The organism is Caballeronia sp. ATUFL_F1_KS39 (assembly GCF_023630985.1).
Taxonomy (GTDB): domain Bacteria; phylum Pseudomonadota; class Gammaproteobacteria; order Burkholderiales; family Burkholderiaceae; genus Caballeronia; species Caballeronia zhejiangensis.
In genome coordinates this window covers 1-57671 of record NZ_JALQDZ010000040.1, presented here as the reverse complement: position 1 = coordinate 57671, position 57671 = coordinate 1, and the positions used below count along the sequence as shown (strand labels likewise).

The following is a 57671-nucleotide window of genomic DNA, read 5'->3' as shown; positions in this document are numbered from 1 at the left end:
CCGCAGACAGGACGCGTGCAAACGCATGCACTGGCCGACACCGCGAACACGCGCCTCGGCACGACCTTCGCAGCGAGCGAAGCGGCGCATCCCGGCGACAATGCGTTTCATTTGCTAGCGAACGGCATGGACGCGCTCATCGCGCGCGTGATTCTGAGTGAAGCCGCGGAGCGCACGCTCGACCTCCAGTACTACATCTGGCACGACGATCTGACTGGCCGCGAAATAGCCGCATCGATCATGCGCGCCGCCGATCGCGGCGTGCGCGTGCGCCTCCTGCTCGACGACCTCGGCACCAATGCGGACGATCAGTTCCTGCTCGCGCTCGCTTCGCATCCGAACGTGCAGGTGCGGCTTTTCAATCCCGTATCGAATCGCACGTTCAAGAAGCTAGGCTCCGCCGTCGAGTTCTTTCGCGTGAATCGGCGGATGCATAACAAGGCGCTCATCGCCGATAACCAGGCCGCGATTCTCGGCGGACGCAATATCGGCGACGAATACTTCGGCGCGTCGAGCACGGTCGCGTTCGGCGATCTCGATGTGCTCGTGCATGGCCCCGTCGTGCGCGACGTATCGAGCGCATTCGACCTGTACTGGAACTCGGATGCAGCCTATCCGATCGATAACCTGATGCGACGTCACGCCGACCCCGGCGCGCTCGCCGGTTATCGCCAGAAGCTCGACACGTATTTGTTGTCGGAACAGAGTTCGCCCTATGTCGCGCAGGTTCGCGAGCGTTACACCAAAGTTATCGAGGCGCACGACACGGCTTTTTCGTGGGGCAAGGCCACGCTTCTGTATGACGATCCCGCAAAGATCACGCGCGCGCCCGGCGACAGCGAAGGCCATCTGATGTCGCAATTCAAGGCGTTGGATTTCGAACCCGCGCAGGAAATGCTGATCGTGTCGCCATACTTCGTCCCGCGCAAGGAAGGCGTGCGATGGCTGCAATCGATGACATCGCGTGGCGTGCGTGTCACCGTGCTCACGAATTCTCTCGCCGCCACCGATGTCGCCGCGGTGCATGCGGGCTATCAGCGCTATCGAAAGGATATGCTCGAAGCCGGCGTGAGGCTATATGAGCTGAAGCCCGTTGCATCGAGCGACGCCGACAAGACCGCGAAGAAAACGACATTCGGATCGTCGAAGGCGTCGCTCCATGCGAAGACATATGTGTTTGATCGCAAGCGCATCTTCATCGGCTCGATGAATCTCGATCCGCGTTCCGTTGAGTTGAACACGGAAATCGGCGTCTATTGCGAAAGCGCGGATGCGGCCGAGTATGTGGCTGACGGCATCGGCACGAACATCGATCACATTGCGTGGCGCGTCGAATTGCACGATGACGGCAACGGCAGCAAACGCATGGTGTGGATCGACACCGACGCAAACGGCAACACGACCGAACTCGATAGCGAGCCGGACGTGTCCGCGCTCAAACGCGCAGGGATCTGGATGCTCGGGATCTTGCCGATCGAATCGCAGTTATGAGTCGCGTCATTTGAAACCGGACACGGCATGCGGCACATACGGTGCTTCGAGTTGCGCGATCTCGTCCGCCGTGAGATTCAGCGATAAGGCCGCGACCGCATCGCTCACATGTCCCGGTTTCGATGCACCGATGATCGGCGCGCTCACTGGCGCCTTCTGCGCAACCCACGCGAGCGCCACTTGCGCACGCGGCACGCCGCGCGCCTTCGCGACTGCAGCCACGGCTTCGACGACCGCGCGATCGGCATCGTCGGTGCGATACAGCGTGCTGCCGAAGGTATCCGATTCCTGACGCGCGCTCGTCGCGTCCCATTCGCGCGTGAGACGGCCGCGCGCAAGCGGGCTCCAGGGCAACACGCCGATGCCCTGATCCCTGCAAAGCGGCATCATCTCGCGCTCTTCCTCGCGATACAGCAGATTCAAATGATTCTGCATCGTTTTGAACTCGGTCCATCCGTTCGCGCGAGAGGTATAGAGCGCTTTGCTGAACTGCCACGCATACATCGACGATGCGCCGATATAACGCGCCTTGCCCGCCTTCACGACATCATGCAGTGCTTCGAGCGTTTCCTCGATCGGCGTCGTGTAATCCCATCGATGAATCTGATAGAGATCGACGTAATCGGTCCCGAGCCGCTTCAGGCTGTTATCGATTTCGTTGAAGATCGCCTTGCGCGAGAGCCCCGCGCCATTCGGACCGGGACGCATGCGATTGAATACCTTCGTCGCGATGACGATGTCGTCGCGCTTCGTGAAATCGCGCAGCGCACGTCCGACGATTTCCTCCGACGTGCCGTCCGAGTAAGTATTGGCCGTGTCGAAGAAATTGATGCCCGCGTCCAATGCTTCCTTGATGAGCGGACGGCTCTTTTCCTCATCGAGCGTCCAGGGATGCGTGCCACGATCGGGCGCGCCGTAGGTCATGCAACCAAGACAGAGCCGCGACACCTCGAGACCGGTCGAGCCCAGTTTCACGTATTCCATCGTGCGAATCTCCTTGCAAAGCGAAAGGCATGCGCTAAAGCCTGCGCATGGCGACGAAAGCCCTAAACATTAACGCAGTATGGGATCGCGTGCTTTCTTTGCATGGACATGCACCTTACAACGCCAGCACATTCACCGCCACATCCACATGGTGCGCGCCTCCGCCGAGAATCATCCCGCGCAGCAACGACACATCGCTGTAATCGCGCCCCGTCGCGAGCGTCACATGGTCGAGGTCCGCGAGCACATCATTGGTCGGATCGAGGTCGATCCATCCGCTTTGCGGACAATGCACCGACACCCACGCATGCGAAGCATCGGCGCCGATCAACCTCGGGTGCCCCGGCGGCGGATCGTTGCGCAGATAGCCGCTCACATAACGAGCAGGCAATCCAAGCGCACGCAGGCAGCCGATCATCACTTGCGAGAAGTCCTGACACACGCCATGACGCAATTCGAACGCACGCGATGCGGGCGTATCGAACGCAGTCGCAGACGGTTTGTAGTCGAAGTCCGCATGAATGCGATGCATCAGATCGATGGCGCCCGCGACGAGCGGCGTGCCCTTATCGAAGCTCGCTTGCGCATACGCGCGCAATGCATGATCGAGCGAGATATTGGGCGACGCATAACAGAATTCGCTTTCCGGATAGAACGAACCACTCGCGCTGTAGCGCAAGCGATCCGCGACATCTTCCCAAGGCGGCGTCGCTTCGGCATCGAGCGCATCCCAGCGCGGCGTAAGCCGGACCGTGGTTTCGCTCGTCATCGAAAGCCGTTCGTGCGGCGCATCGAGCGAGAAGTACAACACGTCATTGCCGAATGCATCGACGCGGCTATGCACATAAGACGGTACCGGATCGATGCGCTCGGTATGCGAGATAACCTGCTGCCAGGGGCAATGCAGCGGACGGATCGTCGCTAGGTGCTGCGCGATTTCGACGGGCGTCGAGTATCGATAGGTGGTCCGATGCGTGACCGCGAGCACGGTATCGTTCAGGCCAAGGCTCATGACGACACCTGTGCGGCAAGCGTATTCGCGTGACTGAAGTAGCGCGCGCTGACTTCGTTCGATGCCGCGCTGACCGACGCAACGAGCCGGTCGCATACCGCGATCAGCGCATCGTGACGGCCATCGGCCCGCGTTTCGCAAAGCGCGGTGAGATCGGGCAACGCATCGGCGTGAACGAGAAGATCAGCGAAACGTGTCGCTTGTGCGCGGCGTGCGCCACCGGCTGCGGCAGCGATCTCATCGAGCTTCGTGCGCAAGCGCGAGTACACCCCATAGAGTCCGCGCGGATTGGTTTGATCGACGACGATGAGATCGATCAACGCCGGCACTTCGAGTCTTCCCGGATAAAGCGAGCGATACGTGAGCGTGCTGTCGAAGAGTTGCAAGAGAAGATCGAAGCCCGCGGGCGACGCGAGCGTGCCCCGCTCGGCGACGACATGCAGGATCGTAGCCATCGTCGATACGCGTTCGATATGTCTTCCGATGAAGAGCAGCCGCCATGCTTCATCACGCGTCATGCGATCGCCTTGCGCGCCGCTGATTGCGGACAATTGCGTCGCAAGATGTTCGAGCGCGCCTGCAAGCATCACGCGATCGTAATCGCGGCCGATGCGAACCGTGCCTTCATCTGCCTTATCGCTCGGCGAGAGACGCGCGAGCGCATCACGAAAGTCGTTGCGCGATGCGAGGATCGTGCGCCAGTGGTCCGTCGAAAGCCGGTCGCGAATTTCGCCACATGCGCGCGCCTGATCCGCGAGATTGTCGCCGATGCTCGTCGCTTTGCTCGATTCCGGCAAGCCCGCGACGAGCACACGTTCGAACGCTTGCGGCGTGCTGCGCGCGAGCGTTTCGCCCGATGGGATGAGTCCGCATTGCGATGCGAGTTCAGTGAGCGTCGGAAAGAGTTCTTCAGCATCGTTGCCATCGAGCATGCCGAGCAGAAGGCGGCACAAGCGCACGTTGTTTTCCGCGCGCTCGCCATAACGACCCGCCCAGAAAAGATTCTCCGCGGCTCGGCTCGACACGATCCGATGCTTGCGCAGCTCGCCCGGCTTCATCGGCGTCGGTTGCAACGACACGGCGCTGCCGGGCTGGCTCGACATCACCCATGTATCGACGCTGCTGCCGCCGAACTGCATGGACACGGTCGCGCGCTTGTCGGCCGCGAGCCGCGTGAAGCCGCCTGGCATCACGCTCCAGCTTCCGTCGATGTTGGCGATCGCATAGGCGCGCAGCACGCATGGACGCGAGCCGAGCGCGCCATCATGAAAGCGCGGCGCCGTGGAGAACGGCAGATTCTCCTGCACCGTGAAGACATCCGGCGCGCGTTCGATGCGTTCGCGCCATGCCGAAAGCGCCTGCACGCCCGCATCGATGCCCGGTGCGTGATCGGCCTGCGCGCCAGGCCATGTCGGCGCGATGAGCGCGTGATCAAGGCGCTCGAATACTTCGGACCGCGCGGCTTCTTCGCCGCACCACCATGTCGGCACCGTCGGCAATTCCAGAGTTTCATCCAGCAAGGCTTGCGCAATGCCCGGCAAAAACGCGTTGAGCGCGGGGGATTCCGTGAAGCCCGCGCCCGGCACGTTCGACACCATCACATTGCCCGCACGCATGACCTGCAGCAAGCCGGGCACGCCGATGGTGGAGTCCGCGCGCAATTCGACGGGATCGCAGAATGCATCGTCAAGACGCCGTATCACTGCGTGCACGCGCGACAGGCCGGCAAGCGTCTTCAGATAGAGCTTGTCGTGCCGCACCGTGAGGTCCTTGCCTTCGACGAGCGTCACGCCCAGATATCGCGCGAGAAACACATGCTCGAAGTAAGTCTCGCTGAATGGGCCGGGACTCAGCAACGCGATATGCGGCGCATCGTTCGATGCATCGCTGCGGCCGTCGTCGTCATCGTGCATCGTCGCGCGAGCCGCTTGCGCGATCGTCGCGATGAGTTGCGAATAGGTCGCCGCGAGACGGCTCACATGCATCGCGCGAAAGGGATCGGCGAAGAGGCTCGAGACGATCAATCTGTTTTCGAGCGCATAACCCAAACCGGAAGGCACTTCGGTGCGATGCGCGATGACCGTCCACGAGCCGGATGGCGCGCGCGCGAGATCGACAGCGACGATCTGCAGAAAGCGGCCGCACGGCGGCATGAAACCCTTCACCGCGCGCAAGTAGCCGGGATGCCCGAAGACGAGCGCGCCCGGCAGCAGGCCGCGATGCAGCAATGTCTGCGGACCATAGACATCCGCGACGATCGCTTCCATCAAGCGCGCGCGTTGCGCAACGCCGCGCTCGATCAGCGCCCACTCTTCTTCATCGATGATGAGCGGCAGGAGATCGAGCGACCACGCACGCGGCTTGCCGTTATCGGCATACACGTTGTACGTGATGTCGTTGTCGCGCACCTGCTGCGCGACGGCGGCGACGCCATCGTCGAGCCGCTCGATGCCCTGCTCGCCGAGCAATTCGAAAAACTGACGCCAGGGCTCACGCAACTGGCCTGCCGCGTCGCGCAATTCGTCCCAATGCCCTTCGCGCGCGGGCAGCGTGCGCAGCAGCGCGAGCGCATCGATGCGGGCCGAGGCGATGTCGAAAGGCAAGGTCGATTGATAGGCCAATGTCGTCTCTGTTCTTTATTCGAATGATGATTGCACTTCAACGATAGCGCAGGTCGAGCGTGAACGGGAATTCGAGGCTGCGTTCGCGGGCTTCGACATGCATCGCACCGGGCGTGTGTCCTGTCGCGAAGAAGCGTGCGCGCCTGCGGCTTTCGGCTTCATAGGCGTTGACCGGGAAGGTTTGATAGTTGCGTCCGCCCGGATGCGCGACGTGGTACTGACATCCGCCGATCGCGCGTCCGGTCCATGTATCGACGATATCGAAGGTAAGCGGCGCATGTACGTCGATGGTCGGATGCAGGGATGCGGCTTGCGACCACGCGCGAAAGCGCACGCCGGCCACGTATTCGCTTACGCGCCCTGTAGGTTGCAGCGGCAGCGTCTCGCCATTGACAGTTACGACATGCCGATTGCCATTCAGGCCGAGCACGCGCACTTCGAGACGTTCGACGGATGAATCGACGAAACGCACCGTGCCGCCGATCGCGCCCTCTTCGCCCATGACGTGCCACGGTTCGAGTGCATTGCGGATCGTGAGCGCGATGCCGTTCGTATCGTATGCGCCGACGAGTGGGAAGCGGAACTCGAAATGCGGCGCGAACCAGCTTCGCTCGAATGCGAAGCCCGCTTCGCGCAACTCGCTGAGCACGTCGTCGAAATCCATTTGCACGAAAGTGCCGAGCATGAACCGGTCATGCAGTTCGGTGCCCCAGCGCGTGAGTCGCGCGGTATAGGGCGCGTTCCAAAATCGTGCAACGAGCGCGCGCAACAACAGTTGTTGCACGAGACTCATGCGCGCGTGCGGCGGCATTTCGAAGCCGCGCAGTTCGAGCAGGCCGAGCCGGCCAGTGGGTCCGTCGGGCGAATACAGCTTGTCGATGCAAAACTCCGCGCGGTGCGTGTTGCCCGTTACGTCGATCAGGATGTTGCGCAAAATGCGGTCGATAAGCCACGGCGGCACAGTGGCATTGCCGCGTCCGCCGAGCATGTCGAGTTGTCTTTGCAGTTCGGCGAACGCGATCTCGAGTTCATAGACCTGATCGTTGCGTGCTTCGTCGACGCGCGGCGCCTGACTCGTCGGACCGATAAAAAGCCCTGAAAACAGCATCGACAGCGATGGATGGTTATGCCAGTACGCGATCAGGCTCGCAAGCAGATCGGGGCGACGAAGGAATGGACTGTCGGCGGGTGTCGCACCGCCAAGCACGAAGTGATTGCCGCCGCCGGTGCCGGTGTGCCGGCCATCGAGCATGAATTTCTCGGGGCTTAAATACGACTCGTGCGCCGCGTTGTACAAGAACTCCGTGTGTTCGACAAGATCGTTCCAGTTCGCAGCCGGATGAATGTTCACCTCGATCACGCCCGGATCCGGCGTCACCTGGAGCATCTTGAGACGCGCATCGCGCGGCGGCGGATAGCCTTCGACAATGACCGGAATCTTCAGATCGGAAGCCGTGGCTTCGATGGCCGCAAGCAGATCGAGATAGTCGTCGAGTTCGGTGAGCGGCGGCATGAAGACATGCATCAGCTTGTTGCCGTTGCCGAGCTTTTCGAGGGCGTCGGCTTCCGCTTTCGGACCGGCCGCGCGCGCGGGGTCACGCGCTTCCACGCACACAGCGGTCCGCGCGATCCAGCCAGCCGACTCGCCGCGTTGCGGGACGCGCTCCCGCGACGGACCCGTTGCCATTGCATGCCGCGTTCCGACCGCATCGGCATTTTGCATGCGCGATTCATTATCCAAATCCGCATATTGCATGCGTAATTCAGTCGCGGTGCGCAATGGCGTCGACGGCGCGAACGGATCGTGCGCGTGCTGCCACGGATAATCGCCTTCCGAAACCCACGGCAGCGAGTCGAGCGGCAAACGGTAGCCCATCGGCGAATCGCCCGGAATCAGGTACATGCGCTCGTCGCGGAAGAACCACGGACCGCTGGTCCAGCGGCCCGGCTGCATCGTGGGGGCGTCTTCGCGCGAAATCGGCAGCGCGTAGCCCGTAATCGACGGAAGTCCTGCATCGAACACACGCCGCAGCCGGGCGCGCTCGAGTTCGTCGTCCAGACGCGAGTCGAAGGGATCGACGTTCACCGGCAAGCGGCGTTCGCGCCACAGGTAGTACCACGTATCCTCGTAGGCGGGTTGAATGTATTTTGAATCCAAAGACAACTTGCCAGCGAGATGACGAATGAAGCGCGCGGCGTCATCCGATGTGTAAGACGCGGGCTGCCGCTCGTCCGCAAAAAGCGACGGATCGTGCCAGCACGGTTCGCCATCCGCGCGCCAGAAGAGCGACAGCGCCCAGCGCGGCAATTGCTCGCCCGGATACCACTTGCCCTGTCCGATGTGCAGGAAGCCGCCCGCGCCGTACTGCGCGCGCAGCTTGTCCATCAGCGAAACGGCGTAGGCGCGCTTCGTCGGGCCCAGCGCATCGGTGTTCCATTCCGGTTCATCGCGATCGCGAACCGAAACATAAGTCGGCTCGCCACCCATGGTGAGGCGCACATCGGATGCATTCAATCGCGCATCCACCTGCTCGCCCATACGCAGCACCGCGTTCCAGTCTTCCTCGCTATAAGGCTTCGTCACGCGCGGCGTTTCGAGCACGCGCTCTATCGACATCGCATGAACGAATTCGACTTCGCATTTGTCAATCGCGCCAGAGACCGGTGCCGCACTGTCCGGCTCCGGCGTGCACGCGACCGGAATATGTCCTTCGCCGGCGAGCAGGCCGGAAGTAGGATCGAAGCCTATCCAGCCCGCTCCAGGCAGGAACACTTCGCACCACGCATGCAGGTCGGTGAAGTCCACTTCGGTGCCGCTCGGGCCATCGAGCGATTTGGTATCCGGTGCGAGCTGCAACAGATAGCCCGACACGAAACGCGCCGCCAGCCCGAGATGACGCAGCGTTTCCACGAGCAGCCAGCCGGAATCCCGGCACGAACCCGCCGCGCTTTCAAGCGTTTCCTCGGGCGTCTGCACGCCCGGCTCCATGCGGATCAGATAGCGAATCTCGTGGGATAGCCTTTGATTCAATTCGACGAGAAAATCGATCGTCGCGCGCGGGGAGCGATCGATACTTTCGACAAATGCGGCAAAGCGCGGAGTCGGCTCACGCTTGACCATGTAAGGCGCGAGATCATGCAGCAATTCTGGCGCATAGCTGAATGGAAACTTTTCGGCGGCCGGTTCGAGAAAAAAGTCGAACGGGTTATAGACGGCCATTTCCGCAACGAGATCGACCGTTACCTTGAATTCGCGCGTTTTCTCGGGGAAAACCAGTCGCGCCTGATAGTTCGCGAACGCGTCCTGCTGCCAGTTGATGAAATGATCCTCTGGCTCGACACGCATCGAATACGACACGATCGGCGTCCGGCAATGGGGCGCAGGCCGCAAGCGCACGACTTGCGGCGAAAGACCGACGAGCCGGTCATAGCGATAGTGCGTGACATGGTTCAACGCGACACGAATGGACACACCGGACTCCTTTGCTCAATTGACGCCGCGCACACAAGCGCGCTGCAACGCGTTTTTCTGCTTGTCATGGAAAAAACGTTCTGACTACGGCACGATGTTTGCGACTGCTTCGCCGATAGCGCGCACACCGAACCTCGCGCAATAACACTTCCGCCGACCACACGATGAAGACCTTTCACTGCAATCGCTGCAACCAGCTCGTGTTCTTCGAGAACACGCATTGCGAAAACTGCGGCGCGCGGCTCGGCTATGTGCCCGAGATCAGTCAGATCAGCGCCTTCGAAGAAAACGGGGACGGTCGCTGGCGCAGCCTGCATCCGCTCGCCAAAGATCTCCTCTATCGGCCGTGCCATAACTACGTGGTCGAAAATGTCTGCAACTGGGTCGTTCCTGCGCCCGACGTCGATCCGACCGACCCGCTGTGCTGCTCGTGCCAATTGACGAGCACCATTCCCAACCTCTCGAATCCGGAAAACCGCGTCTACTGGTATCGCATCGAAGCCGCGAAGCGCCGCCTGCTGTACACGTTTTCCGAGTTGGGCCTGCCCGTGAAGTCGCGTCAGGAAGATCCCGAGCGCGGCCTCGAATTCCAGTTTCTCGAAGCCGATGCGCAAGGCCATGGCGTAATGACGGGCCATAACAACGGCATCATCACGCTCAACATCGCTGAAGCTGACGATGCTCATCGCGAGAAAACGCGCTCTGCGCTTCACGAGCCGTATCGCACCTTGCTCGGTCATTTCCGTCATGAATCCGGGCACTACTTCTTTGATCGCCTGATCGCGGACACCGCTCGCATCGCACCGTTTCGCACTGCATTCGGCGACGAACAAGCCGACTACGCCGCCGCACTCGACCGCCATTACCAGGAAGGTCCGCCCGCTCAATGGGAAGACAACTTCATCAGTGCCTACGCCACGATGCATCCGTGGGAAGACTGGGCGGAGACCTGGGCGCATTATCTGCATATCGTCGACACGCTCGATACCGCCGTATCGTGCGGCCTCGTGCTCGTGCCCGATAGTCCGCACGAGCCGACGCTTACCGATCAGACGCCCGTCGACGAAACCACGTTTGATAACCTCATGAAACGCTGGTTTCCACTCACTTATGTCCTGAATAGCCTGAATCGCAGTCTCGGCATGCCCGACGGCTATCCGTTCACGCTCGCGCCGCCTGTCATCGACAAGCTCCGCTTCGTGCATCGTGTCGTCGCGGCGGCGGCCAAGCGCTGAACGCACGCGCTCAGCCTTTGCTTTGCGACTGCGACTGCGACTGCGTTTGCGATTGCATCGGCGGTTCCGGCGCGATCGGCAACAGAAAGTCGCGGCTCACACGGCCTGCGAGATCGTTCACGCGCGCGAGGAAATCCACGAGATAAGCGTGCAATCCGCCTTTCAGGATGTCGACGATGCGCCCGTTCTTCAGTTCCGAACTCAATTGCGCGGCGAGCCTCGCCGCTTCCGTATCCCGCCCTTTCGTCACGTGGCCGATCAACTGCTCCACTTCTGCGATGCTCGCTGCAAGGGAACGCGGCCAGTCGCCATAAAGAATCAGCAGCCCCGCCACGCGTTCGGGCGTAATGACATCGCGATAAACGCGGCGATACACCTCAAAACCCGATACCGAACCGAGCACCGCCACCCAATGGTGATAATCGAACGGCTGTGCGGAAGTATCCGCGCGCTGTTCCATCATTTCAAACTTGACGTCGAGAATGCGCGCTGTATTGTCCGCCCGTTCGATGAAAGTGCCGAGACGCATGAAATAGAACGCATCGTCCTTTACGAGCGTGCCGAGCTGCACGCCGCGCGAAAGATGCGAGCGGAACTTCACCCATTCGAAGAACGTATAGGGTTCGCGCTCGAGAATGCCGTCGGCAAGCATGCGCTGACAGTCGAGCCACGTCGTGTTGAGCGATTCCCATAACTCGCTGTTGGTCGAACTGCGCACGGCCCGCGCATTTTCGCGTGCAGCACGCAAACAACTGACGATGGACGAAGGATTCGACAGATCGCGGGCCATGAAGTCGATCACGTCGCGGCTTTTCATGCCGTGATGCGCGGCTGAATAAATTCCGCTCAATTCCGATATCGACAACATCGCGCGCCATCCCAGTTCCGCATACTCATCGGACTGCGGCAAAAGCGAGAGCTGATAGTTCGCATCGAGCATCCGGGCGGTGTTTTCGGCGCGTTCGGTATAGCGCGCCATCCAGAAGAGATGATCCGCGGTACGGCTCAGCATGGGTGATCCCGGTTGTTTGTCGTTGTCTTTGGTGACGCAGCGCTTTATTTATGACTGACCTCAGCGCTCGAGTACCCACGTATCTTTTGTGCCACCGCCTTGCGATGAATTCACGACGAGCGAACCTTCCCGCAATGCAACCCGCGTCAGGCCTCCCGGCACCATTCGCACTTCAGTGCCCGATAGCACGAACGGACGCAGATCGATGTGACGCGGCGCGATTCCTGTCTCCACATATGTCGGACAGGTGGAAAGTGCGAGCGTCGGCTGCGCGATGTACTTCTCCGGATGCGCTTCGAGCACAGCACGAAACTCGGCAATCTGCGCCGCGGTCGAAGCCGGGCCGACCAGCATGCCGTAACCGCCCGCGCCATGCGTCTCCTTTACGACGAGTTCGGGAAGATGGTCGAGCACATACTTCAGATCATCTGGCTTGCGGCACATCCACGTCGGCACATTGTTGAGAATCGGCTCTTCGCCGAGATAAAAGCGCACCATGTCCGGCACATACGGATAGATCGATTTATCGTCCGCGATGCCCGTCCCCACCGCGTTGCATAACGAGACGTTACCCGCGCGGTATGCACCGATCAAACCGGGCACGCCGAGCGCGGAATCCGGCCGGAACACGAGCGGGTCGAGAAAGTCATCGTCGATGCGGCGATAGATCACGTCGACGCGCTGCGGCCCTTGTGTCGTACGCATATACAGATAATCGTTCCCGACAAAGAGATCCTGCCCTTCGACGAGTTCGACACCCATCTGCTGCGCCAGAAACGCGTGCTCGAAATAAGCCGAGTTATACATCCCCGGTGTCATCACGACGATGGTCGGATTTTCGACTGCCGCGGGCGCGGCCGCGCGCAAGGTATCGAGCAGCAAGTCCGGATAGTGCGCCACCGGCGCCACGCGATTGCGCGCGAATAGATCGGGAAATAGCCGCATCATCATCTTGCGGTTTTCGAGCATGTACGAAACGCCCGATGGCACGCGCAAGTTATCTTCGAGCACATAAAACTCACCCTGCCCGGCTCGCACGATATCGATGCCCGCGATGTGCGCGTAAATATCGCGCGCAACATCGACGCCACGCATCTCGGGACGATATTGAGCGTTGCCGAGTATCTGCGCCTCGGGAATGATGCCCGCGCGAATGATGTCCTGCTGATGATAGATATCGTGGATGAAGCGGTTGAGCGCGTTCACGCGCTGCCGCAGGCCGCGCTCCAACGCGCGCCATTCATCGGCGGGGAAGATGCGCGGAATGACATCGAATGGAATCGTGCGCTCCGGAATGATGCCGGGCAGATCGCTCGTTCCGTAGACCGCGAAGGTTATGCCGACACGCCTGAAGTTGAGATCCGCTTCGGCGCGTTTGAGATCGATCTGCTGCTCGCTTTGAGCGGAAAGCCAGGCCATGAAATCGCGGTAATGCGAGCGTGGATCACCCACGCCGCGAAATGCCACCGCCGGCAACCCGCGCGCCTCCAGATCGCTGCGCTCGAACATCTCGTTGAAGAATGCTTGCGTCATAGCCGGTCTTCCAAATGAAGTGCATGCCGGGGCGTCGATTCCCCTTCGCTCGTATTCCTGGTTGCACTCGCAAACGCTTGAAGAGCCCGAAAGACGCGACGTACCCGGCCGCATGGTACGTCGATAGGCGACCTCGAAGCGCGATGCTCACTTATCCGTCACACCATTGCTGTGTGAAGCATCGATTGCGCGGGCAGCCCAGTGCCGATGCAGAAAAAGCAACTTCGATGCCAATGATTAATGCGGTTCGCCTCCTTATATAAAGCACGCTTCGAATACGCCGTCGTCGCGATCTTTTGCACCAAAACAGCGCATCGCTGCCGGACAATGCACGTGCGTTGGATAAACTTCATGCTGCATCGAGGTGCGCGAATGACAGAAGCTTCCTACGGCGCCGGTATGATAGGCGTCTTACTGCACGTCAATCACGCTTATGAACACGCCCTCTGAAGCAACACCCCGTCCCGCACTGCGCGAACTCACGCCGCTTGAAGCCCGCGTGCTCGGCGTGCTCGTCGAGAAACAGCATACCGTGCCTGACACCTATCCTCTTTCGTTGAATTCCCTAACCGCGGGATGCAATCAGAAGACCGCACGCGCCCCGGTGATGAGCGTAAGCGAGGACGAAGTGCTGACGACGATCGATGGCCTTAAACGCCTGAGTCTCGTCATCGAAGGCAGCAGCAGCCGTGTGCCGCGCTTCGAACATAACGTGAACCGCGTGCTCGGCGTGCCGAGTCAGTCAGTCGCGCTACTTGCCACGCTATTCCTGCGGGGCCCGCAAACCGCGGCGGAGTTGCGCGCGAACAGTGCGCGGCTGCATTCGTTCGCGGATATATCATCGGTCGAGAGCTTTCTGGATGAACTCGCCGCGAATGATCCGCCGCGTGTTGTGAAGCTGCCGCGCACACCGGGCGAGCGCGAAAGCCGCTGGATGCATCTGCTTTGCGGCGAAGTAAGCTTGAGCGATTTGCCTTCGCGCGAAACTCAAGGCGGCGAATCTTATTCCCTTTCCGAATTCGAAGCGTTGAAGTCCGAGCAAAAGCGCCTTGCTCATGAAGTCACGCAATTGCGCGCAATGGTTCAGCAAATGGCAAGCGAACTGGGCATCACGCTCGATCAATCGTCGCCCGATGCCTGAACGATGGAAGCGCCGCTGATTCCGGCATCGCTCGTGTTCCGTCACGGAACCCCGTATTCGCCGCGTCACGACGACATCTATCACAGCGCGGCGGGCGCGCTGGCTCAGGCGCGCCATGTCTTTCTCGATGGCAATGACTTGCCCGCGCGCTGGCGCGGCAAGCATCGCTTCACGGTGCTCGAGACCGGCTTTGGCATGGGCATCAATTTCCTTGCGACGTGGGCCGCGTGGCTCGGCGATGCACATCGGCCGCCGACGCTCGAATACGTATCGATAGAAAAGCATCCATTCCGCGCAGACGATCTACGCGCGGCGCACGCGGCGATCATCGACGATGCCGCTATCGCGCCACTGGCCGACGCGCTCATTCGCGCATTGCCTCTGCTCGAAGGCGGCGTGCATCGGCGAACGTTCGTTGCCGGCGCGGTCAGGTTGACGCTTGGCTATGGCGACGCCGCCGACTTCTTGCCACGCCTGGCCGATCATGGCGTTGCAGCGGACGCCATCTATCTCGATGGCTTTGCGCCAGCCAAGAATCCGGACATGTGGACGCCCGCCGTATTCGCTTCGCTGGCGCGCATGGCAAAAGACGACGCAACCTTCGCCACGTTCACCAGCGCGGGCATTGTCAAACGCGCACTCATCGAAAGCGGATTCGAATATCGCAAGCTTGCAGGCTTCGGCGGCAAGCGCGCGATGCTCGCCGGCATGCGAGCGAGTTCTCCGCGCGTCATAACTTCGTAAGCATGGATCGCGCTTTTTGAAGGCATGAAATGACCAAAGCTATCGGCGATTCGTCGAATTCGGCGGACGCGGAAAGCCTTGCGTAAGCATCGATTGGCACAAGCCCTTTCCGTCTCTTAGGCATCCGGCAATAAAAGCGAATTAGTTGGATAATGCGCAGCCGTTCGCGGCGCGGCGCTCACTCGCATCGGCAGAACATTCGCGGAGGCCGCGCGCCGGCAAGTTCTTATCAGCGCCGATTCACGAGGAGAATAGCTTTGGAATCCGATAACGATGCGCCCCGTGGCCCATTGCTTGGGGTTGCGCTTTTGATACCCTACGTCGCACTGCTTTGGCTGCCGTTCTATAACGACACACGGCCTTCCTTCGCGGGCTTTCCGTTTTTCTATTGGTATCAGTTCTTGTGGGTGCCGCTCACTTCGCTCCTGCTTTACATCGTGCACAGGGGCCTGAAATGAACGATCTCACGCCAGTCGATCCGGTCGCGATGACCATCTTCATCGCGTTCTTCGTGCTCGTGACCGTCGTCGGCTTCTTCGCCGCGCGCTGGAAGCGAGGCGATCTCACACAGCTTCACGAATGGGGCCTCGGCGGCCGCCAGTTCGGCGTATTGATTTCATGGTTTCTCGTCGGCGGCGATTTCTATACGGCCTATACCGTGATTGCCGTCCCGGCACTTGTGTATTCGGTCGGCGCGTATGGCTTCTTTGCACTGCCCTATACGATCATCGTCTATCCGTTCGTGTTTGCGGTGATGCCCAAGCTGTGGAAGATCGCCCATGCGAAAAATCACATCACGGGCGCAGATTACGTGCAGGGCGAATACGGCGGCAAATGGTTTCCTGCTGCGGTGGCGATCACGGGCATCGTCGCAACGATGCCCTATATCGCGCTTCAGCTCGTCGGCATGCAAGTTGTCATCAAGGGCCTCGGCGTGACGGGCGAACTGCCGCTCATCATCGCATTCGTGATTCTTGCGCTTTATACCTATACGAGCGGCCTGCGCGCCCCCGCGATGATCGCCTTCGTGAAGGACATCATGATCTATATCGTCGTGATCGCGGCGGTATGGCTGATTCCTTTGAAGCTGGGCGGTTACGCGCATGTATTCGATTCGGCCGATCAATACTTCAAGGCGAAAGGTGGCCCGACGGGCATCATTCTCAAGCCGGGACAATTCACGGCTTATGCATCGCTCGCGCTCGGCTCCGCGCTCGCCGCATTCATGTATCCACATACGATGACGGCGGTGCTCTCGTCTTCATCCGCGATGACGGTGCGCAAGAACGCCATCTTCCTGCCAGCCTATACGCTGCTTCTGGGCTTGATCGCGCTGCTGGGCTACATGGCGATCGCGGCGGGCGTGCATGTGAAGTCGGCATCGGATGTCGTGCCGGCGTTGTTCGGCACGCTGTTTCCCTCGTGGTTCGTGGGCTTCGCGGCTGCGGCTATCGCGATCAGCGCACTCGTGCCGGCGGCGATCATGTCGATCGGCGCAGCGAATCTGTTCACCCGTAACTTGTGGCGTCCACTCGTATCGCCTGACATGTCATCCACGGCTGAAGCATCGACGGCGAAGCTCGTATCGCTCGTCGTGAAATTCGGCGCGTTGCTATTCATCGTGTTCCTGCCGACACAGTATGCGATCGACCTGCAGTTGCTCGGCGGCGTATGGATTCTGCAGATATTCCCGGCCATCGTGTTCACGCTCTATACGCGCCGATTGACCACGCCCGGCCTATCTCTGGGTTGGCTGTTCGGTATCGTGCTGGGCACCGGTCTCGCGATCTCGCAAGGCCTCAAGCCGGTTTATGTCGTCCATCTCGGTGATGCTTCGTGGCCGGTCTATATCGGCCTGATTGCACTCGTCGTGAATGTCATCGTCACGTATCTCGTATCGCTCGTCACTCGGCGCAGCCTAGTGCCCGCTGCTTAAAAACTCGCGCTTTAACGATGCCTGGTGCTTTATCGCGCCGGGCATCGTTTATCAAGGCAGTGATACCATCAGCGTCGGACCCTTTCTCGACGCAACGCGTGTCATGAACGCTAGCGAAAACACTCCAATGTCGTCTTCGATCGCGAACTCGGTTTTCGCGCAAGACAAGCTCTCTATCGGCATCACGCTGCCGATCACGCGCGATAACGAGAGCGTCGTCGACTACAGCGAACAGCTATCGCTGGCGCGGCTGGCCGACCGGCTCGGCTTTCGTGCGCTCTGGGTCCGCGACGTGCCGCTCAATAGTATCGAGTATCCCGATCCGGTCGGACATCTCGACCCTTGGGTGCTGCTCGGCGCGCTGGCATCGAACACGGAACGCATTGCGCTCATCAGCGGCGCAATCGTGCTGACGCTCAGACATCCCCTTCATGTCGCCAAAGGCGCAATCTCCGTCGACGCCCTGTCTCGGCAACGCTTCATACTGGGCGTCGGTTCAGGCGATCGTCCACCGGAATACGCCGCGTTCGGCCGCGATCCGGATACACGGCGCGATCTGTACAGGCAACATTGGGAAACGCTCGCCGCTGCCGTCACCGTGCCCTCGCGCGTGATCCCCGATCATGCACCTGGAGGCGCGCCCGACTTCTATCTTTTGCCTCGCCATAACACTTCCATTCCAATGCTCGCCGTCGGTTCGGGCGGCCAGAGCGTCGACTGGATTGCGCGTCATTCGCTTGGCTGGATGACTTATCATCGCGAGCCGCAAGCTCAGCGCGGGCGATATAGCATGTGGCGTGCTGCGGTCGATCGCGCGACGTCCGGCGCTTTTCGTGCATTCGGCGTCGCAATGCGGCTCGATCTCAGCGAAGATGCGAACGAACCCGCTGTCGACATATCGCTCGGCTATCGCACGGGACGTCGCGCGCTCGTTACGCTCTTGCGCGAGATGCGCGAGAACGGAACGCATCATGTGACGCTCAACATCACATCGGAACGACGAGCCGCGCGCGATATCATCGAAGAAGTCGCCGCACATGTTCTTCCCGAGTTTCATTGCTGAATCCGTCTGCCATTCACGACATAGCCATGACCGCACTCGACGCAAAGTCCGTCTCAACGCCCGATAAGGATATTGTTTCGCTCGAAGCTATCGCGCTGACTCGAGCAATTCATGCGCGCGACGTCTCGTGCGTCGAAGTGATGAACGCCTATCTAGCGCAAATCGATCGCTTCAATCCTGTCGTGAATGCGATCGTTGCGATGCAAGATCGCGATGCACTACGCTCTCTCGCCGCCGAGCGCGATGCACAGCTATCCCGCGGAGAGAGCCTTGGACCTCTGCATGGCTTTCCACAAGCGCCCAAAGATATCCTTCCCGTCGCGGGAATGGTCACGACGAAAGGCTCTCCTCTCTATGCAGGCGAACTTTCGAAGATGGATGCCGTCATCTTCGAGCGCATGCGCAACGCGGGCGCGATATTCATTGGCCGCACTAATTCGCCGGAATTCGGCTTGGGCGGACATACCTATAACCCGGTGTACGGGACCACGCGCAACGCCTTCGACCAATCGCGTTCGGGCGGCGGAAGCAGCGGCGGCGCGGCGGTTTCCGTCGCGTTGCACATGCTGCCCTTCGCGGACGGCACCGACATGATGGGCTCACTGCGCACGCCCGCTGCATTCAATAACGTCTTCGGCTTTCGCACGACGCCAGGATGCGTGCCGTATGCGCCAAGCGACGACGTCTTCTTCCAGCAATTCAGCGTCGCCGGGCCGATCGCGCGAACCATTCCCGATCTGGGACTATTGTTGTCGGTACAGGCCGGCTTCGACGTCCGCGCGCCTCTTTCACGCAGAAACGACAAGCCCGCTGACTTCGCGAACGCGCTCGAGCGCGATGTGCGCGGCACGCGTATTGGCTGGCTCGGCGACCTGAACGGACATCTGCCGATGGAAGCGGGTTTGATGGAGACGTATCTATCGGCGCTGCGTCACTTCGAAACGGCGGGCTGCATCGTGGAGGCTGCCGATATCGACTTTGATCTCGACTGTCTATGGAAAGCCTGGATCGATTTGCGCAGCCTTACCTTCTCCGGCACCAATGCGCCGCTTTATCGCGACGCCGCCAAGAGAAAGTTGCTCAAACCGGAAGCGGTATGGGAGATTGAACGAGGTCTGAAGTTATCGGGAGAAGATGCGTCCCGTGCAATTCGCGATCGGACGGCCTGGTATCAGGCAATCAATGCGCTATTCGATCGTTTCGACTATCTCGTGTTGCCTTCGGCGCAGGTCTTTCCGTTTGATGCGGACTTGGACTGGCCGCATGTTATCGACGGCCGCGAGATGGATACCTACCATCGCTGGATGGAGAACGTCGTTCCGGCGACGATGGCATCGCTGCCCGCGCTAAGCGCGCCAGCCGGATTGGGTGCCGGCGGCTTGCCGGCCGGATTGCAAATCATTGGACCGACGCAAGGCGATCTTGGCGTATTGCAGATCGGGCTTGCTTATGATCGGGCAAGCGGTTTTTCCCGCGTGCGCAGTCCCTTGCTCGCCTAAGCCTTCCCTTACCTTTAGGCAGCGGCGTTCCGTGCACTCTTTCTTTTGCGCGCGCCGTTCTTGCTTGCAGCACCATTGATCAGATACACGCTGCGGTCAGGCGCATCCTTGATCCAAGCGGGCGGACGAGCATGTCCGCTCCAGGTGGCGCCCGATTCCGGGTCGCGATATTTCGGCGGCAACTTGGACTTGGTCGCTCCTTTTCTGGAAACGGCCGATTGACCAGAACCCGCAGGACGGCCGCGTGTTTTTCGCGTGCCTGAACCGGCCTTGGCGAGATCGGCAATGGTCAAGCCGAACTCGTCCATCATTGCCCGAATTTTGGCGATGACCTCGATCGACTTTCTTTCCCGCAATACATCCGCGCGACGCTGCAATTTCTGAATCCAACTGTGCCAATGTGGCCATAACTCCTCCCATGGATTTCTGCAAGCGGCGAATGGAATGAGCAATGTAATGCGTCCGCGCGACGCACGATTGCCATCCTTTGCAGATCTTATATTGATAACGCCCAAGCCAAGCGCTCTTGCAAGAAAAACGCAGATGTCGTTAGCGCGCTCGCAGATACACCTGAACTTGAACGAGCTTGGTCATCGTCCGCTCATCAGACGATACGCGATATCGCATCCGTTCGAATCATCAAGGCAGTTCGCGCATGGCCACAGACGCGTGCTTCGCGCACGCGTCTCGCGGACGAAAGCCGATCACTCGGAAACGAGGCTCGCTTCCTGTTCAGCCGGAGTGAGCGCAAGCGCCAGAATCATTGCGCCGCTATTGAGCGGGACCGAACTGCCGACACGCCTCGGCCTATAAACAGGCTGTCCGCGCCTGATCGCCTGACCGCTCAAGGCACACGTTCCGCGCTTGCGGGCAGTGCAAAGGGCCCAGACCTGCTCCGAGTAATTGAACGACGTGGGATCGTGCCAGGAAAGCGAGAGCGTCGATTCGCTCAAGCGCTCCAGCACGCGAATATTGACGCAATGCCCGTCGGTGGATCCGATGCATGCGGTCTTGCCTTGGACATTCCGTACGAGCGGTCGTGTCATCAGTGAGAGCTTCTCGTTCGCTTCCGAAGGGCGGTTCGGAAGGCTGTCGAGCATTGCCAGGGTACGGCTCCAGGGATCCATCAACGATGGATGCTTCATGTTCCGCTCCTGCTGGCGACAACGCCCGCCGCAACAGAAGCCGCGTGAACGTTGCCGGTGAAGTTCCGGGAATGCGCCGCACGACCCGCTTGCTGATGCGGTGTGCCGCGCCGCTTCGGATGATCGTTCCTAGAGTAGTACACCTGAGCATGCTTTTCTTTTCATTTTTCATGGACATTCATGGACAACCGCGCCAGTCCTGCCGGTATGGGATCTCGCGCGGCGTCGAATCCCGCAGGTTGCACCTCAGACTACTCCGCAAATCTTTAACGTCGGTGAACGCCGAATACGAACGTTCGATTCATTCATATGAAGTTTGTCCCCCGCGTTGGAACCGCCTTGAAGCGAAAAACGCCTGCTTCTGGCCGTTTGCGCACGTTTCGCGCTCATTCGAGGATTCGCGAGTTCACCAAATTCTGACACAATAAAATTCAGCGAAACGTATCTCTCCTGCCGAACCATGACGAGCAAGCTCCTGATCCATGCCACTATTTCGGCGGACCGCGCCTCCGTCAGCTTCGTCGCGTTCTCTCGCGAGCAGGCCATTCAATGCAACATCACGCGCAAGGCGTTGGAACAGTGCTTTTGGGCACCGACAGGAGCAAGCGACGAGCGCTTGCTAAAAGCCCTGAGCGATGGTTATGAGCGCATCAGTGCACGTGTGCATCGCAAATTCCTCGCGCATCCATCCAGTTCGATTCACCTGGATGTCATCGATTTTTCTTCCTGACCCATACACTCACTGCGTCGCCTTGCGCATCTTCGTCACGTCCGATGCCTGCACAGCCGGCGTGCCGTTGTTCCACGCGCCCCGGATGAAAGTGAGTACGTCCGCGATCTGCTGATCGTTCAGCACGGGTGCATAGCGCGGCATCGGGTAAGGCGCGGGCACGCCGCCGATAACCAGATCGCCGGTGCCGTTCAGCGTCACGTTGATCAGCGACGATGCATCCTTTTCCAGAACGTTTGGATTGCCCGCGAGCGGCGCAAGCATGGGTGCGAAGCCACGACCGTCCGCACCATGACAGTGCAAGCAATAGGCGGTATAGACCCGCGCTCCCGAATCCGATGCGGCCGGACGCGACAAGGACACTTTCGTCGCTTTGGGATCATATGAATAGCGCGGTCCACCATTGCCCCCCGACGCGGGCAACGACTTCAAATAACGCGCCATCGCGGCAAGATCGTCGTCACTCAACATCTGCGTGCTGTTGTTGACGACGCTCGTCATCGAGCCGAATGCAGACGCGTGCGCGTTCGCGCCCGTCTTGAGAAAGCTGGCAATGTCCTGCTCCGACCAGCGCCCGAGGCCGGTATTGTGCTCGCCCGTCAGGTTGGAAGCGAACCAGTTATCGAGCAAGCCGCCCGTCAAATAGGCGCTATTGCTTTCGTCGAGTCCTTTTTCCTGAAATGCGATGCCCCGCGGCGTGTGGCATGAGCCGCAATGTCCGAGTCCCTGAATGAGATAAGCGCCACGATTCCACGCGACATCCTTTCCGGATTTGTTCTGATAAACGCCCTTTTCCAGAAAGACCGCGTTCCATAGCTTAAGCGGCCAGCGCATATTGAGCGGCCATTTCATGTCCGGCTCACGATTGGCCTGCTTGACGGGTGTGACGCCATGCATGAAATACGCGTAAAGCGCATGCATGTCCTCGTCGTTTATCTTTGCATAAGAAGGGTAAGGCATCGCCGGATAAAGGTTATGCCCATCCTTCGCAACGCCTTCGCGCAAGGCGCGCGCGAAGTCCTCTTCCGTGTAGCGGCCGATTCCCGTGTCCGGATCGGGCGTGATATTGGTCGTATAGATCGCGCCCAACGGCGTCATCATCGGCAAACCGCCTGCGAGCGGCTTGCCTTTTTGAGTCGAGTGACAAGCGACGCAATCGCCTGCTCGCGCGAGATAGGCGCCACGCGTGACGAGTGCATCGTCGGCTGCATGAGCCGAGGACGCCAATGCAAACAGCATCGCAAAGAGAGGCTTGAATGCGTTTTTCATGACGGGCTCCTCACGCGCTACGCAATTGATCGCCTACGGGCAAGCGCCTCAATCGCTTGCCCGTTGCGGCATGGATCGCATTCGTGATAGCCGGCGCAAGCGCCGCTGTGCCTGGTTCGCCGATGCCGCCAGGAGCTTCCGTGCTTTTGACGATATGCACCTCCACCGGCGGCGTTTCGTGAATGCGCAGCATTCGATAGTCGGTGAAATTGCTTTGTTCGACGCGTCCGTCCTTGATCGTGATTTCGCTATAGAGCGCGGCGGTAATGCCGAATATGATGCCGCCTTGCACTTGCGCTTCGACCGTATTGGGATTGACGACCATGCCGCAATCGACGGCGCACACGATGCGATTCACCTTCACCTCGCCGTCTTTGTCGACAGCGACATCCGCGACGATGGCGAAGAAACTGCCGAATGCGTGCATCACCGAAACGCCGCGCCCTTGTCCCTGCGGCACGGATTGCTGTCCCCAGCCCGCCGCCTGCGTCGCGACATCGAGCACGTTGCGTGCGCGCGGCGACTTGCCAAGCAGATCTCGCCGATACTTGACGGGGTCGACTTTCGCCTGCACGGCCAATTCGTCGATAAAGCTTTCCACGACGAACGTGCCACGCGTCGGTCCCACGCCGCGCCAGAATGCGGTGGGCACGTCATGCGGTTCGAGCCGCACATAGTCGACGAGCTGATTGGGCAAGTCGTACGGAAGATCGGATGCCACTTCGACGGCATCGGGATCGACACCATCCTTTACTGCCGGCGGCGCAAAACGCGCAAGCACAGACGACCCGACGATGCGATGCGTCCATGCAACCGGCTTGCCGTTGGCATCGAGTCCCGCAGATAACTTGTCGTAATAGCACGGCCGATACATGTCGTGCTGAATGTCTTCCTCGCGCGACCACGTTACTTTGACCGGAACGCCGAGCGCCTTGCCGATCTTGAGCGCCTGCGTGGCCATGTCGAATTCGAGCCGCCTGCCGAAGCCGCCGCCGAGCAAATGGTTATGCACATGAATCTTTTCCGCAGGCAATCCAGTCGCTTTCATTCCGGCATCGCGGATACGCGTGGGCACTTGCGTGCCAAGCCAAATATCGCAACCATCCGGGCGCACGTGCACCGTGCAGTTGATCGGCTCCATCGTCGCATGGGCGAGAAACGGCTGAACGTACACCGCATCGACGCGCGTCTTCGCATTGGCAAACGCATTGTCGACATTCCCTTCCTTACGCGCCACCGCGCCCGTGCGCTGCGATGCATTGGCCATGTCGTCGACGATCTGCTTCGTCGATACGTTGGCGCTCGCGCCTTCGTTCCATTGGATCTGCAAGGCAGCTGCGCCGCGTTTGGCGGCCCACGTATGATCGCCGATCACCGCGACGCCATTGTCGAACTTTACGATCTGACGCACGCCGGGAATCTTTTTCGCATTGCTGTCGTCGACGGATGCGAGCGTTCCGCCGAACACGGGGCAATTCACGATCGCTGCATACACCATGTCGGGTAAGCGCACATCGAGACCGAACATTGCAGTGCCATCGACCTTCTCTGGCGAATCGAGCCTTTTCGCCGGCGTGCCGACGATCTTGAAGTTATTCGGATCCTTTAATTTGATGTCTTGCGGAACGGGCAATTTCGCGGCCGCTTCGGCGAGCTCGCCATAACTCGCGCTACGTTCTCCCGATGCATGCATAACCTTGCCGCCTTGCGCCTGGCAAGACGATGGATCGCATTTCCATTCCTGCGCCGCCGCCGCGACGAGCATCATGCGTGCGGCCGCGCCCGCTTTGCGTAACGGCTCCCACGCATAGCGCACGGACGTCGAACCGCCTGTCAATTGACCGCCCAACAGCGGGTCCGTGAAAAGTTTTTCGTTCGGCGGCGCATGATCGATCGTGACGCTATCGAGCGGCACTTCGAGCTCCTCGGCTATCAACATGGGCAACGCGGTATAGACGCCTTGTCCCATTTCGACCTTCGGCATGATGAGCACGACCTTGCCGCTCTTGTCGATCTGCACGAACGCATTCGGTGCGAATACGCCTTCTTGCGCGGACTCGACGCCATCGCCTCCGATAACCGACTTGCCTTTGCCCTGATCCTGGCTCGCGGCCGGCAAGCTGAAGCCGATCAGCAATCCGCCGCTTGCAGCGACGCCGGCGGTCACGCCGAACTTCAGAAACCTGCGGCGCGACAATCCCGCGCGAGCCGCATGACGCCCCGCCTCGATCAATCCTTGCGACATGTCACGCCTCCTTTGCGGCCTGCTTGATGGCGGCGCGAATGCGGTGATAAGTGCCGCAGCGGCAGATGTTGCCCGCCATCGCGGCATCGATATCGGAGTCGTTGGGATCGGAGACTGTCGCGAGCAATGCCGCGGCGGACATGACTTGTCCAGACTGACAGTACCCGCATTGCACGACATCGAGCGAACGCCAGGCCGCTTGCACTTTCTTGCCGGCGGGTGTTTCGCCGATGCCTTCGATCGTCGTCACCTTGCGATCGCCAACGGCGGCAATCGGTAAAACGCATGAACGAACCGCGACGCCATCGAGGTGAACGGTACACGCACCGCATTGCGCAATGCCGCAGCCGAATTTGGTTCCTGTGAGTCCTACGATGTCGCGCAATACCCAGAGAAGCGGCATGTCGGGTGGCGCATCGACCGAATGATTCTGGCCGTTAATGGAAAGCGTGGTCATGAGCGCTCCGGCTTTTTGAGTGGTTTCAGCGGATATCGCAAATAGCCGACTGTGTGGGGCGCCAGTCGGTTTTAGGCATCGGGATTGTAGCGCCGCTTTAAAAATCGAGCTTGGATCGTGTAGCGCCTGCGGATAGCTTCGCTAATACGCATCGATTTGGTGCGCGGCCTTGAAGTAGTTCTTTGATTGCCTAAAACTCCGACTGCTCGCTCATTTGATTCTTTTGCTGGCCTGGGCTCGGATTCGAAGTGGATAAGCGCAAAGGACAGTTAGTTGCATCGCTAATCGATTGATACCGATTGATACGTTCGCCTAGCGTCGGCATCGTTTCGTTCAATAAAGCTCGCAAGCGCGCGACTCGCCTGAGATCGCGGTGATAACCAACCATACGTCTCTTCCGGCTGGCGCTACACCAACATCGAAGCGCTTGAGGCGCGCATCGGCATCGCCTAACGGACACGGCAATACCGCATAGCCGGCACCCGATGCGCACATCGTTGCCTGCGCATCGCGATTGTTGCTGCCGAAAACGATCTTCGCTTTAGGCGAAACACGCTCCTCGCCGCCGCGCCGAACGTACCGCTTCGCGCAGTCGCGAGAAAGATTCGCACGTCGCTCCATTCGAGATTCAATCAAGCCCCATCTAAACAATGACGACGATGAGACGCGATTCAATTCTCACTCAGCGCGCATCGTAGGGCTATTAGCAACGCGACATGTCGTTCGTCTTTACTCTTGAATCAACGAGACGAACGAAAAAGGTGACGTCATGGCGTCCCAGACAGAACTCAAGCGCTTTACCTCCAATCTCGCGGACGAACTCGACAGCGCCGCGCTCTACGACACGCTCGCACGAGCGGAAAAGCAGGACGACAAGCGGCGCGTCTATGCCGAGCTGGCCGAAGCGGAGCGCCGTCATGCGGACATATGGGCCGCGAAATTGCGCGCGAATGGCGTGTCCGTTCGAACGCATCGCATCAGCGCAAAAACGCGGATCATGCGTACGCTCGCACGCGCGTTCGGACCGGACTTCGTGTTGCGCTCGGTCGCCGCAAACGAAATGGCCGATCGCGATAAATATGCCGGCCAACCCGATGCCGCGCAGATGTCGGCGGAAGAGCGGCATCACGCGGATATCGTGCAGGAAGTCGCGAGTCGCAGCAAAGGGCTGAGTAAAGGCGGTGCGATCGCAGCGGCCGAGTCGTGGCATCGCGGCGTCGCATCGGGCAACGATTTACGTGCCGCAGTGCTCGGCGCGAACGATGGCCTCGTGTCGAACTTTTGCCTCATCATGGGCGTCGCGGGTGCAGGCAGCGATAGCAAAACGGTCCTGCTCACGGCGTTCGCGGGACTCATCGCGGGCGCGGCATCGATGGCGCTCGGCGAATGGCTCTCTGTCACGAATGCGCGCGAACTCGCGCGCACGCAAATCGCGCGGGAGAAGGACGAGCTCGATCATATGCCCGACGCGGAGCGGCATGAGCTCGCGCTCATCTATCAGGCAAAGGGCATCGATGCAGCCGAAGCGAAACGCGTCGCCGCGCAAATCATGCGCGACAAGGACAAGGCGCTCGACACGCTGACGCGCGAAGAACTCGGCCTCGATCCGCGCGAGTTGGGCGGCAATCCCTGGACGGCCGCGCTCGCATCGTTCACGTTGTTCGCCGTGGGCGCGATCATTCCGGCCATCGCCTTTCTTTGGGCAAGCGGTACGGAAGGCATCGTGCAATGCATCGTTTTGAGCGGACTCGGGCTTGCGGGCATCGGCGTGTTCACGTCGCTGTTCAATGGACGCGGCGCGCTGTTTTCCGCCGTGCGACAAGCGTTGATCGGAATGATCGCGGCCGCTTGCACATATGGAATCGGCAAGTTGCTGGGCGTGTCGCTTTCGTGAACGATGCGCCATGCAATGCAACGCATGGCGCATGGTTTTCACATCATCAGATCCTGAACGACTCGAACGTCTCCGGCGCGAACGCATGCATCGGAATCGCGACGCGCACGCCGGCAGTCGTTACGGCTTGAGCAGCACCTTGATCGAATCGAGCGAATTCGCGATCCTGATGGCTTCGTCCCACTCGTCGAGCGTGAAGCCATGCGTGACGATGCCCTTCGACGTGACGAGTCCGCGCGCGAGCAGATCGATCGCGATCGGATAGCAATACGGTCCGAGATGCGCGCCGCGCACGTCGAGCTCCTTGCGATCCCCGATGATCGACCAGTCGACGGTTGTATCCGCGCCGAACACGGAGAACTCGACGAAGCGGCCGAGCTTGCGAATCAGCTCCAGTCCTTGCGTAACGCCCGCAGGAACGCCGGTCGTTTCGATATATACGTCGCAGCCATAGCGATCGGTGATCGAGCGAATCGTTTCGAGCGCATCGTCGGTCTTCGGGTTGATCGTGATGTCCGCGCCGTACTCGCGCGCCAACGCGAGCCGCTCTTCGACGAGATCGATCACGACGAGCTTCTTCGGCGTCTTCAGATGCGCGACTTGCGTCATCATCAGACCGAGTGGCCCCGCGCCCGCGATCACAACGACATCGCTCAACTGGATATCGCCGCGATTTACCGTATGGATCGCGCACGCAAGCGGCTCGATGATCGCCGCATCTTCCAGTGAAATGCCGTCCGGAATCTTATGCACGATCGCCGTCGGCGGAAAGCGCATGTATTCGGCCATGCCGCCATCGGCGACTTCGCGCTGGAAGCCGAAGATGTTATGCACTTCGCACATCCAGTACTCGCCCGACTTGCAATAGCGGCATTTCGCACAAGGCACGATTTGCTCGGCAATCACGCGATCGCCCTTCTTCACGCCAAAATGTTCTTCCGCGCCCTCGCCCAGTTCTTCGACATAACCGAAGAACTCGTGTCCCGGAATGACCGGCGCCTTGACCCACGGATTCGGGCCGCCCCAGAACATCTTCGCGCCCGACCAGCATTTGCAATCGCTCGCGCAAATGCCGCATGCCGCAATGCGGATCACGAGTTCGTTTCTCGCCGCGCTCGGGCGTTGCACGCGTTCGACGCGATAGTCTTTCGGCGCGCGGCATACGATCGCGGTCATCTGTGAATCGGCCATTACAAGTCTCCGGTGTCGTTGATTGAATCGCGAAGCTAATCTCAGCGCGCCTGAAATCCGCCATCGACCAACAGGCTCACGCCGCTGACCATGCTCGAATCGTCGGAAAGCAGATAGGCAATCGTGCGCGCGACTTCCACCGGCTCCACGAAGCGGTTCATCGGAATGCGCGCAAGCATCGGTTCGGATTTTGCGGGATCGCTCCACGCTCTTTCACCCATCGGGGTCATCGTGACGGTCGGGAGCACCGCGTTCACGCGTATGCCGTGCGGGCCGAGCTCGTTGGCCATGACGCGCGTCATCGCGTCGAGTCCGCCTTTCGATGCGCAATACGACGCGTGCAGCGCGAAGCCCACATTCGCCGACAGGCTCGATACGTTCACGATCGAACCGCCCGCGCCACGCGCGATCATGTTCTTCGCGCACTCTTGCGCGACGATCATCGCTGCGCGCACGTTGACGTTCATCGTCAGATCGAAGGCTTCGACGGTCGTATCGAGAAACGGCTCCAACACCGCGATGCCCGCGTTGTTCACGAGCAGATCGACGGGCTGAACGGCGCGCGCCGCTTCGCGTGCGGCGTCGGCATCGGCGAGATCGGCGGCAATGATCTCGCAACCCGTCTCCTTCTTCAGCAGATCGAGATCGGCTGCGCTGCGGCTCAATGCAATGACACGCGCGCCACGCTCGATCAGCAGATGAACCGTTGCATGACCGATGCCCTTGCCCGCCCCCGTGACGAGCACGGTCTTGCCCGCGAATTCGCGATTTCTGTCGATGGTCGTCATGGTGTCCTCTTCAGGGCTCGTCGCACAGGCGTCTTGCGGTGTCCTCGTCGGTCACGAGCACGGATGGATAACGCCCGCGCAATGCCGCGCGCGTGACATGAAATTTCTTCTTGCCGCCGCTCACGAGAATCACGCGTTTGATCTTGCGCAGGTCGTCCAGCGTGATCGCCACGGTGCGTCGATTCAACGGATGATCGATCAGCTCCCCGTCTTCATCCATGAAGTGGCCGAGCATGTCGCCGACCGCGCCCGCCTTCTGCAACGTGCGCAATTGCTCCGGATTGTCAATGCCGTATGTCACGACGAGCGATTCCGTCAGATCGCCGCACGTCAGCAAGGCGAGATCGGCACTGCGCGCGAGTTCATAGGTCTCGCGCACGGTTTCTTCCTGCAGGATCACGTCGCGCGCTTTCTGGCTGCTCACGTAGATCGGCGCGGCGAACAGATAACTGTCGGCGCGGCAGATGTTCGCGAAGTCCGACACGATATCGAACGTATTGATACTCGGGCAATGCGACAGCCCGCCCTGCAGCGACACCGCCGACACCGCGCCGTACGTGCGCTGCGGCAGCGCGCGCAACACGGCGCGGATCGTGCGGCCCCAGCCGAGGCCGATAGTTTGCCCTGCAACTATCTGCCTCGCGAAGTACGACGCCGCGCCGATGCCGAGCGCCGCATTGTTCGCCTCGTTGTTCGCGCCGCTCGGCACGACCACCGCGCATTCGAGGCCGAAGCGTTTCGCGAGCGCTTCTTCCAGCGCGACGCATGGCACGATCTTGCTATTGATCGTGATCTGCACGAGGCCGGACTCGCGGCTCGCCGCAAGCAGCCGGTTCACGCGCACGCGATTGCTGCCGATGCGCTGCGCGATTTCCTGCTGCGTCAGATTGCCGACGTAGTAATGCCACGCGACGCGCGCCTGCAGTTCTTCTTCCGAATCGATGGAATCGTCCGCTTCCGCGATGGCGATGGGCGGTGCGCTCTTGCTCATGTTGTCCTGTTGTTCAATGAAAGGCCGCGCGATTTTATTTCACCGCGCCCATCGTGAGCCCTTGCACCAATCGCCCGGACACGGCCAGCGCGAACACGACCATGGGCAGCACGATCAGCGTGCCCGTCGCCATGATCTCGCCCCAGGGCAATTCATAACCGCTCATGTAGCTCGTTGCCGCAACCGGCGAGGTAATCGCGTCGCTGCGCGTGAGCACGAGCGCATAGAGCAGATCGTTCCACGAGAAGATGAACGCGAAGATCGCCGATACGACGATGCCCGGCATCGCGAGCGGCAGATTGATGCGCCAGAACACGCGCCACGGCGATGCGCCATCGAGACGCGCGGCTTCGTCGAGCTCGACGGGAATGTTGCGGAACTGGTCCGTGCAGATCCATACGACGATGGGCAGCGAGAACGTCAGATACAGCAGGATCAGCACGATATGCGTATCGACGAGATCGAGCTTCGTCGCGATCAGAAAGAACGGCACCGCGAGCACGACGGGGCTCACCATGCGGTTCGAGATGAACCAGAACCAGAGGTCTTCCTTGCCGCGAAATTCGTAGCGCGCGAGCGCATAAGCGGCTGGCGTGCCAAGCAGGATAGCGAGGACGGTCGTGCTGCTCGCGATGATGAGCGAGTTCAGCAGACTACTCGCGACGTCATGTTCGAACAGTGCCGCCGAGTAGTGATGAAACGTCGGCGAGAACAGCCATTTCGGCGGATACGCGAGCGCATCGGCCTGACTCTTGAGGCTCGTCGTGACCATCCAGTAGAACGGAAACACCGACGACATGAACACTACGACGAGGCCCAGAAAGTGCCATACAGTAGCGCGTTTTCTTGCCGCGCGCGCGCGCTTTGCGCGTTGCGTGCCTTGCATGCCTATCGAACTCACGCGGCCTCCCGATACACGAAGCGAATATAGAGACGCGACAGCACGATCGTCAGAATGAGCAGGATGATCGCCTGTGCGGAAGCCATGCCCTGATCGAAGAGACGAAAGCCGACGCGCTGGATATAGACGCTGATGAATTCCGTCGCGGCGCCGGGCCCGCCGCGCGTCATCGTGAAGACGGCGTCGAACATCTTCAGCATATCGGCGGAACGAAGAATAAGAATCGCAGTGAGACCCGGAAGAAGATACGGACGCTGCAGGTGCCACAAAATCATGCTCCACTTCGGCGTTTCGAGGCGCGCTGCTTCTTCGGCTTCCTTCGGCACCATCGAAAGCCCGGCGAGCAGGATCAGCGCGCAGAAGGGCGTCCATTGCCAGATATCCATGATCATCACGGAGACGAACGCGAGCGTCGGGTCCGCAAGCCAGTCCTGCGGCGGAATGCCGATGAGACCTGTCAGATAGTTCGCCACGCCGAACTGCCGATTGAATATCAGGCGGCCGATGAGCCCGACCACCGCATACGTCGTCGCCATCGGAATGACGAGACTCACGCGCGCCGCCGCCCGCATCCACGGCAGCTCCGTGCGATGCAACAGCAGCGCTGCAAAGAGTCCGAGCGCGACTTCGATCGGCAAGGTCACGCACAGGAACAATGCCGTGCGTCCGAGCGCTTCCCAGAAGGTCGGATCGGTCAGCGTCGCGATGTAGTTATCGACGCCGACGAACGGCGTGCCCGAGGCCAGGTCCGCGAGCTTGTATTGATGAAACGAGTTATAGAGCGCAAGCAGCAGCGGATAGATGCCGATGATCGCGAGCGCCGCGATCGCGGGTATCAGGAACCAGAAGGCGGGCGAACGCGGCAGGACGCCGAAGTAGCGCGCGGGCTTGCGCGGTCCGCGCGCATGCATTACAGGTGATGCCATTCGATCGCCTCCGGTCCCGTGAACAGAATTACTTCAGCAAAGGCTTCTTGCCGTCGTAATAGCCCGCTTTCTTCAGGATGTCCTCGGTCTTCTGACCGATGGTCTGCGCGCCCTCCTTCACCGTCACCTGGCCGAGCATCATCTTGCTGCCCCATTCGCCGATAACTTCTGAAATCGCCGGCCACTCCGGGAAGCGCGGACGATAATCCGGCACGCCGCCCTGCCACGATTCGACCATCGGCTTCACGAACGGATACTTGTCCTGCACGGCCTTGTCCTCATAGATCGCCATGCGCGCCGGCACGCCGCCCGCTTCGAGATAAGGCTTCGCCATTGCTTCGGACGTGATCCATTGAATGAAGAGCCACGACGCGGCCTGCTTCTTCGCATTCGACTTCGCGTTCACTGCAAGCGAGAAGCCGCCGAGCGCGGGCTTAAGTCCGGCCGGTCCCTTCGGTTCGGTCGTGATCGCGAGACAGTTGCCGATCTTCGACTTGCTCGGATCGGTGAGCGTCGGATAGAACGCGGACCATTCGGTAATCATCGCGACCTGTCCTTGCGCAAGCGCGTTGACCGCTTCGGCGTGATCGAAGTCGACGATGCCCGGCGGCATGTACTTCATCAGCTTCTGCCGATATTCGAGGCCCGCCTGCGATTGCGGCGACATCAGATTCGACTTGAACTTCGCATCGAGAAGCGACCCGCCGTTCGGCCATAGCACGCGCATGAAGCTATCGGCCGACTGCGTTTCGCCTCGCCGCGATTGCAGCGCGAACGCGAACTTGTCGCCCTTCGTGAGCTTCGGCGCGTAGGTGTTGAGCAAGTCGTCCCAGGTCTTCGGCGGCTCGTCGAAGCCCGCGTCCTTCAACATGCACTTGTTGTAGAACATCAGGCCCGAGTAGTTATCGAACGGCAGGCCGTAGGTGACCTTGTCCCAGGAGCCGAACGAATCGAGCAGGATCGGAAAGAAGCCCTTCAGGTTGAGATTCGGATCCGCGAGCTTCGGATCGTCGGTGAACTTCTTGATCGGCACGAGCCACTTGTTGCTCGCGAATTCGCCGATCCACACGACGTCCACGAGCACGATGTCCTGGTCGCCGCCGCCGACGAAGTTGAGCACTTCCTTTTCGCGCGTATTCTCATAGGGAATCACTTCCCAGCGCACCTTGATGCCCGTTTCCTTTTCGAACTGCGGAATGAGTTGCTGCGCGGCCTTGTAGCCGGGACGATCGAGAAAGATGGCCTTGATCGTGGTGCCCGAATACGGCTGCGCCGCTTCCTTCAGAGTCCAGGCCTGCGCGTTCGATGTTGCGAACGCCGCGCTCGCCGTGAGGAGCGCGACTGCCGCGGCGTGTTTGATCGGACCGGCTTGCATGGCCGGAATGAAGCGCTTCTTCATGCCTGTCTCCTTGGTATTTTTCGAGCGGATACGGCTTCTCTGGTGCGTTCGTTCGTGATCCCTGGTGCGCGTCGTTTCACTTGTAATTTCGGTTTTACAATTGTATATTTTGGCGCGAACAGCTTGTCAAGAACAAATTCGACGACGCATCGGATGCTGCGCTGCCGCAGCAGCAAACGGGAGACAACGCATGAGCGCAGTTCATTTGCAGCAGATCCGCAAGGCATTCGCTGGCGTCGACGTGCTGAAGGGCGTCGACATAGAAGTGACCGATCGCGAGTTCATGGTTTTCGTCGGTCCTTCGGGATGCGGAAAGTCGACCTTGCTTCGCACCATCGCCGGACTCGAACGCTGCGACTCAGGGCAAGTACTGATTGGCGGCGAGGACGTCACCGAACTCGAGCCTTCGCAACGCGGCGTCGCGATGGTGTTTCAGTCGTATGCGCTTTATCCGCACATGTCGGTGTACGAGAACATCGCGTTCGGTTTGCGCATGCTCAAGTTGCCCGAAGCGCAGATCAAGGAACGCGTGCATCGCGCGGCCGAGATTTTGCAGATCGGCCAGTTGCTCGAACGGCGTCCGCGCGCGCTGTCGGGCGGCCAACGTCAGCGCGTGGCGATCGGCCGGTCCATCGTACGCGAGCCGAAAGTCTTTCTCTTCGACGAGCCGCTCTCCAATCTCGACGCCGCATTGCGCGTGCAGATGCGCCTCGAACTCATCAAGCTGCACAAGCAGCTCAACGCGACGATGATCTACGTCACGCACGATCAGACCGAAGCGATGACGATGGCCGATCGCATCGTCGTGCTGAATCATGGACGCGTCGAACAGATCGGCTCGCCGCTGGAGCTGTATCGCACGCCGCACAATCGCTTCGTCGCGGGTTTCATCGGCTCGCCGAAAATGAACTTCATGGATGTGCGCGTGCTGCGCGTGGATGCTATGGGCGTCACCATCGAATTGCCGGGCGGCGAGTCGTTGACGCTGCCGTTCGCGGCTTCGTCCGTGCACGCGGGCGAGACGCTTACGCTTGGCATCCGGCCCGAGCATTTCGTCGAATCGGGCGGCGGCGATATCGACAGCGGCCTTGCAGGCGAAGTCATGGTGATCGAGCATCTCGGCGGCGAGACGCTGCTGCATGTCCGTTTGCCGAACGAACTCGTGATTCAGGTGAAAGGCTCGGGCGAATCGACGGCCGTCGAAGGACAGCGCCTGAACGCGGGCTTCAGCATTCGCCATGTGCATCTGTTCCGCGAGGATGGCAGCGCGCTGGAACGCATGCGCCCTGTCGCCGAAACCGCGACCGCCTGACGATCGACGTGGAAAGACTGTCGTAAGCGAAGACAGCGGCATACCCATGCTCATCGACCGGCGGTCGCCTGTGCGGAAGCGCCGCGTGTCCCATTTTTGGTGCGCGCCCGCCGTTCGCAGCGATCATTTTCCCGGCGCCGGCACTAGTCGGGATTACAAATGTTCCGGAATCGCTATATACAAAACTGCAAAACGCCATGCAGATGCAGCGCAATATGTGCTTGCGTTATGTGCGCCAGCCCACACAGACCATCACGCGTTACGGTTGCGTTACGTGACTCGGGATGGCTGAACGATGCGTCCACACGCAAGCGCAAACGCTCCCTTTAAGGAGGCAAACGTTGTCTCCAAGGGGCTCACCGAATTTACTTGGATTGGACGACGCGCGATCATAGTTTCTGGCACGACTCGTGCAACCGCTTCCACGACCAACTGGGAGGGATGGCTAGAGCATGAAAAGAACGACACACGGCTCGCCTGTCGCGAAAGCCGCGCCGGAGTCAGATCATGCATTCAGGCATCGCATACTCGAAGGCCTCAAGGCCGGAGAATTCTGCATCGCCTATCAGGGAATCTACCGAGTCCACGGCGGCGAACTCGCGCAAATGGAAGCGCTTATTCGCTGGCGTCATCCGGAATACGGCGTATTGCTGCCAGGCGCATTCAGCGAGGCGTTCAAGGACGCCGACATCATGCGCGAACTGACATGGTTCGTGCTGGACGCGGTCGCGTCCGAAATTGGCGAGTGGCGCGAAAGTGGCGGCGCACACTATTCGGTCGCCGTGAACGTCCCGCCATCGGTCGCGGCGTTGCCGGGCTTCGCCGAGCGGATGGAATCGATTTGCCGCGCGCACGACATCACGCCCGATTGCATCGAACTCGAACTGCTGGAAAGCGAGGATCTCGCGCGCATGCCGGCGATGCGCAAGGTCGTGCGGCGTCTCAAGAACAAGGGCGTGAGCGTCGCGATGGACGATTTCGGCACCGGCTATTCATGTCTCGCCGCGCTCGGACCGATCGACTTCGGCACCGTCAAGATCGCGAAGGAACTGCTCGCCGAAGCGCCGCGCTGCCCGAACGCGTGTCTGGTCTTTTCGTCGGTGCTCACGCTTCTTACGCGGCTGAAGGTGGCGATCGTCGTCGAAGGTGTGGAAACGGCCGCGCAGGCGCAATGGATTGCGCAGTGGCCGCACGTGCTCGCGCAGGGTTTCTTTCTCGCGCGACCCGCGTTCGGCATCGGTAATGTGCCGGGCGCGCTCATCGGCCGGCCGGGGACGCGGCGCAAAGAACAGCAGACCATTCGGCTCGCGGATGCAGCATGAGGAACTGAAGCGTTTCTGGCAGCCCTCGTAAAAGCCAGGACTTCGCCGACGCGTGCATGCGTCGGCGTTTTTTTGCCTTAAATACGCGTGCGCGTCAAATCGGTCTTCGGCGCGCTCAGCTTCAGCCCGGCAATCGCCGCACGCGTGCCAGCATCGACCGGCAGTCCCCATCGCTCGAAGAAATCCGTCAGATCGAGATTGGCCGCCATGCACGCACGCAGCACGAAGCGTTGCACTTCGTTCTGGTCGCCGCCTTCATCCTCCGTCAGCGGATGCCGCCGATACAGCTTGTGCAGCCGCGCATAGAAGCCGTTGCCGAGTGCGCGGCGCAACTGCTCGTACATGACGAGCCTGATCCAGAGCGCTTCCGATGGCATCGGAAACGACGCATCGTCGAGAAAATTGCGTGACGGCTGCGCGAAATACTGCGCCGCGAGATCGATGCGATTCTTCTTGCCGCGCGCGTCGACGACTTGCAGCAGCGGCGAAGGCATCGGCGTGCCGAGGCGTTCCAGCGCATGCAGCGAATAGACGTTCACCGTCGTCTCCGTCACGCCCGGCCATGTCCAGTCCCATTGCTGATACATGTGTCCCATCTCGTGCCATACGCCCCATTCGTCGGCTTTCGCGGGCTTGAGCAAGGTCTCGGCCGCGCTATTGAGCGGCAGGCCGATCATGTAGTACGTCGCGTAGAGATACGTGTTCTGCAACTCGGCGTGGGTCGAAATCGCGTCCTGCACGAAATGCACGCGCAACGGCGGCGGCGCATCGAGTGCTTCCGTGCCATCGAGTCCGGACAGTTCGTCGTGATAGCCCATGATGCGCTCGACATAATCGAGCAATGCGGCCGGATCCGCTGCGCCCGACTTGTCGTACATGGCGCGCGCGACGGTGAACATCGTGCGCTTGCCGACCATCTCGACGAGCGGCGCATCCGCATGACGCTGCAGCATCGCGCGCCATTCGACGGGCGTCGTCGCACCTTCGACATAGAACGGCACCGGCTTGCCGCCTTCGCGCACGATGACATCGATCGACGTACGTGGCCGCTCGTTGTATCCGCTGTCGATGTATTCGAAGTAGAGCAAGCCATCGCGCGATGCGACGAACGCGTTGCGTCCTTCGGTCGCGAGGATCGTTTGCGGATCGCCCGCGGCTTGCCGCCGATAGAAGCCGTTCTTGTTGCCGACCATGACGATGAGGCCATCGGGACCATCGTCGGCGAGACCGTTCACATCGATCACGACGGTTTCGCCCTTCGACACATACAGCCCCGACGGATGATAGTCAGTCCAGCGAAAACCGCCGAGCCGTTCGGCCTCGATCGCATCGGGTGCATACGCGCTCAAGTGATAGCGCCTGCCGATGTTGTCGTAAGTCGAGCGCGCCGAAGCATCGAGCGTGCGATACGCATGATCGCCGCCATCGCTTCCGGTCTTGTACAGACGCCACTGTCCGGCCTGCGCATTGACTTCGACGGACGCACCGTCGCGCAACGCATGATGCCCGACGACGAGTCCCGTCTTCGTGCCGGTGGCCGCGATGGTCACGACGTTCGCATCGGCTTCGATGCTCCAGTTCTGCCGCGCATCGCCCGATGGCGCTTCGAGCTCGACACGCGCGCCGAGCGTCACGTAACGTCCATATAGCTTCGAGTAAAGACGAAAGCCGCTGCCTTCCTTGTCGATGGTCCAGATCTGGCTCGCGGCGCGTTCGGGCGTCCACTCGGACTGCACGAGCGCGATCGTGCCATCGCGTTGCACTTGCGCGGTCAGCGCCTTGAAAGTTGCATTCGAAACGATATAGAAGTCGCCTTCCTCGACTTTCGCGCCTGCGCCGTAAGGCACCTGCATCGCCCCGGTCTTCGATGCGAAACGCGATACCCGCACCGCGTCGTGCGGATAAAACGTCACGGGCGCGTAGTAGCGCGATGCCGCGTGTGCGTCGCACAGGGCGAAGATCAACAGCCATGACCGCCATCGCATGCGTGGCCTCCCCGATACATCGGCCGTATTCCGGCTCTTCGTCGCATATCTGGAACTTGCGCCTGATGCCGAGATACTGCCGTATCCCGCCGTCGGCGTCGAGCGCGGACATCACGCGATTGCCGCATCATGCGTCGCGCGCTTTGCGATCAACGCGATCTCGTCGTATCGACTGCCTTAATGAAGCGGATGGCGTTTTCCGCGTCGTCCCGGAACAAGCGTCCGATTACGGCGTCGATGCCGGCGCCGGCTTGCCCGCCTTCTGCGCATTGATCTTCGACTGCGCGTTTTGCAGATTCTGCGGATAGTTGGTCTGCTCGCCAGCGGGGTTGTAGCCGTTCTGCTCGAGTTGCTTCAGCTCGGCGTTCTTCTTCGCGCGCGCTTCCTTTCGCTGGGCTTTCTTGATCTGCTTCGGCGTGGATGCGGCCGTGTCTTGCGCCTGCGCGATGGGCATCGAGACGAAAGCGGCGACGGACAGCGCGAGGACGGCCAACGGTGCGGTGCGTTTGTTCATGATCGATCTTCTCCGGATGGATGGCGGCGCTTGACAACGACGCTTGCGGACAACGCTGAAGCAATCGGCGATCCAAGCGCGGATGAATCACCGATCGACGATACGGCTCAGATTGCCGCGCACGCGTTGCAGAAGCGCGATCAATTGCTCGCTTTCCTGCCGGCTGAAGCCCGCGAGCGCTTCTGCTGCGATCTCGTCGCCGACGCGCCGCGCGCGGTCGAGCGCCTTCTCCGCCTTCGCGGTCATGCGAACCTGACGCTCGCGACGATCGTCGGGATTCGGGCGGCGCTCGATCCAGCCGCCCTCTTCCATGCGATCGAGCAGACGGCCGGCGGAAATCGGCGCGACTTCCAACAGCCCGGCGAGCCGCGCCTGATTGACCTCGCCGTAATGCGAGAGATACGCGAGCACGCGGCATTGCGCGCGCGTCAGATTGAGCGATGACTTCGCCAGCACGTCGAAGCGGTTGCCGCACAGGCGGTCCACGTCCGCGACCAGAAAGCCGAAGCGTTTGTCGAGTTGGGTTTCCATCGCGCGATTATATGTAACGCCTTTCGATGCGCGCATCTCGTGTACACCCGGTAATTGACCGCATTGCGCGAGATCGCGGCCGTTCTATAATAAGCCTGCTTATCATCATCGTACTTACAAAAGCCGCCGCCTTGCGGCCACGTCCATGTCCCTCGAAGTCCCCACGGAACGCGCCGCAGCGCCATTGAACCGCGGCATGCTGACTGTCTCGATCATGCTCGCCACGCTGATCCAGACGCTCGACAGCACCATCGCGAACGTCGCGCTGCCGCATATGCAGGGCACGCTGTCGGCGTCCCAGGACGAAATCACCTGGGTGCTGACCTCGTATATCGTCGCCGCCGCGATCGCTACGCCGCTCACTGGCTGGCTCTCGGACCAGTTGAGCGTGAAGAAGCTGCTGTGTATTTCGATTGCGGGTTTCACCGTCGCGTCGGCGTTTTGCGGGCTGTCGGAGACGCTCACGCAGATCGTCGCGTCGCGGCTGTTGCAGGGCGTGTTCGGGGCGTCGCTCGTGCCGCTGTCGCAATCGATCCTGCTCGACATCAATCCGCGCGAGAAACAGGGCCAGGCGATGGCCGTCTGGGGCATGGGAGTGATGGTCGGTCCGATTCTCGGTCCGACGCTCGGTGGCTGGCTCACGGACAGCTACAACTGGCGCTGGGTCTTTTTCATCAACGTGCCGATCGGTGCGTTCGCGCTCTTCGGCGTAGTGACGTTTCTGCCCGCGCAGATCGCGCGCCGCGCGGTGAAGTTCGACGCGTTCGGCTTCGCGACGCTCGGCCTTGCGATCGGCGCGTTCCAGGCGATGCTCGATCGCGGCGAACAACTCGACTGGTTCGGATCGATGGAAATCCGCATCGAGGCGATTCTCGCGGCGCTGAGTTTCGTGTTCTTCATCGCGCATACGGCGACGGCCGGGTCGCGCTCGTTCTTCAAATATCAGTTGCTGAAGGACCGCAACTTCGCGACCGGAACGTGCTTCATCTTCGTGATCGGCGCGGTGATGTACGCGACGCGCGCGCTGTTGCCGCCGATGTTGCAGAACCTGATGAACTATCCGGTCGCGACGACAGGCCTCGTCACGGCGCCGAGCGGCGCGGGCACGATGATCGCGATGCTCGTCGCCGGACGCCTGCTGAAGCACATCGATGCGCGTGTGCTGCTGCTGTCGGGATTTCTGATTTCGGCGTTCGCGCTCTGGCAGATGATGCATTACACGATCGTGCTGTCGGCATCGGATATCGTTTGGCCGGGCGTGATTCAGGGCTTCGGGCTGGGACTCGTGTTCGTGCCGCTGTCGGCGCTGACGTTTTCGACGCTCACGCCCGAGTTGCGCGCGGATGGCACCGCGACTTACAGCCTGATGCGCAATATCGGCAGCAGTATCGGTATTTCGATCGTGCAGACGCTGATGACGCGCAACACGCAGGTCGCCCACGCGGACCTCGCCGCGCAAGTGACGCCGTTCAATCCGGCGATGCAGCCGATGCTGTCCGGCGGCTCGATGACGGACATGGCGATGCTCAATCAAACGATCACGCAGCAGGCTTCGATGATTGCTTATCTCAACGACTTCAAGCTGATGTTTGTCGCGACGTTGTTGGTGGTGCCGTTGCTGCTGCTGATCCGGCCGGCGAAGAAGACCGCGGCGGAGGAGTCGGTGTCGCAAGCGGCGATGGATTGAGGTTCGTGTTTGCGTCTTTTGTGTGGCTTTCCCTCGGGCTCGTTTGGTGAAATCCTGATTTCACAGGATTCCACGACCAAAAATCAAACACCGACAGCAGCCTTCTCCAGCATCCCCCCAAACGCATCCGCCGACAAAGGCATCGCCAGCAAGAACCCCTGCATCTCATCGCACATCATGTCCTGCAAGCGATCGAGCTGCGACCCGGTCTCGACGCCTTCCGCCACGACATCCATATCGAGCGAATGCGCGAGCGCAATAATCGCCGATACGATCGCGCGCCCCTCCTGCCCGTTCTCATCCAGCCCGTTCGTAAAGAACCGATCGATCTTCAACTGCTTCGCGCGAAACCGCTGCAAATACGCGAGGCTCGAATATCCGGTGCCGAAATCGTCGATTGCGATCTCGAAACCGTTCTCCTGAAACGCGCGAATCATCTCGATGGTGCGCGGCGCGTCCTGCATCGCCACCGACTCGGTGATCTCGAACATGATCTGCTCGCTCTCGACGCCTTCCTCGCGCACGATCGTCATGATGTTCGCGACAAGATCCGCCTCGTGCATCTGCCGCGGCGACAGGTTGATCGCCACCTTCACCGGCGGACGCCCTTCCGCGCGCCAACGCGACATGTGCCGGCACGTTTCGCGCACGACCCAGTATCCGATCTGCACGATCTGTCCGGAACGCTCCGCGATCGGGATGAACTCGAGCGGCGTCAACGTGCCGATCTCCGGATGATCCAGCCGGATCAACGCTTCCGCGCCCGCCAGCTCGCCGCTTTTGCCTCGGAACTTCGGCTGAAACAGAAGATAGAAATGGCCGCCATTCAGCGCCTCGTGCAACGCCTGCTGAATCTGCAACGTCCGCACCGCCGCCTCGTTCATGCTCGCCTCGAAGAAGCGATAGGTGCTGCGCCCGCCGCGCTTCGCTTCGTACATCGCGACGTCCGCGTGCTTGAGCAGCGATTCGACGCTGTCGCCATCCTGCGAAAAGAGCGCAATGCCGATGCTCGGCATCACCTGCAACGGATGACTCCCGACGACGAGTCCCTTTTTCATCGTATCGAGGATGCGTTCGGCCATCTTCTCGGCATCCGTCGGCGCGTGCAGGTGTTCGAGCATCACGACGAACTCGTCGCCGCCCAGACGCGCCACCGTGTCGCCGCCGCGCACGCATTCCTGCAGACGTCGCGCGAATGCCTTCAGCACTTCGTCGCCGACCGTATGGCCCAACGAGTCGTTGATCGTCTTGAAGCCATCCAGGTCCATGAAGAGAATCGCGAAACGGCTGTCGCTGTGCCGCGCGTTTCGAATCGCGCGATCGATGCGCTCGTTCATCGTGCGGCGGTTCGGCAGGTCCGTGAGCGTATCGAAGGTCGCCATGCGTACGATCTGCCCGTTCAGCCGCGACACCGAACCTGCAAGCAGCGCCGTGCGCGCATCGAAGCGCGACAGCACGAGCGTGATGATCAGAATGGTCAGCGTGAATAGCACGACAGTCGTCGCGAGCCAGCGCGAGTCGATGTCGTTGGCGGCGCCGCAGATCGACCCCGGCAGAAACTCCGCCGCCGCGTTGCCCGTGTAGTGCATGCCGGTGATCGCGAGGCCCATCACCAGCGCCGACCCGAGTCGCTTGGCGAGCACGTTGGTCTGGTTCGCATCCGAGAGCGTATGGGCGATCCACAACGCCGCCCCCGATGCGACCACCGCAATCACGATCGACGCCGCGAACAGCAGCGGATCGTACGTGATCGCGGGCTGCATCCGCATCGCGGCATCGCCCGTGTAGTGCATCGCCGCGATGCCCGCGCCCATCAAGAGACTGCTCGCGACGAGGCGCTTCATCGTCAGACGCCTGCTCGTGATGACGAGCAGCGCGAAGAACGACACGAGCACCGCGATGCCGAGCGACCCGGCGGTGATCTTCAGGTCATAGCCGAGCGGGATAGGCAATTCGAACGCGAGTACGCCGATGAAATGCATCGACCAGATGCCGATGCCCATCGACGCCGCACCGCCCGCGAGCCAGACGTGCCGCGTGCGCGACTGCGCAAGCGATGCGATGCGGCCCGAGATATCGAGCGCAGTAAAGGAAGCGAGCGTGGCGACTACGAGCGATGCCGCGACCAGCCAAAAGTTATAGGTGCCGTGCATGATTGCCGTAGACCGAGAGACCCGTTTGCGTGAGCGTCTTATCGGCTTTCGTCAGGCGATCTTTAGGCCAAGATGAGAAATATTCGCAACACGGAATGCGCGAAAGTCAAAGCTGCGGATCGAGCAGCGCGGCCACGCGCTCCAGCAGCTTCTCGGTGAGCGAACGGCGGCGCCAGTCTTCGAACGTGATGCGTTTCGCGCGGGCGACGTCGTCATCGAAAATCGCCGTTTGCTGGCGCGCGAAGTCGCGGTCGTAGATGTTCAGATTGGCTTCGTCGTTCAGCTTGAAGGAGCGGCTGTCGAAATTCGTCGAGCCGACCGACACCAGATACTCATCGACGACGATCAGCTTGCAGTGGAACATCGTCGGCTGATATTCGAACATTTCGACGCCCGCCGCGAGCAGGTCGCCCCAGCACGCGCGCGATGCCTCGCGCACCGTATGCGTGTCGATGCGCTTGCCCGGCGTGATGATGCGAACCCGCACGCCGCGCCGCGCCGCCTCGACGATCGCGTTGATCGTCAGCTTGTCCGGCACGAAGTACGCGCTCGACAAGTGGATGGAACGCGTCGCCGCGGTGATCGCCATGAGGTACATCAGCTGCATGTCGTCGCTGCCGCCGGACGGCGAGCTGCTGAACATGTGCGCGAAGCCGCCGCCCGCATCGTCGATGTCCGGGAAATAGCGCGGGCCGTGCAGCACGTTGCCCGTCGTCTTGATCCAGTTGTCCATGAACACGGCCTGCATCTGCCCGACGGCCGGGCCTTCGACGCGAAAATGCGTGTCGCGCCAGTGCTTCTCGTCCTGCGCGTGTCCGGTCCATTCCTCGGCAATGCCCACGCCGCCCGTGAAGCCGATGCGCCCGTCGATTACGAGCAGCTTGCGGTGCGTGCGGTCGTTCATGCGGCCGAGCCCGGTCCAGTGCGGCTTGTGATACTGGATCACTTCCGCGCCCGCGTCGCGCAGCATGCGCAGATAGCGCTTGTCCATCTTCGACGTGCCGACCCAGTCGAGCAGCACATGCACCGATACGCCCGCGCGAGCCTTGTCGGAGAGCGCCTGCGCGATTTGCTCGCCGATTGCGCCCGACCAGTAGATGAAGGTCTCGAAGGTGATCGTCTCTCGCGCCGCGCGAATGCCTTCGAGCATCGACGGGAAAATCTCGTCGCCGTTCACGAGCACCTCGAAGCGGTTGCCGCCGACCACGGGCGGACCGAGCAGCAAGCCCATCGAACGGAGAAACTGCGGGTCGTCGCTCGCGTACAGCCGTTCGATCCTGTGCTCGATCTTCTTTTCGCCGCTCGTCAGATTCGCGATCACCAGCACGACGACGAGCGTCACGACAACGGTCAGGACAATCAGGGCAATCGTCGGCATGCGCGGCCTCGCGAAGCGAACATTCGTCCGGATTCTAGTGCAAGCACGTTCCGGACCGCGCAACGGCCGCCGCTTCCCTTAGCTCTTCGCCGGCATCCAGCCCTGCTCCTGGCCGAGCTTGGCGATCTGCTTGGCGATGGTGTCGCCGAGGCGCTTTTCATCGGACGACACATCCGCGTGCTTCGTCTCCGACACCGCGTGCAGCCCGCCCGACACCGCGAGCGATGTCGCGACGTGCCCCGCCGCCGCGCCGACGCCCGCCATTTCCGCGACGCCCGGCGCGTGGCCGCTGTCGGCTTTCGCGTCGAATTGTTCGAGCAGTTGCGGCACGCCGTTCGCGGGCTTGAGGACGACCTGCACCGTCGCGCCGACCTTGCTTTCGCCCGCGCCGAGGCCGATCACCATGCGGCGGCGGCGATTGCCCGCATCGATCGTATTGATGCTTCCTTCGACGACGAGCACGCTCCGATCTTGCGGCGGCGGCACGTCGGCGCGGATCGCGGGGAGACCCATCGATTGCAGTTTGGCGACGATTTCGTTCGCGACTTCCTCGCGCGCCGCGATGGCGTCTTGCGTCTGCTTCCGCGCTTGCGAATCGCCGGACATCGCCGAGCCGAGCTTCGAAATCAGGCCGTGATTGTCGAGCTTGACGTCGTTCGCGTCGCTGGCGAATGCGTAGACGTAGATCGCGTCGGGGCGCACGGCGGGCGCAGCCGCGACGGTCTGCACGTACTGCCCGTACTGATTCGATGCCTGCGCCGGATTGCTCGCGCATCCCGCAAGCAGCGCCGTGCCGACGACGAAACCGGCGAGCGCCGCGCCGCGCACTTTCTTGAACAAGTTGATCGAGCTGGACATGTTGCACCTCCTGTGTGGATTCGTGGATGCGTGACACGGCTCGGTTCTCGCTGCTGCATCTGCTTCGTTTCACGCTGGACGCAACTATGGACGATGACCGCGGCGGAAGCCATCGAGCATTTATGTCGCGGGGTTTCACGGGCGGCGAACGCTTGCCGGACGCGGCTTCAGCAACGTACTGCGCTTATGGCTAACATCCCGGAACGCGTCGTGGCGAAATCGCCGGCGCATTCCGCCAACCCAATCGAAGGAGCAGACATGGATCTCAAGATCGGCAACAAGCTCGCGCTGGTATCCGGATCGACGAAGGGCATCGGACATGCCATTGCCGTGGCGCTCGCGCGTGAAGGCGCGCGCGTGATCATCAACGGCCGTTCGCAGGCGTCTGTCGATGCGGCGCTGGCTAAACTGCGCGAACTCGTGCCCAACGCGCAGGGCGAAGGCTTCGCCGGCGACGTCTCCGACGCAGCGCAAGTCGACGCGCTCGTGAAGCGCTTTCCGCACGTCGATATTCTCGTGAACAACATGGGCATCTTCGATCCGAAGCCGTTCGAAGAGATTCCCGACGACGAATGGCTGCGCTTTTTCAACACCAACGTGATGTCGGGCGTGCGCCTGTCGCGCGCGTATCTGCCGAAGATGAAGGAGAAGAACTGGGGCCGCGTCGTGTTCATCAGCAGCGAGAGCGGCATTCAGATTCCCGTCGAGATGATTCATTACGGCGTGACCAAATCGGCGCAGATTTCGCTCGCGCGCGGCCTCGCGGAAACCTGCGCGGGCACCGGCGTGACCGTCAATTCGGTGCTGCCGGGGCCGACGAGTTCCGAAGGCGTCACCGAGTTCGTCGAGAAACTGTCGGGCGGCAAGAGCTTCGGCGAATTCGAGAAGCAGTTCTTCGAAGAAGCGCGGCCCACGTCGATTCTCAAGCGCTTCATCACGCCCGAGGAAATCGGCAGCATGGTGGCGTACGTGTGCTCGGAGCTTTCATCGGCGACGAACGGCGCGGCGTTGCGCGCGGATGGCGGCGTCGTGCGCGCGGCGTTCTGAGCGCGCTAGGCCTTCAACGACGACGCCAGCTCCAGCGCCGCAACGATAGCCGCGACGGTTTTTTCGCGCGCGGCTTCGTCGTTCTGGCGCAGCGCGTAGGACGGGTGATACGTCGCGACGACCAGCTTGTCCCGATACGGCACGACGCGCCCGACATGCGCCGAAAGCGTCGCGCGCCGTCCGAAAAGCGCGGCCAACGCGGTCGCGCCGAGCGTGACGATCACCTTCGCGCCGACGTCATGCAGTTCCTGTTCGAGCCAGTACGAACAGGCTTCGACCTCCTGCTGCGCGGGCGTCTTGTGCAGACGGCGCTTGCCGCGCGGCTCCCATTTGAAGTGCTTCACCGCGTTGGTCAGATAGACGTGCTCGCGCACGACGCCGGCACGCTGCATCGCGTCCTGAAGCAGCTGCCCGGCCGGTCCGACGAACGGCTCGCCCTTCAGATCCTCCTGATCGCCGGGCTGTTCGCCGAGCAGCATGATGCGCGCATCGGACGGACCGGCGCCGTGCACTGCCTGCGTCGCGTTGCGCCACAGATCGCAGCGGCGGCAAGTATCGAGCGATGTGGGCGCGTCCCGCTCCGGCTGCGCTGCGAGCGCATCGACCTGAACCGCCTTGCCGCCGAGCGCGCCGACGTTTTGCGCCTGCGCGACGCGTCGCGCGCCGCCGCGCGCATCGCTGACGAGCTTCGGGATCAGTGCGCCTTCCGGCAGCCCTTTCCAGAAACGCACCGGCATATGCTGTTCGAGCGCGGATTCGTTCAGTCGCGCCGGATTGAAGATGCTGCGGTAGTAGGTCATCCAGAGCGCTTCGGCGGCATCCGGCAAGACCGCCGCATGATCCGACGCCAGCGCGCGGCCGCGCTCCAGTTGCAGGCGCTCGCCGTCGAACATCGCGGCGCCGTCGGGCGTTGCGATGAGCCACGTCGAGCGTCCCATGCGCGCGGCGAAATGCTCCGCGCCCCACGCGAGCACGTCGTGATCCGGCTCGTACCACGCGACGAATTCCGGCGCGCCGAGCGACGCGTCGCGCTGCCGGAAGCGCACATACGCGATCATGTCGTGCTGCGCGCGGCGCACCGCCTTCGCCATCTTGTAGAGGCGCGCGCCGTCTTCATCGGCGGGCGATGCCACCGAGCGGTCGCCCTGCGCCCAGCGCCACAGCACGCGATATAAAAAGCTCCAGCGGCGCGCGTCGCGAAAATGCGCGGCGTCTTTCAGCAGCGATGCGAGTTCGCGCGACACGCGGATAGGCGGCGCATCCGCTGCCTTCGCCGCTTTCGCCGATCGCGCCGACTCGTTGAACAACGCCGGCTCCGCCTGAGCCGTACGCCAGTCGATCGATTCGGGCGGGAGCTTTTGCGCGAGCGCATCGAGCGCGGCGACGCGCCAGGCGTCGAATTCGTCGTCGATGGCGATGACGTGCATCAGATCAGCGAGAGCTGCACCGGGCCGGTCGCGAGCGCGCGCCGCAGACTGTCCGAAGGCGCTTCGTCGAGCGGCGGCCGGTAATCCGCCGTGACGACGAACGGCTTCACCTTGTCCATGCCGCAGCGCAGCCGCACGAGATCGTGATAGCGCACGCGCCGCTCGCGCCGCAACTCCACGATGCGCTTCGCGTTGCGCATGCCGATGCCCGGCACGCGCGCGATCATGCGCGCGGGCGCGGCGTTCAGATCGACGGGAAAGCGCTCGCGATGCGCAAGCGCCCACGCGAGTTTCGGATCGACATCGAGCGGAAGGTTGCCGGCATCGCCGAGCAGTTCGGCGGCGGCGAAACCGTAGCCGCGCATCAGAAAATCCGCCTGATACAGCCGATGCTCGCGCAAGAGCGGCGGCGCTTTCGACGGCACGCCCGAGGGGCTGTCAGGAATCGGGCTGAACGCCGAGTAATACACGCGCTTTAGCTGATAAGAGCCGTACAGCGTTTCGGCGGTGCCGAGGATCGTGCGGTCGTCGGTTTCATCGGCGCCGACGATCATCTGCGTGCTCTGCCCCGCCGGCGCGAACTTCGGCGCGCGCGGCTCCGCTTCCGATTCCTCGCGCGCGACGCGGATGTTGCCCATCGCCAGCTTGATCGTGCGGCCGCTCTTTTCCGGCGCGAGCCGCTCGAGGCTGATTTCCGTCGGCAATTCGATGTTCACGCTCAGACGGTCGGCATAGCGTCCCGCTTGCGCGATGAGTTCGGGATCGGCATCGGGAATCGTCTTCAGATGGATGTAGCCGCGAAATCCGTGCTTCTCACGCAGCAATTTCGCGACGAGGACGAGCTGCTCCATCGTGTAGTTCGACGAACGAATCACTCCGGAACTGAGAAACAACCCGTCGATGTAATTGCGACGGTAGAAATCCAGCGTGAGCGTAACGACTTCTTCCGGCGTGAAGCGCGCACGCGGCACGTTACTGGACCGGCGATTGATGCAGTACCGGCAGTCGTACAGACAAAAGTTCGTCAGCAAAATCTTGAGCAGCGAGACGCAGCGCCCGTCGGGCGTGAAGCTGTGGCAGATGCCGGAGCCGGTGCTCGCGCCGAGGCCATCGATGCCGCGCGACTCGCGTTTGGGCGCGCCGCCGCTCGCACACGACGCGTCGTATTTGGCGGCGTCGGCGAGAATTTCGAGCTTTTCGGAGAGATCCATCTTGATTATGATACTGTATGTTTATACAGTACCTCACGAGAGGCGCGGAGTCAAAGGTAATCACGGCATCGCACGCTTCGCGCCTGCCCTCGCAATCCCTTTCGGAGCCTTTCATGCGATTCGACTACAAGACGTTTCACATCGACTGCACCGCCCATCACGACGAAGACGGCAGCTACTACGCGCACGCACGCATCACGCGTCCGGCGGACGAGCGCACCGCGCATGCGGAAGTATTCGAATCCGGCGAGCTGGATGCGTTCGCGAGCGAGTCGGATGCCGTCCATTGCGCGCGGGCGTGGGCCGTCGAGTGGTGTGACGAGGCGACTGCATGACAATTCGATTTCTTCCCGCGGCACGGTGATTGCGCAATGTAATCTGCGACGCCGCAGCTTTGCGCAAGGCGGCGCGCATCGAGATCATTGATCAACGGGAGGAAACCATGAAGAACGCCAAGAGAAGTTTGATTGTGTCGGCCATGATTCTGGGCTTGTCGGGCGCGGCATTCGCGCAAGGCGCGGGCGGCGGTGCCGGCGGCGGCGGCGCGGGTGGCGCGGGTGGCGGCACGGCGGGCGGCAACGGGGCCGGTCAGGGCGGCACCGGAATGGGCACGCCGAACAGCAACGGTGTAACCGGCTCGACGTCGGGCGCATCGGGCTCGAACACGATGGATTCGTCCAAGGGCAGCAGCAAGATGCACAAGAAGGGCAGCTCGGGATCGAACATGTCGAGCGGCACCTCCGGCAAGTCGGAATAAACGTATTGAGTTTCCACATTTCGGCGCGCCCGGACTTTCGCAAGTCCGGGCGCGTTTTTCGTGCTTCTTCTTTAAACCCGCACGCCTATCCCCACCAAGGTATCCCTGCCAGATAGGGATTTCTCGCGCCTTCCCATCGCCGTAAGGTAATCCCCGAGCGCCATTCGTCGCGCCCGGTGCGTCGTCATTTGTCGCGTCGGACGAAGCGAGCCCGCGCTCGATCCATTCATCCGTCCATCGGCAAAGCGGCAAGGAGTCCGAGACTCGCGTTCCCGGCTGCTTGTGCATTCGTTTCAAGGAGCTGGAACATGAAGGCAAAGATCAACCCGAAATTTCTCGCGATGATGGCAGCATGCGCGGTCGTGTCAGGAATCGGTGTCGCGCACGCGCAAGGCATGCCCGCCGATGCGCAGCAACTCGTCCAGACGATGCGCCCGATGTACATGTCGCAGGCCATGCCCGATGAATCTCAGACGCAAACCGCCGCGACGCCGCAACAAGCCTCCGGCGGCGACTCCGCGTACGGCGGCATGAAGCCCGCCTCCGCGAGCGGACATCGCGATAGCGACTGCAGCCCGGCGAACTGCAACGTTTTCTTCGGTCAGTAGGCGCGACGCCTTATTCCGTGTGAGTCGTCCAGGCGAATGTCGCGCTGACCGACTCGCCCGGTTCCAGCACCGCGCCGCCCTTCGCGGCGCGGTCGACATCGAGATTGACCCAGTCCGCCACGTTGCTCACCGGCTCAACGCAGAGCAAATCGGGATGCGACTTCGGTGCATACACCACCAGGGCATCGAACGGCTCTTGCGCGCTGAGCGCGACCGCGCGGCGTTCGTCGGGCCACGCGATCGTCGTCGTGCGCGACCAACCGGCGAAGTTGTTGTCGAGATCGAAGGCATCGGCGGACATGCCTTCTTGCGACGCCATCGCATCGACGCACGGATGCGCGCCCGCATGCGTGGGCAGCAGATCGGGCGTGCTGTGCCACATCGACGCGACGCGTGCGTGAACGCGCGTATTGCGCGTGCGCGGATAGTACGGGTGATGTCCCATGCCGAACGGCATCGGCCGATCGGACAGGTTGCGCGCGGAGAGCGTCACGCTTAGCGTGTGGTCATCGAGCGCGATGTCCTGCGTCGCCTCGTATGCGAACGGCCAGTGACGCGCGGCATCGCGCGAGGGTTCGTGCAAAAAATGCAGACGCGCGCGGGCGTCCGACACATCGCCGACACGCCACGGCAAGCGCCACGCGTTGCCGTGCAGCGCGTGCGCAAAGGCGTTGCCGTCGCCGGAAAGATCGATGAGCGCACCGTCGAACACGAAGCGCGCATCGCGGATGCGATTGCAGTACGGCAGGAGCGGAAAGCTCGCCATGCCGAGCGGATCGCGTGCGGCCAGCGCGGCGGGCGTCGCAGGACGCAACCAGTCGATCGTACGTCCGTCGCGCGTTTCGTCGAAGGCCGCGATCGATCCGCCCACGTGCGGCGCAAGCAGCACGCGCCGCGCGCCATGACGCAGTTCGACGAGCGGATCGGACGGCGCGGCGCTCAATATGCAAACTGCCGATAGCTTTCGTCGAAGGTGCGCGCCGTCGTTTCCACCTGAGGATTGAAGCGCAGCAGCCGCCGCGCGCGCGGAGGCAACGCGGCGAAGACGTCGCGCGGCACGTCGATATGCACCTCGGGCCGGAAATACCACGCGCGGCTGTAGCCGATCACGACCATCGGACGCGGCTCGCCGATGAGATTCGGCGTACCGCGATGCAGGCCGCGCACATCGCGAATCATCACGTCGCCGACTTTCATCGGCACGCGCTCGGCGGGGAAGCGCCCTGCTTCGAGACCGGCCAGCGCCTCATCGCGCGACATGCGATGCGTGCCACGCGTCGTTTCGAGCGGACCGTTGCGGTCATCGACATCGACGAGCGGGAAATTCACCGCTAGCTGAAACGAAGGCGTTTCCGGCGCATCGTCGAAGAGCGGCGGCGTATCGCGATGCCAGTCCTGGAACTCGGAGCCGAGCACCGGGGTGTCGGTGGCGAGCTGGCACATCACCGGATCGCGCCCGGCCACGCGTTCGACGATCCCGACGATGTCTTCATCGCAAAAGACCGACGGGTCCGCGAACTCGCCTTCGAACGGCAGCGTGACGTAATAGCGGCCCGGTCCGCGATTGCCGCTCGCCGACGCCTCGCGCGCTGCATCGACGTGCGGTTGCAGAAGCGGCGCGAACGCATCGCGCCATGCGTCGATCGTCGCGCGCGGGAAATGATCGCGCAGCAGGACGAAGCCGTCTCGTTCGAACGCTTCGGCGAGCGCGTCTCGCGCGCTCTCATCGTACTTGCCCATGCACTTTCTCCTCGTTGCGAGTGCGAAAACAGAATCGCATGCGTGTAATCCGCTCGTCAATATTATTAGTAATAACCAGTGAAAACCCTGAGCAGAAATGACCAATAAAAACGTGCTTTCCGCGTCGTTCATCACTAATATTAGTGGCAAGTTTCTCCGGCCCGCGAGACAGGTTTCGCGCAGAGTTCAGCCGCCCGGCGCGGCACGCACAATGAAAAAATCCACGCAACGCCGCCCGACGATGACCGACATCGCGAAGCTCACCGGAGTCTCGCAATCGACGGTCTCGCTCGTGCTGAACAACGCAAGCGGCGCGAAGTTCTCCGACACCACGCGCGACAAGGTGCTGCGCGCCGCGCAAGATCTCGGCTATCGCATGACGCAGCGCGAACCGGTCGCCGCGCTCGATAGCCAGCGCGAGCGCAATCTGATCGTCTATCTCGCCGACGAGATTTCGACGAGCCCGCATCCGGTCGTGAGCATCGACGGCGCGCGGGACGCGGCCTTCGCCAACGGGCGCATGCTCGCCGTCTATTCGACGCACGGCAATGCGGAGATCGAGGCGCGCGTGCTCGACGCGACGCTCGGCAATCCGAACGTGCTCGGCGTGATCTACGCGACGGTCTATACCCGCCGCGTCACGCTGCCGGCCGTGCTCGCCAAGGTGCCGACCGTGCTGCTCAACTGCTACACGAGCGATGCGAGCGTGTCCTCTGTGGTGCCGGCGGAAGTCGCGGGCGGGCACACCGCGACGGATCATCTGCTGGCCGCGGGGCACAAGCGCATTGGCTATATCAACGGCGAGCCGTGGCAGGACGCGGCGCGCGATCGTCTGAAGGGCTATCGGACCGCGCTCGCCACAGCCGATCTGCCGTTCGCGCCGGAACTGGTGCGCGAAGGCGACTGGAGTCCCGACACCGGCTTCGAACAGACGCTCTCGCTAATGCGCGAGCCGAATCCGCCGACCGCGATCTTTTGCGCGAACGACCTGATGGCGCTCGGCGCGATCGAGGCGTTGAAGCAACTCGGACTGCGCGTGCCCGACGATGTATCCGTGCTCGGCTACGACGATCAGGAAATCGCGCGGCATACGCATCCGCCGCTTTCGACCGTCGTGCTGCCGAACTATGAGCTAGGGCGCTGGGCAGTCGAGACGCTGCTGCAGGAAGAAGAGAACCGGGCCGCGGGCGCACCCGTTCGGCGTCGCACCGTGAAGCTGGACGGACCGCTGATCGAGCGCGGCTCCGTCGCGGAAAACACCGAGGCGAAACAGTTGGCCATTAATAATATTAGCGATTGATCGTTAATGAAATGCGCTGAAGCAATCGCCGCATTCGCACGGAACGCGGTACGCAGTTTGACTCTCGCAGCAGGCAGACCGGGCAACACCAAGCATCGGCGTCATTAGAAAAAGCCTAACCATTCAATGGAGGAAGACATGCTGTCATTAGATAAGAAATCGCGCCTGGGCCTGCGCCCGCTCGCTGCCGCACTGACCGCCCTGACCGCACTCACGCTCGCGGCCGGCTTCACCGCCGCCCACGCCGCCGACGACGGCCTGCCGAAGATCCCGAACAAGAAGCCGTTGAAGGTCGGCTTTGCGCAGACCGAGAGCAATAATCCGTGGCGTCTCGCGGAGACGAAGAGCTTCAAGGACATCGCGGCGAAATGCGGCTGGCAGATGGTCATGACCGACGCCAACAGTTCCGCGGCGAAGCAGGTCTCGGACATCCAGAGCATGATCGCGCAGCACGTCGATCTGCTCGTCTTCCCGCCGCGCGAGGAAAAGCCGCTCGTGCCGGTCGTGATGCAGGCGAAGAAAGCCGGCATTCCCGTGATTCTGGTCGACCGCAACATCGATCAGTCGATGGCGAAGGCGGGCAAGGACTACATCACGTTCATCGGCTCGGACTTCATCGATCAGGGTCAGCGCGCCGCCGACTGGCTCGTGAAGGCGACCAACGGCAAGGCGACCATCATCGAGCTGGAAGGCTCGACGGGCGCGTCCGCCGCGAACGATCGCAAGAAAGGCTTCGACGATGTCATCGCGAAGAATCCCGGCATGAAGATCGTTGCGTCGCAAAGCGGCGACTTCGCGCGCGACAAGGGCCGTCAGGTGATGGAGACGCTCTTGCAGGCGCATCCCGACGTGACCGCGGTCTACGCGCACAACGACGAAATGGCGCTCGGCGCGATCGCGGCGATCAAGGCGGCGGGCAAGCAGCCGGGCAAGGATATCGTTCTCGTGACGATCGACGGCACCAAGGGCGGCCTCGAAGCGATCAAGGCGGGCGAGCTCGGCGCGAGCGTGCAATCCAGCCCGTTCTTCGGACCGCTCGCATGCGACGTCGCGCAGAAGTACGCGAAGGGCGAAACGGTGCCGCCGTGGGTGAAGGTCTCGGATCGCTTCTACGACAAGAGCAACGTCGACGCAAGCATGCAGTACGGGTACTGAGCGAAGTGTGTGTGTGACTTGCGGGCGTCTGATCGAAGGCGCTCGCTTTTTCATTTCGACGGATATCACGCATGGCTCAGACTCCCCTTCTCGACATGCAGGACATCGATATCGCGTTCGGAGGCGTCGCTGCGTTGAAGCGCGCGCGCCTGACCGTCGCAGCGGGCGAAGTGCACGCGCTCATCGGCCAGAACGGCGCGGGCAAGTCCACGCTCATCAAGATTCTCACGGGCGCGTATCGCAAGAGCGCGGGCACGATTCGCTTCGATGGCCGCGAAGTCGATTTCCGCACGCCGAAGGAAGCGCGCGAAGCGGGCATCAGCACGATCTATCAGGAGATCAATCTCGTGCCTTTCCGCTCCGTCGCGGAAAACATCTTTCTCGGGCGCGAGCCGCGCCGTTTCGGTCTCATCGACTGGAACACCGTGCAACGGCGTGCGAGCGAATTGCTCGAATCATTCGGATTGCGTATCGATGTAAAGAAGCCCGTGCGCGACTATTCCACCGCGATTCAGCAGATGGTCGCGCTCGCGCGCGCGGTGTCGTCGGATGCGAAGATGGTCATCATGGATGAATCGACGTCCTCGCTCGACGAGCGCGAAGTCGAGCTGCTCTTCACCGTCGTGCGCCGCTTGCGCGACGACGGGCGCGCGGTCATCTTCGTCTCGCATCGGCTCGATGAACTCTATGCGCTGTGCGATCGCGTCACCGTGATGCGCGACGGCCAGACCGTCGCCGAAAACACGATGCAGGAAATGGACAAGCTGAAGCTCGTCACGACGATGCTCGGCCGCACGCTCGCCGCCGTCGTGCATGAAGACAGCGCGGTGAAGGAAGCGAATCTCGCGAAGCGCGGTCCGGTCGCGCTCGCGGCGCAAGGGCTCGCGGCGGGCGCGAAGGTCACGGACGTATCGCTCGATGTTCACGCGGGCGAAGCGGTCGGCCTCGCGGGCCTGCTCGGCTCGGGCCGCACGGAAACGATGCGCCTGCTCTTCGGCGCGGATCGCCCGGCGAAAGGAACGCTCGATATAAACGGCGAGCCAGCATCGTTCAAATCGCCGAAAGATGCGATCGCGCGCGGCGTCGCGTATCTGACGGAAGATCGCAAGGCCGAAGGCATCGTGCCGGAGCTTTCCGTGCGCGACAACCTCACGCTCGTCTGCCTGCCTGCGCTGACGAAACGCGGCGTCGTCGATGTCGCGAAGCAGCGCGAGATCGTCGATGGCTTCATCGAATCGCTCGGCATCAAGCTACGCTCGCCCGATCAGCCGATACGCGAACTTTCCGGCGGCAATCAGCAGAAGGTTCTGCTCGCGCGCTGGCTCGCGACGCACCCTCGCCTCTTGCTGCTCGACGAGCCCACGCGCGGCATCGACGTGGGCGCGAAAGCCGACGTCGCGAAAATCGTGCGCGAATTGCGCGATGCCGGCATGGCGGTGCTGCTGTCCGCATCGGAACTGGAAGAACTCACGGCAGTGGCGGATCGCGCAGTCGTGATCCGCGACGGCGAAACGGTCGCGCAACTAGACGGCGCGCAGATGAACGAGGCGTCGATCATGGATGCGATCGCGTATGGCGCGGGCGCGGAGTCGACGCTCGCCGAGGCGGTAGAGGAAGCGAAACATGATCGATGATACGCAACGGGCCGCGCCGATCGTGCAGGCATCGGCAAAGAAGAAGCGTGGCGTGGCGATTCAGCGCGAAGTCGCCGTGCTGCTCGCGATGATCGTCTTCAATCTGATCTTCACGCAGCACTTCGTTTCGCTGCAGACGTTCAACGTGAATCTCACGCAAGTGGTGACGATCGTGATCGTCGGCATCGGCATGACGCTCGTCGTCGCGACGGGCGGCATCGACCTGTCCGTGGGCGCGTCGATGGCGATAGCCGGTGCGCTCGCGCCGATGCTCTTCATGAACGTCGACGGGCCGCTCGGCATCGTGCTTGCGTTCACGCTGCCGATCGTCGCCGCCGCGTTATGCGGCGTCTTCAACGGCTTTCTCGTGACGCGACTGAACGTGCAGCCGATCGTCGCGACGCTCGTGCTCTTCATCGCGGGCCGCGGCATCGCGCAAGTCGTCACCGATGGGAGCCTTCAGGCGTTCACGAATCCCGCGTTTCAATGGATCGCGCTCGGCAAGATCGCGGGCGTGCCGTTCCAGATTCTCCTGATGCTCGTGCTCGTCGCACTCTTTACGTGGATCGTGCGCAAGACGCTGTTCGGCAAGTTCCTGCTCGTGACGGGCGGCAATGAGGACGCCGCGTATCTCTCGGGCATTCCGACCGCGCGCGTGAAGATGATCGCGTACACCGTATGCGCGGCGCTCGCCGGGCTAGCCGGGCTGATTTCGATCTCGGTGAATTCGTCGTCGGATGCGAATGTCGTCGGTCTCGGCGTGGAGCTCGATGCGATCGCGGCGGTCGCGGTCGGCGGCACCGCGTTGACGGGCGGCAAGGCGTATATCACGGGCACGCTGATCGGCGCGCTCATCATCCAGTTGCTGCGTTATACGCTGCTCGCGCACGGCATTCCGGATGCCGCCGCGCTGGTGCTGAAGGCCGCGATCATCATCGTCGCGGTGTACGTGCAACGCAAGCGAGGTTGAACGTCGACATGAAAAAGAACTTGCCGATTCTCATCGCGCTCGCGGCGCTGCTCGTGCTCGGCGTCATGCGTTACGAACATTTCGCGGACGCGTACAACATCACGTCGTTCTGGCGATACAACTCGATGTTCCTGCTGATCTCGATCGGCATGGCGTTCGTCATCATCACGGGCGGCATCGATCTGTCCGTCGGCGCGGTGGCCGCGCTCGCGAGCGTGGTGTCGGCGCTGGCGGGGGGCGCGCGGGGGGGGGGGGGGGGGGGGGGGGGGGGGGGGGGGGGGGGGGGGGGGGGGGGGGGGGGGGGGGGGGGGCGCCCGCCCCCCCCCCCGCCGCCGTCGGCGTTCTGCTTACGACACGGTTAGGGCTTGAGCAACTGCGTGAGCGATTCGATCTGCTCGGCGCA

The 57671-nt window shown here is 61.6% G+C and carries 49 protein-coding genes and 1 pseudogene (1 of these 50 running past the window's edge); 23 read left to right on the top strand and 27 right to left on the bottom strand.

Translation table 11 applies throughout. From position 1 onward, the window contains the following. A protein-coding gene (locus NCR93_RS20495; protein WP_175980656.1) for a phospholipase D family protein crosses the window boundary here: on the top strand, positions 1–1491 show its 3' portion. Its footprint begins 66 nt before the window's first position; the window shows 1491 of its 1557 coding nt (coding positions 67–1557); the start codon falls outside the window, past its left edge; the stop codon is at positions 1489–1491. A 6-nt stretch (positions 1492–1497) separates the two neighbouring features. Here NCR93_RS20495 and NCR93_RS20490 read toward each other — a convergent pair whose 3' ends face one another. The 4 genes from NCR93_RS20490 to NCR93_RS20475 form a co-directional block, all read right to left on the bottom strand. Then, positions 1498–2475, bottom strand: a complete 978-nt coding sequence (locus NCR93_RS20490; RefSeq protein WP_175980654.1) for an aldo/keto reductase — start codon at positions 2473–2475, stop codon at positions 1498–1500. Between the two features lie 115 nt (positions 2476–2590). Further along, complete coding sequence (locus tag NCR93_RS20485; RefSeq protein ID WP_008347810.1) at positions 2591–3487, bottom strand: transglutaminase family protein; 897 nt, start codon at positions 3485–3487, stop codon at positions 2591–2593. Further along, complete coding sequence (locus tag NCR93_RS20480) at positions 3484–6108, bottom strand: circularly permuted type 2 ATP-grasp protein (RefSeq protein ID WP_175980652.1); 2625 nt, start codon at positions 6106–6108, stop codon at positions 3484–3486. The genes NCR93_RS20485 and NCR93_RS20480 overlap by 4 nt, the downstream gene beginning before the upstream one ends. 37 nt (positions 6109–6145) lie before the next feature. Next, positions 6146–9580: a transglutaminase family protein gene (locus NCR93_RS20475; protein WP_175980650.1), complete on the bottom strand. Its 3435-nt coding sequence runs from the start codon at positions 9578–9580 to the stop codon at positions 6146–6148. A 164-nt stretch (positions 9581–9744) separates the two neighbouring features. Between NCR93_RS20475 and NCR93_RS20470 the strand changes: the two genes are divergently transcribed. Further along, positions 9745–10815 (top strand): zinc-binding metallopeptidase family protein, encoded by a 1071-nt coding sequence (locus NCR93_RS20470; RefSeq protein WP_175980648.1) that lies wholly within the window; start codon positions 9745–9747, stop codon positions 10813–10815. A 10-nt stretch (positions 10816–10825) separates the two neighbouring features. Here NCR93_RS20470 and NCR93_RS20465 read toward each other — a convergent pair whose 3' ends face one another. Further along, positions 10826–11827: an alpha-E domain-containing protein gene (locus tag NCR93_RS20465; protein ID WP_175980646.1), complete on the bottom strand. Its 1002-nt coding sequence runs from the start codon at positions 11825–11827 to the stop codon at positions 10826–10828. A 60-nt stretch (positions 11828–11887) separates the two neighbouring features. Next, positions 11888–13360 (bottom strand): circularly permuted type 2 ATP-grasp protein, encoded by a 1473-nt coding sequence (locus NCR93_RS20460; RefSeq protein WP_175980644.1) that lies wholly within the window; start codon positions 13358–13360, stop codon positions 11888–11890. Between the two features lie 433 nt (positions 13361–13793). On the opposite strand from NCR93_RS20460, the gene NCR93_RS20455 reads away from it, so the two are divergent. The 6 genes from NCR93_RS20455 (at position 13794) to NCR93_RS20430 (ending at position 19743) form a co-directional block, all read left to right on the top strand. After that, positions 13794–14501: a YceH family protein gene (locus tag NCR93_RS20455; protein WP_175980642.1), complete on the top strand. Its 708-nt coding sequence runs from the start codon at positions 13794–13796 to the stop codon at positions 14499–14501. A 3-nt stretch (positions 14502–14504) separates the two neighbouring features. Further along, positions 14505–15245: a tRNA (5-methylaminomethyl-2-thiouridine)(34)-methyltransferase MnmC2 gene (mnmC2, locus tag NCR93_RS20450; protein ID WP_175980640.1), complete on the top strand. Its 741-nt coding sequence runs from the start codon at positions 14505–14507 to the stop codon at positions 15243–15245. Positions 15246–15502: 257 nt separating this feature from the next. Then, positions 15503–15703, top strand: coding sequence for a DUF3311 domain-containing protein (locus NCR93_RS20445; RefSeq protein WP_175980638.1), 201 nt, complete (start codon positions 15503–15505; stop codon positions 15701–15703). Next, on the top strand, positions 15700–17181 hold the full coding sequence (mctP, locus tag NCR93_RS20440; RefSeq protein WP_175980636.1) for a monocarboxylate uptake permease MctP: 1482 nt from the start codon (positions 15700–15702) through the stop codon (positions 17179–17181). Before NCR93_RS20445 ends, mctP begins: the two co-directional genes overlap by 4 nt. Positions 17182–17308: 127 nt before the next feature. Beyond that, a complete protein-coding gene (locus NCR93_RS20435; RefSeq protein ID WP_175980634.1) occupies positions 17309–18244 on the top strand; it encodes an LLM class oxidoreductase in 936 nt (311 codons plus the stop codon). Between the two features lie 26 nt (positions 18245–18270). Continuing rightward, complete coding sequence (locus NCR93_RS20430; RefSeq protein ID WP_175980632.1) at positions 18271–19743, top strand: amidase; 1473 nt, start codon at positions 18271–18273, stop codon at positions 19741–19743. Positions 19744–19757: 14 nt separating this feature from the next. Here NCR93_RS20430 and NCR93_RS20425 read toward each other — a convergent pair whose 3' ends face one another. Next, positions 19758–20258, bottom strand: a complete 501-nt coding sequence (locus NCR93_RS20425; protein ID WP_239294898.1) for an H-NS histone family protein — start codon at positions 20256–20258, stop codon at positions 19758–19760. Positions 20259–20447: 189 nt separating this feature from the next. Continuing rightward, the gene (locus NCR93_RS20420; RefSeq protein ID WP_008347795.1) at positions 20448–20888 is read right to left on the bottom strand and encodes a DUF3331 domain-containing protein; all 441 of its coding nucleotides are present in this window, start codon (positions 20886–20888) and stop codon (positions 20448–20450) included. A 460-nt stretch (positions 20889–21348) separates the two neighbouring features. Between NCR93_RS20420 and NCR93_RS20415 the strand changes: the two genes are divergently transcribed. Then, positions 21349–21618: a DUF1488 family protein gene (locus NCR93_RS20415; protein ID WP_008347794.1), complete on the top strand. Its 270-nt coding sequence runs from the start codon at positions 21349–21351 to the stop codon at positions 21616–21618. 9 nt (positions 21619–21627) lie between these two features. On the opposite strand, the gene NCR93_RS20410 is transcribed toward NCR93_RS20415, so the two are convergent. From NCR93_RS20410 to NCR93_RS20400, 3 genes are read right to left on the bottom strand one after another with little or no spacing between them, the layout of a single operon-like run. Beyond that, on the bottom strand, positions 21628–22887 hold the full coding sequence (locus tag NCR93_RS20410) for a c-type cytochrome (protein WP_008347792.1): 1260 nt from the start codon (positions 22885–22887) through the stop codon (positions 21628–21630). 10 nt (positions 22888–22897) lie between these two features. Beyond that, positions 22898–25132 (bottom strand): xanthine dehydrogenase family protein molybdopterin-binding subunit, encoded by a 2235-nt coding sequence (locus NCR93_RS20405; protein ID WP_175980630.1) that lies wholly within the window; start codon positions 25130–25132, stop codon positions 22898–22900. Position 25133: 1 nt separating this feature from the next. Beyond that, positions 25134–25589 carry a (2Fe-2S)-binding protein gene (locus tag NCR93_RS20400; RefSeq protein WP_008347788.1) on the bottom strand — a complete coding sequence of 152 codons (456 nt, stop codon included), beginning with the start codon at positions 25587–25589 and terminating at the stop codon, positions 25134–25136. Between the two features lie 769 nt (positions 25590–26358). On the opposite strand from NCR93_RS20400, the gene NCR93_RS20395 reads away from it, so the two are divergent. Continuing rightward, entirely contained in the window at positions 26359–27483 is a 1125-nt protein-coding gene (locus NCR93_RS20395) for a VIT1/CCC1 transporter family protein (RefSeq protein ID WP_008347784.1), read from the top strand. A gap of 120 nt (positions 27484–27603) precedes the next feature. On the opposite strand, the gene NCR93_RS20390 is transcribed toward NCR93_RS20395, so the two are convergent. Genes NCR93_RS20390 through NCR93_RS20365 form a run of 6 tightly spaced genes read right to left on the bottom strand, consistent with a single transcriptional unit; the run spans position 27604 to position 33679 of the window. Next, a complete protein-coding gene (locus NCR93_RS20390; protein WP_175980628.1) occupies positions 27604–28674 on the bottom strand; it encodes an alcohol dehydrogenase catalytic domain-containing protein in 1071 nt (356 codons plus the stop codon). A gap of 41 nt (positions 28675–28715) precedes the next feature. Further along, positions 28716–29462, bottom strand: coding sequence for an SDR family oxidoreductase (locus tag NCR93_RS20385; RefSeq protein ID WP_008347780.1), 747 nt, complete (start codon positions 29460–29462; stop codon positions 28716–28718). A 10-nt stretch (positions 29463–29472) separates the two neighbouring features. After that, on the bottom strand, positions 29473–30453 hold the full coding sequence (locus NCR93_RS20380; RefSeq protein ID WP_008347778.1) for a sugar-binding transcriptional regulator: 981 nt from the start codon (positions 30451–30453) through the stop codon (positions 29473–29475). Between the two features lie 34 nt (positions 30454–30487). Then, positions 30488–31339, bottom strand: a complete 852-nt coding sequence (locus tag NCR93_RS20375; protein ID WP_008347776.1) for a carbohydrate ABC transporter permease — start codon at positions 31337–31339, stop codon at positions 30488–30490. An 11-nt stretch (positions 31340–31350) separates the two neighbouring features. Continuing rightward, positions 31351–32280, bottom strand: coding sequence for a carbohydrate ABC transporter permease (locus tag NCR93_RS20370; RefSeq protein WP_235366216.1), 930 nt, complete (start codon positions 32278–32280; stop codon positions 31351–31353). 28 nt (positions 32281–32308) lie between these two features. Next, on the bottom strand, positions 32309–33679 hold the full coding sequence (locus tag NCR93_RS20365; RefSeq protein WP_008347772.1) for an ABC transporter substrate-binding protein: 1371 nt from the start codon (positions 33677–33679) through the stop codon (positions 32309–32311). Positions 33680–33869: 190 nt separating this feature from the next. Here NCR93_RS20365 and NCR93_RS20360 point away from each other — a divergent pair, with 190 nt between their 5' ends. Further along, a complete protein-coding gene (locus NCR93_RS20360) occupies positions 33870–34991 on the top strand; it encodes an ABC transporter ATP-binding protein (RefSeq protein WP_175980626.1) in 1122 nt (373 codons plus the stop codon). 452 nt (positions 34992–35443) lie between these two features. Then, positions 35444–36313 (top strand): EAL domain-containing protein, encoded by an 870-nt coding sequence (locus tag NCR93_RS20355; protein ID WP_008347768.1) that lies wholly within the window; start codon positions 35444–35446, stop codon positions 36311–36313. Positions 36314–36390: 77 nt separating this feature from the next. On the opposite strand, the gene NCR93_RS20350 is transcribed toward NCR93_RS20355, so the two are convergent. Next, positions 36391–38298, bottom strand: a complete 1908-nt coding sequence (locus tag NCR93_RS20350; protein ID WP_175980624.1) for a M60 family metallopeptidase — start codon at positions 38296–38298, stop codon at positions 36391–36393. Here NCR93_RS20350 and NCR93_RS20345 point away from each other — a divergent pair. Then, entirely contained in the window at positions 38297–38479 is a 183-nt protein-coding gene (locus tag NCR93_RS20345) for a hypothetical protein (protein ID WP_175980622.1), read from the top strand. The two genes, NCR93_RS20350 and NCR93_RS20345, sit on opposite strands and share 2 nt — an antisense overlap. Positions 38480–38524: 45 nt before the next feature. Here the strand turns inward: NCR93_RS20345 and NCR93_RS20340 are convergent, their stop codons facing one another. Both NCR93_RS20340 and NCR93_RS20335 read right to left on the bottom strand, forming a co-directional pair. Further along, a complete protein-coding gene (locus NCR93_RS20340) occupies positions 38525–38812 on the bottom strand; it encodes a DUF4148 domain-containing protein (protein WP_008347763.1) in 288 nt (95 codons plus the stop codon). An 87-nt stretch (positions 38813–38899) separates the two neighbouring features. Further along, on the bottom strand, positions 38900–39343 hold the full coding sequence (locus NCR93_RS20335; RefSeq protein WP_175980620.1) for a MarR family winged helix-turn-helix transcriptional regulator: 444 nt from the start codon (positions 39341–39343) through the stop codon (positions 38900–38902). Between the two features lie 145 nt (positions 39344–39488). On the opposite strand from NCR93_RS20335, the gene NCR93_RS20330 reads away from it, so the two are divergent. Further along, the gene (locus NCR93_RS20330) at positions 39489–41030 is read left to right on the top strand and encodes a DHA2 family efflux MFS transporter permease subunit (RefSeq protein WP_239294894.1); all 1542 of its coding nucleotides are present in this window, start codon (positions 39489–39491) and stop codon (positions 41028–41030) included. 83 nt (positions 41031–41113) lie between these two features. Here the strand turns inward: NCR93_RS20330 and NCR93_RS20325 are convergent, their stop codons facing one another. From NCR93_RS20325 to NCR93_RS20315, 3 genes are all read right to left on the bottom strand, one after another. After that, positions 41114–43183 (bottom strand): putative bifunctional diguanylate cyclase/phosphodiesterase, encoded by a 2070-nt coding sequence (locus NCR93_RS20325; protein ID WP_008347756.1) that lies wholly within the window; start codon positions 43181–43183, stop codon positions 41114–41116. Between the two features lie 106 nt (positions 43184–43289). Next, positions 43290–44561, bottom strand: coding sequence for a cardiolipin synthase (gene cls, locus NCR93_RS20320; RefSeq protein ID WP_175980618.1), 1272 nt, complete (start codon positions 44559–44561; stop codon positions 43290–43292). A 78-nt stretch (positions 44562–44639) separates the two neighbouring features. Continuing rightward, on the bottom strand, positions 44640–45419 hold the full coding sequence (locus NCR93_RS20315) for a DUF4410 domain-containing protein (protein ID WP_008347752.1): 780 nt from the start codon (positions 45417–45419) through the stop codon (positions 44640–44642). Positions 45420–45677: 258 nt separating this feature from the next. On the opposite strand from NCR93_RS20315, the gene NCR93_RS20310 reads away from it, so the two are divergent. Continuing rightward, a complete protein-coding gene (locus tag NCR93_RS20310) occupies positions 45678–46466 on the top strand; it encodes an SDR family NAD(P)-dependent oxidoreductase (protein WP_008347750.1) in 789 nt (262 codons plus the stop codon). A gap of 5 nt (positions 46467–46471) precedes the next feature. Here NCR93_RS20310 and NCR93_RS20305 read toward each other — a convergent pair whose 3' ends face one another. Further along, positions 46472–47893 (bottom strand): UdgX family uracil-DNA binding protein, encoded by a 1422-nt coding sequence (locus NCR93_RS20305; protein ID WP_034470996.1) that lies wholly within the window; start codon positions 47891–47893, stop codon positions 46472–46474. Further along, positions 47893–49104 (bottom strand): putative DNA modification/repair radical SAM protein, encoded by a 1212-nt coding sequence (locus tag NCR93_RS20300; RefSeq protein ID WP_008347746.1) that lies wholly within the window; start codon positions 49102–49104, stop codon positions 47893–47895. The genes NCR93_RS20305 and NCR93_RS20300 overlap by 1 nt, the downstream gene beginning before the upstream one ends. Before the next feature lie 113 nt (positions 49105–49217). On the opposite strand from NCR93_RS20300, the gene NCR93_RS20295 reads away from it, so the two are divergent. The 3 genes from NCR93_RS20295 to NCR93_RS20285 all read left to right on the top strand — a co-directional run bounded on the left by NCR93_RS20295 (position 49218) and on the right by NCR93_RS20285 (position 50469). Continuing rightward, positions 49218–49439, top strand: a complete 222-nt coding sequence (locus NCR93_RS20295) for a hypothetical protein (RefSeq protein ID WP_175980616.1) — start codon at positions 49218–49220, stop codon at positions 49437–49439. Between the two features lie 107 nt (positions 49440–49546). Continuing rightward, a complete protein-coding gene (locus tag NCR93_RS20290; RefSeq protein ID WP_239294892.1) occupies positions 49547–49861 on the top strand; it encodes a hypothetical protein in 315 nt (104 codons plus the stop codon). Between the two features lie 308 nt (positions 49862–50169). Further along, on the top strand, positions 50170–50469 hold the full coding sequence (locus NCR93_RS20285) for a hypothetical protein (protein WP_008347741.1): 300 nt from the start codon (positions 50170–50172) through the stop codon (positions 50467–50469). Positions 50470–50479: 10 nt separating this feature from the next. Here NCR93_RS20285 and NCR93_RS20280 read toward each other — a convergent pair whose 3' ends face one another. Both NCR93_RS20280 and NCR93_RS20275 read right to left on the bottom strand, forming a co-directional pair. Then, positions 50480–51412: an aldose 1-epimerase gene (locus NCR93_RS20280; RefSeq protein ID WP_175980612.1), complete on the bottom strand. Its 933-nt coding sequence runs from the start codon at positions 51410–51412 to the stop codon at positions 50480–50482. After that, entirely contained in the window at positions 51409–52209 is an 801-nt protein-coding gene (locus NCR93_RS20275) for a phytanoyl-CoA dioxygenase family protein (RefSeq protein ID WP_008347737.1), read from the bottom strand. Before NCR93_RS20275 ends, NCR93_RS20280 begins: the two co-directional genes overlap by 4 nt. Positions 52210–52420: 211 nt before the next feature. Between NCR93_RS20275 and NCR93_RS20270 the strand changes: the two genes are divergently transcribed. The 5 genes and pseudogenes from NCR93_RS20270 to NCR93_RS20250 form a co-directional block, all read left to right on the top strand. Continuing rightward, positions 52421–53509 carry a LacI family DNA-binding transcriptional regulator gene (locus NCR93_RS20270; protein WP_008347735.1) on the top strand — a complete coding sequence of 363 codons (1089 nt, stop codon included), beginning with the start codon at positions 52421–52423 and terminating at the stop codon, positions 53507–53509. Positions 53510–53647: 138 nt separating this feature from the next. Beyond that, positions 53648–54664, top strand: coding sequence for an ABC transporter substrate-binding protein (locus NCR93_RS20265; protein WP_008347733.1), 1017 nt, complete (start codon positions 53648–53650; stop codon positions 54662–54664). A gap of 71 nt (positions 54665–54735) precedes the next feature. After that, positions 54736–56298 (top strand): sugar ABC transporter ATP-binding protein, encoded by a 1563-nt coding sequence (locus NCR93_RS20260; RefSeq protein ID WP_175980610.1) that lies wholly within the window; start codon positions 54736–54738, stop codon positions 56296–56298. Further along, positions 56288–57268, top strand: a complete 981-nt coding sequence (locus NCR93_RS20255) for an ABC transporter permease (protein ID WP_175980608.1) — start codon at positions 56288–56290, stop codon at positions 57266–57268. The genes NCR93_RS20260 and NCR93_RS20255 overlap by 11 nt, the downstream gene beginning before the upstream one ends. Before the next feature lie 8 nt (positions 57269–57276). Continuing rightward, positions 57277–57501, top strand: a pseudogene (locus NCR93_RS20250) (ABC transporter permease); the annotation flags it as partial. Positions 57502–57671 lie beyond the last annotated feature (170 nt).

Excerpts from the sequence above, each read along its gene's own strand:
- NCR93_RS20490 (WP_175980654.1), bottom strand. The coding sequence starts at position 2,475 with ATGGAATACGTGAAACTGGGCTCGACCGGTCTCGAGGTGTCGCGGCTC.
- NCR93_RS20485 (WP_008347810.1), bottom strand. The coding sequence starts at position 3,487 with ATGAGCCTTGGCCTGAACGATACCGTGCTCGCGGTCACGCATCGGACC.
- NCR93_RS20470 (WP_175980648.1), top strand. The coding sequence starts at position 9,745 with ATGAAGACCTTTCACTGCAATCGCTGCAACCAGCTCGTGTTCTTCGAG.
- NCR93_RS20465 (WP_175980646.1), bottom strand. The coding sequence starts at position 11,827 with ATGCTGAGCCGTACCGCGGATCATCTCTTCTGGATGGCGCGCTATACC.
- NCR93_RS20460 (WP_175980644.1), bottom strand. The coding sequence starts at position 13,360 with ATGACGCAAGCATTCTTCAACGAGATGTTCGAGCGCAGCGATCTGGAG.
- NCR93_RS20455 (WP_175980642.1), top strand. The coding sequence starts at position 13,794 with ATGAACACGCCCTCTGAAGCAACACCCCGTCCCGCACTGCGCGAACTC.
- mnmC2 (WP_175980640.1), top strand. The coding sequence starts at position 14,505 with ATGGAAGCGCCGCTGATTCCGGCATCGCTCGTGTTCCGTCACGGAACC.
- mctP (WP_175980636.1), top strand. The coding sequence starts at position 15,700 with ATGAACGATCTCACGCCAGTCGATCCGGTCGCGATGACCATCTTCATC.
- NCR93_RS20435 (WP_175980634.1), top strand. The coding sequence starts at position 17,309 with ATGTCGTCTTCGATCGCGAACTCGGTTTTCGCGCAAGACAAGCTCTCT.
- NCR93_RS20430 (WP_175980632.1), top strand. The coding sequence starts at position 18,271 with ATGACCGCACTCGACGCAAAGTCCGTCTCAACGCCCGATAAGGATATT.
- NCR93_RS20420 (WP_008347795.1), bottom strand. The coding sequence starts at position 20,888 with ATGAAGCATCCATCGTTGATGGATCCCTGGAGCCGTACCCTGGCAATG.
- NCR93_RS20415 (WP_008347794.1), top strand. The coding sequence starts at position 21,349 with ATGACGAGCAAGCTCCTGATCCATGCCACTATTTCGGCGGACCGCGCC.
- NCR93_RS20410 (WP_008347792.1), bottom strand. The coding sequence starts at position 22,887 with ATGAAAAACGCATTCAAGCCTCTCTTTGCGATGCTGTTTGCATTGGCG.
- NCR93_RS20405 (WP_175980630.1), bottom strand. The coding sequence starts at position 25,132 with ATGTCGCAAGGATTGATCGAGGCGGGGCGTCATGCGGCTCGCGCGGGA.
- NCR93_RS20400 (WP_008347788.1), bottom strand. The coding sequence starts at position 25,589 with ATGACCACGCTTTCCATTAACGGCCAGAATCATTCGGTCGATGCGCCA.
- NCR93_RS20395 (WP_008347784.1), top strand. The coding sequence starts at position 26,359 with ATGGCGTCCCAGACAGAACTCAAGCGCTTTACCTCCAATCTCGCGGAC.
- NCR93_RS20390 (WP_175980628.1), bottom strand. The coding sequence starts at position 28,674 with ATGGCCGATTCACAGATGACCGCGATCGTATGCCGCGCGCCGAAAGAC.
- NCR93_RS20385 (WP_008347780.1), bottom strand. The coding sequence starts at position 29,462 with ATGACGACCATCGACAGAAATCGCGAATTCGCGGGCAAGACCGTGCTC.
- NCR93_RS20380 (WP_008347778.1), bottom strand. The coding sequence starts at position 30,453 with ATGAGCAAGAGCGCACCGCCCATCGCCATCGCGGAAGCGGACGATTCC.
- NCR93_RS20375 (WP_008347776.1), bottom strand. The coding sequence starts at position 31,339 with ATGCAAGGCACGCAACGCGCAAAGCGCGCGCGCGCGGCAAGAAAACGC.
- NCR93_RS20370 (WP_235366216.1), bottom strand. The coding sequence starts at position 32,280 with ATGGCATCACCTGTAATGCATGCGCGCGGACCGCGCAAGCCCGCGCGC.
- NCR93_RS20365 (WP_008347772.1), bottom strand. The coding sequence starts at position 33,679 with ATGAAGAAGCGCTTCATTCCGGCCATGCAAGCCGGTCCGATCAAACAC.
- NCR93_RS20360 (WP_175980626.1), top strand. The coding sequence starts at position 33,870 with ATGAGCGCAGTTCATTTGCAGCAGATCCGCAAGGCATTCGCTGGCGTC.
- NCR93_RS20355 (WP_008347768.1), top strand. The coding sequence starts at position 35,444 with ATGAAAAGAACGACACACGGCTCGCCTGTCGCGAAAGCCGCGCCGGAG.
- NCR93_RS20345 (WP_175980622.1), top strand. The coding sequence starts at position 38,297 with ATGCGTGGCCTCCCCGATACATCGGCCGTATTCCGGCTCTTCGTCGCA.
- NCR93_RS20350 (WP_175980624.1), bottom strand. The coding sequence starts at position 38,298 with ATGCGATGGCGGTCATGGCTGTTGATCTTCGCCCTGTGCGACGCACAC.
- NCR93_RS20340 (WP_008347763.1), bottom strand. The coding sequence starts at position 38,812 with ATGAACAAACGCACCGCACCGTTGGCCGTCCTCGCGCTGTCCGTCGCC.
- NCR93_RS20335 (WP_175980620.1), bottom strand. The coding sequence starts at position 39,343 with ATGGAAACCCAACTCGACAAACGCTTCGGCTTTCTGGTCGCGGACGTG.
- NCR93_RS20330 (WP_239294894.1), top strand. The coding sequence starts at position 39,489 with ATGTCCCTCGAAGTCCCCACGGAACGCGCCGCAGCGCCATTGAACCGC.
- NCR93_RS20325 (WP_008347756.1), bottom strand. The coding sequence starts at position 43,183 with ATGCACGGCACCTATAACTTTTGGCTGGTCGCGGCATCGCTCGTAGTC.
- cls (WP_175980618.1), bottom strand. The coding sequence starts at position 44,561 with ATGCCGACGATTGCCCTGATTGTCCTGACCGTTGTCGTGACGCTCGTC.
- NCR93_RS20315 (WP_008347752.1), bottom strand. The coding sequence starts at position 45,419 with ATGTCCAGCTCGATCAACTTGTTCAAGAAAGTGCGCGGCGCGGCGCTC.
- NCR93_RS20310 (WP_008347750.1), top strand. The coding sequence starts at position 45,678 with ATGGATCTCAAGATCGGCAACAAGCTCGCGCTGGTATCCGGATCGACG.
- NCR93_RS20305 (WP_034470996.1), bottom strand. The coding sequence starts at position 47,893 with ATGCACGTCATCGCCATCGACGACGAATTCGACGCCTGGCGCGTCGCC.
- NCR93_RS20300 (WP_008347746.1), bottom strand. The coding sequence starts at position 49,104 with ATGGATCTCTCCGAAAAGCTCGAAATTCTCGCCGACGCCGCCAAATAC.
- NCR93_RS20295 (WP_175980616.1), top strand. The coding sequence starts at position 49,218 with ATGCGATTCGACTACAAGACGTTTCACATCGACTGCACCGCCCATCAC.
- NCR93_RS20290 (WP_239294892.1), top strand. The coding sequence starts at position 49,547 with ATGAAGAACGCCAAGAGAAGTTTGATTGTGTCGGCCATGATTCTGGGC.
- NCR93_RS20285 (WP_008347741.1), top strand. The coding sequence starts at position 50,170 with ATGAAGGCAAAGATCAACCCGAAATTTCTCGCGATGATGGCAGCATGC.
- NCR93_RS20275 (WP_008347737.1), bottom strand. The coding sequence starts at position 52,209 with ATGGGCAAGTACGATGAGAGCGCGCGAGACGCGCTCGCCGAAGCGTTC.
- NCR93_RS20270 (WP_008347735.1), top strand. The coding sequence starts at position 52,421 with ATGAAAAAATCCACGCAACGCCGCCCGACGATGACCGACATCGCGAAG.
- NCR93_RS20265 (WP_008347733.1), top strand. The coding sequence starts at position 53,648 with ATGCTGTCATTAGATAAGAAATCGCGCCTGGGCCTGCGCCCGCTCGCT.
- NCR93_RS20260 (WP_175980610.1), top strand. The coding sequence starts at position 54,736 with ATGGCTCAGACTCCCCTTCTCGACATGCAGGACATCGATATCGCGTTC.
- NCR93_RS20255 (WP_175980608.1), top strand. The coding sequence starts at position 56,288 with ATGATCGATGATACGCAACGGGCCGCGCCGATCGTGCAGGCATCGGCA.